General features: G+C 73.1%; 51 protein-coding genes (1 of these 51 running past the window's edge). 20 read left to right on the top strand and 31 right to left on the bottom strand.

What is annotated here, in order from left to right:
- The 3 genes from IO40_RS0128915 to IO40_RS0128905 form a co-directional block, all read left to right on the top strand.
- Positions 1-2,005 carry the 3' portion of an ATP-binding SpoIIE family protein phosphatase gene (locus tag IO40_RS0128915; RefSeq protein ID WP_051719244.1) on the top strand. 485 nt of this gene lie to the left of the window's left edge, so the window shows 2,005 of its 2,490 coding nt (coding positions 486-2,490); its start codon lies beyond the left edge, outside the window; its stop codon occupies positions 2,003-2,005.
- Between the two features lie 28 nt (positions 2,006-2,033).
- Positions 2,034-2,918, top strand: coding sequence for a hypothetical protein (locus tag IO40_RS0128910; protein WP_016468271.1), 885 nt, complete (start codon positions 2,034-2,036; stop codon positions 2,916-2,918).
- 214 nt (positions 2,919-3,132) lie between these two features.
- Complete coding sequence (locus tag IO40_RS0128905; RefSeq protein ID WP_031176421.1) at positions 3,133-4,248, top strand: TolB family protein; 1,116 nt, start codon at positions 3,133-3,135, stop codon at positions 4,246-4,248.
- A gap of 110 nt (positions 4,249-4,358) precedes the next feature.
- Here the strand turns inward: IO40_RS0128905 and IO40_RS0128900 are convergent, their stop codons facing one another.
- The 5 genes from IO40_RS0128900 to IO40_RS0128875 form a co-directional block, all read right to left on the bottom strand.
- A complete protein-coding gene (locus tag IO40_RS0128900; RefSeq protein WP_031176420.1) occupies positions 4,359-5,348 on the bottom strand; it encodes a carbohydrate kinase family protein in 990 nt (329 codons plus the stop codon).
- Positions 5,349-5,368: 20 nt separating this feature from the next.
- Complete coding sequence (locus IO40_RS0128895) at positions 5,369-5,860, bottom strand: SCP2 sterol-binding domain-containing protein (RefSeq protein ID WP_016468274.1); 492 nt, start codon at positions 5,858-5,860, stop codon at positions 5,369-5,371.
- Positions 5,857-7,122 carry an NAD(P)-binding domain-containing protein gene (locus IO40_RS34195; RefSeq protein WP_016468275.1) on the bottom strand — a complete coding sequence of 422 codons (1,266 nt, stop codon included), beginning with the start codon at positions 7,120-7,122 and terminating at the stop codon, positions 5,857-5,859. Before IO40_RS34195 ends, IO40_RS0128895 begins: the two co-directional genes overlap by 4 nt.
- Positions 7,123-7,313: 191 nt before the next feature.
- Positions 7,314-7,829 (bottom strand): GNAT family N-acetyltransferase, encoded by a 516-nt coding sequence (locus IO40_RS0128885; protein WP_016468276.1) that lies wholly within the window; start codon positions 7,827-7,829, stop codon positions 7,314-7,316.
- A 1,103-nt stretch (positions 7,830-8,932) separates the two neighbouring features.
- Entirely contained in the window at positions 8,933-10,102 is a 1,170-nt protein-coding gene (locus tag IO40_RS0128875) for a helix-turn-helix domain-containing protein (RefSeq protein ID WP_016468277.1), read from the bottom strand.
- Positions 10,103-10,287: 185 nt separating this feature from the next.
- Here IO40_RS0128875 and IO40_RS0128870 point away from each other — a divergent pair, with 185 nt between their 5' ends.
- From IO40_RS0128870 to IO40_RS0128840, 7 genes are all read left to right on the top strand, one after another.
- Positions 10,288-10,776 (top strand): hypothetical protein, encoded by a 489-nt coding sequence (locus tag IO40_RS0128870; protein ID WP_016468278.1) that lies wholly within the window; start codon positions 10,288-10,290, stop codon positions 10,774-10,776.
- A gap of 104 nt (positions 10,777-10,880) precedes the next feature.
- On the top strand, positions 10,881-11,102 hold the full coding sequence (locus tag IO40_RS0128865) for a hypothetical protein (protein WP_016468279.1): 222 nt from the start codon (positions 10,881-10,883) through the stop codon (positions 11,100-11,102).
- A 386-nt stretch (positions 11,103-11,488) separates the two neighbouring features.
- Positions 11,489-12,685 carry a nucleotide disphospho-sugar-binding domain-containing protein gene (locus IO40_RS0128860; RefSeq protein ID WP_031176419.1) on the top strand — a complete coding sequence of 399 codons (1,197 nt, stop codon included), beginning with the start codon at positions 11,489-11,491 and terminating at the stop codon, positions 12,683-12,685.
- On the top strand, positions 12,673-14,529 hold the full coding sequence (gene asnB / locus IO40_RS0128855) for an asparagine synthase (glutamine-hydrolyzing) (RefSeq protein WP_031176418.1): 1,857 nt from the start codon (positions 12,673-12,675) through the stop codon (positions 14,527-14,529). The genes IO40_RS0128860 and asnB overlap by 13 nt, the downstream gene beginning before the upstream one ends.
- Positions 14,530-14,555: 26 nt before the next feature.
- Entirely contained in the window at positions 14,556-15,227 is a 672-nt protein-coding gene (locus IO40_RS0128850) for a TenA family protein (protein WP_031176417.1), read from the top strand.
- A gap of 73 nt (positions 15,228-15,300) precedes the next feature.
- On the top strand, positions 15,301-16,500 hold the full coding sequence (locus tag IO40_RS0128845) for a cytochrome P450 (RefSeq protein WP_234336529.1): 1,200 nt from the start codon (positions 15,301-15,303) through the stop codon (positions 16,498-16,500).
- Positions 16,501-16,507: 7 nt separating this feature from the next.
- A complete protein-coding gene (locus IO40_RS0128840; protein ID WP_016468284.1) occupies positions 16,508-16,711 on the top strand; it encodes a ferredoxin in 204 nt (67 codons plus the stop codon).
- A gap of 327 nt (positions 16,712-17,038) precedes the next feature.
- On the opposite strand, the gene IO40_RS0128835 is transcribed toward IO40_RS0128840, so the two are convergent.
- The 3 genes from IO40_RS0128835 to IO40_RS0128825 form a co-directional block, all read right to left on the bottom strand.
- Positions 17,039-18,226, bottom strand: a complete 1,188-nt coding sequence (locus IO40_RS0128835; protein ID WP_016468285.1) for a glutathionylspermidine synthase family protein — start codon at positions 18,224-18,226, stop codon at positions 17,039-17,041.
- 39 nt (positions 18,227-18,265) lie between these two features.
- Positions 18,266-18,742, bottom strand: a complete 477-nt coding sequence (locus IO40_RS34190) for a hypothetical protein (RefSeq protein ID WP_031176415.1) — start codon at positions 18,740-18,742, stop codon at positions 18,266-18,268.
- A 117-nt stretch (positions 18,743-18,859) separates the two neighbouring features.
- Complete coding sequence (locus IO40_RS0128825) at positions 18,860-19,885, bottom strand: metallophosphoesterase family protein (RefSeq protein WP_031176414.1); 1,026 nt, start codon at positions 19,883-19,885, stop codon at positions 18,860-18,862.
- Positions 19,886-20,144: 259 nt separating this feature from the next.
- On the opposite strand from IO40_RS0128825, the gene IO40_RS0128820 reads away from it, so the two are divergent.
- Positions 20,145-20,849 (top strand): TetR/AcrR family transcriptional regulator, encoded by a 705-nt coding sequence (locus tag IO40_RS0128820; protein ID WP_031027283.1) that lies wholly within the window; start codon positions 20,145-20,147, stop codon positions 20,847-20,849.
- 294 nt (positions 20,850-21,143) lie between these two features.
- The gene (locus tag IO40_RS0128815) at positions 21,144-21,542 is read left to right on the top strand and encodes a hypothetical protein (protein WP_016468289.1); all 399 of its coding nucleotides are present in this window, start codon (positions 21,144-21,146) and stop codon (positions 21,540-21,542) included.
- A gap of 239 nt (positions 21,543-21,781) precedes the next feature.
- Here IO40_RS0128815 and IO40_RS0128810 read toward each other — a convergent pair whose 3' ends face one another.
- The 5 genes from IO40_RS0128810 to IO40_RS0128790 all read right to left on the bottom strand — a co-directional run bounded on the left by IO40_RS0128810 (position 21,782) and on the right by IO40_RS0128790 (position 28,758).
- A complete protein-coding gene (locus tag IO40_RS0128810) occupies positions 21,782-22,801 on the bottom strand; it encodes a hypothetical protein (protein ID WP_031176413.1) in 1,020 nt (339 codons plus the stop codon).
- Positions 22,802-22,859: 58 nt separating this feature from the next.
- Entirely contained in the window at positions 22,860-25,130 is a 2,271-nt protein-coding gene (locus IO40_RS0128805) for an MMPL family transporter (RefSeq protein WP_031176412.1), read from the bottom strand.
- A gap of 154 nt (positions 25,131-25,284) precedes the next feature.
- On the bottom strand, positions 25,285-25,881 hold the full coding sequence (locus tag IO40_RS0128800) for a TetR/AcrR family transcriptional regulator (protein WP_016468292.1): 597 nt from the start codon (positions 25,879-25,881) through the stop codon (positions 25,285-25,287).
- Between the two features lie 200 nt (positions 25,882-26,081).
- Positions 26,082-27,701, bottom strand: a complete 1,620-nt coding sequence (locus tag IO40_RS0128795) for an FAD-dependent monooxygenase (RefSeq protein WP_016468293.1) — start codon at positions 27,699-27,701, stop codon at positions 26,082-26,084.
- A gap of 43 nt (positions 27,702-27,744) precedes the next feature.
- A complete protein-coding gene (locus tag IO40_RS0128790; RefSeq protein ID WP_016468294.1) occupies positions 27,745-28,758 on the bottom strand; it encodes a methyltransferase in 1,014 nt (337 codons plus the stop codon).
- Between the two features lie 226 nt (positions 28,759-28,984).
- Here IO40_RS0128790 and IO40_RS0128785 point away from each other — a divergent pair, with 226 nt between their 5' ends.
- Complete coding sequence (locus IO40_RS0128785; protein WP_031176411.1) at positions 28,985-30,598, top strand: FAD-dependent monooxygenase; 1,614 nt, start codon at positions 28,985-28,987, stop codon at positions 30,596-30,598.
- Positions 30,599-30,613: 15 nt separating this feature from the next.
- A complete protein-coding gene (locus IO40_RS0128780; protein WP_016468296.1) occupies positions 30,614-31,639 on the top strand; it encodes a methyltransferase in 1,026 nt (341 codons plus the stop codon).
- A gap of 23 nt (positions 31,640-31,662) precedes the next feature.
- On the opposite strand, the gene IO40_RS0128775 is transcribed toward IO40_RS0128780, so the two are convergent.
- Complete coding sequence (locus IO40_RS0128775; RefSeq protein WP_016468297.1) at positions 31,663-32,166, bottom strand: MarR family winged helix-turn-helix transcriptional regulator; 504 nt, start codon at positions 32,164-32,166, stop codon at positions 31,663-31,665.
- Between the two features lie 116 nt (positions 32,167-32,282).
- On the opposite strand from IO40_RS0128775, the gene IO40_RS0128770 reads away from it, so the two are divergent.
- Together IO40_RS0128770 and IO40_RS0128765 are read left to right on the top strand one after the other, a co-directional pair.
- Positions 32,283-32,822, top strand: coding sequence for a hypothetical protein (locus IO40_RS0128770; protein WP_031176410.1), 540 nt, complete (start codon positions 32,283-32,285; stop codon positions 32,820-32,822).
- 121 nt (positions 32,823-32,943) lie between these two features.
- Positions 32,944-34,245, top strand: a complete 1,302-nt coding sequence (locus IO40_RS0128765; RefSeq protein ID WP_031176409.1) for a cation:proton antiporter — start codon at positions 32,944-32,946, stop codon at positions 34,243-34,245.
- A 208-nt stretch (positions 34,246-34,453) separates the two neighbouring features.
- Here the strand turns inward: IO40_RS0128765 and IO40_RS0128760 are convergent, their stop codons facing one another.
- From IO40_RS0128760 to IO40_RS0128745, 4 genes are read right to left on the bottom strand one after another with little or no spacing between them, the layout of a single operon-like run.
- Positions 34,454-35,320: an LLM class flavin-dependent oxidoreductase gene (locus IO40_RS0128760; protein ID WP_031176408.1), complete on the bottom strand. Its 867-nt coding sequence runs from the start codon at positions 35,318-35,320 to the stop codon at positions 34,454-34,456.
- A gap of 2 nt (positions 35,321-35,322) precedes the next feature.
- Entirely contained in the window at positions 35,323-36,360 is a 1,038-nt protein-coding gene (locus IO40_RS0128755) for a methyltransferase (RefSeq protein WP_031176407.1), read from the bottom strand.
- A complete protein-coding gene (locus tag IO40_RS0128750; protein WP_031176406.1) occupies positions 36,357-37,922 on the bottom strand; it encodes a peptide MFS transporter in 1,566 nt (521 codons plus the stop codon). The genes IO40_RS0128755 and IO40_RS0128750 overlap by 4 nt, the downstream gene beginning before the upstream one ends.
- Positions 37,919-39,337 (bottom strand): tryptophan 7-halogenase, encoded by a 1,419-nt coding sequence (locus IO40_RS0128745; protein WP_016468303.1) that lies wholly within the window; start codon positions 39,335-39,337, stop codon positions 37,919-37,921. The genes IO40_RS0128750 and IO40_RS0128745 overlap by 4 nt, the downstream gene beginning before the upstream one ends.
- Positions 39,338-39,534: 197 nt before the next feature.
- On the opposite strand from IO40_RS0128745, the gene IO40_RS0128740 reads away from it, so the two are divergent.
- A complete protein-coding gene (locus tag IO40_RS0128740) occupies positions 39,535-40,068 on the top strand; it encodes a VOC family protein (RefSeq protein ID WP_016468304.1) in 534 nt (177 codons plus the stop codon).
- 97 nt (positions 40,069-40,165) lie between these two features.
- Here the strand turns inward: IO40_RS0128740 and IO40_RS0128735 are convergent, their stop codons facing one another.
- Both IO40_RS0128735 and IO40_RS0128730 read right to left on the bottom strand, forming a co-directional pair.
- Complete coding sequence (locus IO40_RS0128735; protein WP_016468305.1) at positions 40,166-41,380, bottom strand: FAD-dependent monooxygenase; 1,215 nt, start codon at positions 41,378-41,380, stop codon at positions 40,166-40,168.
- Positions 41,381-41,507: 127 nt separating this feature from the next.
- On the bottom strand, positions 41,508-43,196 hold the full coding sequence (locus tag IO40_RS0128730; protein WP_016468306.1) for a multicopper oxidase family protein: 1,689 nt from the start codon (positions 43,194-43,196) through the stop codon (positions 41,508-41,510).
- Between the two features lie 219 nt (positions 43,197-43,415).
- On the opposite strand from IO40_RS0128730, the gene IO40_RS0128725 reads away from it, so the two are divergent.
- Positions 43,416-44,102 (top strand): SDR family NAD(P)-dependent oxidoreductase, encoded by a 687-nt coding sequence (locus IO40_RS0128725; protein ID WP_016468307.1) that lies wholly within the window; start codon positions 43,416-43,418, stop codon positions 44,100-44,102.
- A 179-nt stretch (positions 44,103-44,281) separates the two neighbouring features.
- Positions 44,282-45,997, top strand: a complete 1,716-nt coding sequence (locus IO40_RS0128720) for an MFS transporter (RefSeq protein ID WP_041969126.1) — start codon at positions 44,282-44,284, stop codon at positions 45,995-45,997.
- Positions 45,998-46,086: 89 nt separating this feature from the next.
- On the opposite strand, the gene accC is transcribed toward IO40_RS0128720, so the two are convergent.
- The 11 genes from accC to IO40_RS0128665 form a co-directional block, all read right to left on the bottom strand.
- The gene (accC, locus tag IO40_RS0128715) at positions 46,087-47,430 is read right to left on the bottom strand and encodes an acetyl-CoA carboxylase biotin carboxylase subunit (protein ID WP_030409401.1); all 1,344 of its coding nucleotides are present in this window, start codon (positions 47,428-47,430) and stop codon (positions 46,087-46,089) included.
- A gap of 3 nt (positions 47,431-47,433) precedes the next feature.
- Positions 47,434-47,988, bottom strand: a complete 555-nt coding sequence (locus tag IO40_RS0128710) for an acetyl-CoA carboxylase biotin carboxyl carrier protein (RefSeq protein ID WP_033228542.1) — start codon at positions 47,986-47,988, stop codon at positions 47,434-47,436.
- A gap of 193 nt (positions 47,989-48,181) precedes the next feature.
- The gene (accD, locus tag IO40_RS0128705) at positions 48,182-49,879 is read right to left on the bottom strand and encodes an acetyl-CoA carboxylase, carboxyltransferase subunit beta (RefSeq protein ID WP_016468311.1); all 1,698 of its coding nucleotides are present in this window, start codon (positions 49,877-49,879) and stop codon (positions 48,182-48,184) included.
- On the bottom strand, positions 49,880-50,191 hold the full coding sequence (locus IO40_RS0128700; RefSeq protein ID WP_030409398.1) for an antibiotic biosynthesis monooxygenase family protein: 312 nt from the start codon (positions 50,189-50,191) through the stop codon (positions 49,880-49,882).
- Positions 50,181-50,531 carry an antibiotic biosynthesis monooxygenase family protein gene (locus IO40_RS0128695; RefSeq protein ID WP_016468313.1) on the bottom strand — a complete coding sequence of 117 codons (351 nt, stop codon included), beginning with the start codon at positions 50,529-50,531 and terminating at the stop codon, positions 50,181-50,183. Before IO40_RS0128695 ends, IO40_RS0128700 begins: the two co-directional genes overlap by 11 nt.
- A complete protein-coding gene (locus IO40_RS0128690) occupies positions 50,531-51,283 on the bottom strand; it encodes an SDR family NAD(P)-dependent oxidoreductase (RefSeq protein ID WP_016468314.1) in 753 nt (250 codons plus the stop codon). Before IO40_RS0128690 ends, IO40_RS0128695 begins: the two co-directional genes overlap by 1 nt.
- A 41-nt stretch (positions 51,284-51,324) precedes the next feature.
- Complete coding sequence (locus tag IO40_RS0128685; RefSeq protein WP_030409397.1) at positions 51,325-51,786, bottom strand: anthrone oxygenase family protein; 462 nt, start codon at positions 51,784-51,786, stop codon at positions 51,325-51,327.
- Positions 51,783-52,268, bottom strand: a complete 486-nt coding sequence (locus IO40_RS0128680) for an SRPBCC family protein (RefSeq protein WP_030409396.1) — start codon at positions 52,266-52,268, stop codon at positions 51,783-51,785. Before IO40_RS0128680 ends, IO40_RS0128685 begins: the two co-directional genes overlap by 4 nt.
- 11 nt (positions 52,269-52,279) lie before the next feature.
- Positions 52,280-53,557 carry a ketosynthase chain-length factor gene (locus IO40_RS0128675; RefSeq protein WP_016468317.1) on the bottom strand — a complete coding sequence of 426 codons (1,278 nt, stop codon included), beginning with the start codon at positions 53,555-53,557 and terminating at the stop codon, positions 52,280-52,282.
- Positions 53,554-54,858, bottom strand: a complete 1,305-nt coding sequence (locus tag IO40_RS0128670; protein ID WP_031176402.1) for a beta-ketoacyl-[acyl-carrier-protein] synthase family protein — start codon at positions 54,856-54,858, stop codon at positions 53,554-53,556. Before IO40_RS0128670 ends, IO40_RS0128675 begins: the two co-directional genes overlap by 4 nt.
- Positions 54,855-55,289 carry a cupin domain-containing protein gene (locus IO40_RS0128665; protein ID WP_016468319.1) on the bottom strand — a complete coding sequence of 145 codons (435 nt, stop codon included), beginning with the start codon at positions 55,287-55,289 and terminating at the stop codon, positions 54,855-54,857. Before IO40_RS0128665 ends, IO40_RS0128670 begins: the two co-directional genes overlap by 4 nt.
- 145 nt (positions 55,290-55,434) lie before the next feature.
- On the opposite strand from IO40_RS0128665, the gene IO40_RS0128660 reads away from it, so the two are divergent.
- Entirely contained in the window at positions 55,435-55,857 is a 423-nt protein-coding gene (locus tag IO40_RS0128660; protein WP_016468320.1) for a SchA/CurD-like domain-containing protein, read from the top strand.
- Positions 55,858-55,943 lie beyond the last annotated feature (86 nt).

Genomic DNA, 55,943 nt, shown 5'->3' with positions numbered 1-55,943 from the left:
GATGCGCACCGTCCGGGCCAACCCGGCGTTCGAGGCGCTGCGCCCCGAGGGGGCCGGTGACGACTGGCTGACCTCGCTGCCCAGCATGGAGGGCGAAGGGCTGTCCGGGGACGCCTTCCGGCGGGTCGCCGAGGAGGGGACCGCCCTGGTGGCCGCCGAGTACGGGGTGGGAACGCCCGGCTCGGAGACGGGCCTGGCGCTGACGTGTCTGCGCATGGAGGGGCCCCTGGGCGAGCCCAGGGGCGTGGTGGTGACCGCGCGGGAGATCTCGCAGCGGCAGCGCGCCCGGCGCCGCCTCGTCCAGGCGTACGAGCGGGCCTTCGCCCTGGGCTCGTCGCTGGATGTGGTGCGCACCGCCAGGGACCTGGCCGAGGTGCTGGTGCCGGCGCTGGGCGAACTGGCGAGTGTGGATTTCCCCGACGACGTGCTCCAGGGCCGGGACCCTCCGCTGGGCTATCCGGGTCATGCGGCGTCCGCCCCGCGCCGGGTCGCCGCGAAGGCCGCGGAGGGCGAGTGGCCGGCGCACCTGGTGCAGGTGGGCGAGCCGGTGCCGGTGGTGCCCGAGCGGCCGGAGAACGCCGTCACCCAGGTCGGGGAGGTGCTGTCGGCGGGGCCGGAGCGGGCCCGCCGTGTCCTGGGCCACGATCCCGCGCTGATCGCGCGGATGCTGCCGGAGGGGATGCGGGACTCGCTCGGCTGCCCGCTCTACCACGGCGGGCGCTTCTTCGGTTACGTCCAGGTCTTCCGGGTCCGCAATCCGGCGCCGTTCGAGGACGCGGACGCCGCGTTCCTCCAGGAGCTGTGCCAGCGGACCGCGGAGATACTGGACAACGCGTTCCGGTACACGCGCGAGCACCGCACCGCGCTCGTTCTCCAGCGCAGTCTCCTCCCGCCGGCGGCCACCGAGTCGTCGGCCGCGGAGACCGCCGGTTCGTATCTGCCGGCCGGCGGCAGCGCCAGTGTGGGCGGCGACTGGTTCGACGCGTTCCCGCTGTCCTCACTGCGCCTCGCACTGGTCGTCGGGGACGTGGTCGGCCACGGGCTGCGCGCGACCGCCACCATGGCGCGGGCCCGCACCGCCGTGCAGACCCTCGCCGATCTGGACCTGCCGCCGGAGGAGCTGCTGACCTGCCTCGACGATCTGATGCAGCGGATGAAGGAGGAGGCCGACCAGCCGGACAGTGTCGGCGCCTCCTGTCTGTTCGCCGTCTACGACCCGGTGAGCCGCGAGTGCAGCATGGCCAGTGCGGGGCATCCGCCGCCCGCCGTGGTGCTGCCGGACGGCAGCGTCAGCTATCCGGAGCTGGTGCCGGGGCCGGTGCTGGGCGTCGGGGACAACCCGTTCGAGGTGACCACGGTGCGGCTGCCGCCCGGCAGTGTGCTGGCCCTGTACACCGACGGGCTGCTCGGCCACGACCGTGAGGCGGGGATGGAACGGCTGCGGGACGACCTGGGCCGGCTGTGCCCTCCCACCACCGGGCCCGGTACCGCGATGCCGCCCCGGCCGCTGGACCGGATCAGCGCCGACCTGGTGCGGCGCCATCCGGACACCGACCACCCCGACGACGACGTCACCGTGCTGCTGGCCCGCACCCGCGCGGTGCCCGAGAGCGACATCGCCTTCTGGGAGTACCCTGCCGACCCGGCCGCCGTGCAGGCCGCCCGGGAGGACGCGGGGGCCCAACTGTCCGCGTGGGGGCTGGTGGAGGAGTCCTTCACCACCGAACTGATCGTCAGCGAGCTGGTCACCAACGCCATCCGCTACGCGGGCGGCCCGGTCGGGCTGCGGCTGATCCGCGACCACGTGCTGGTGTGCGAGGTGTCGGACCCCAGCAACACCCAGCCGCGGCTGCGCCGGGCGCGGAGCACCGACGAGGGCGGGCGCGGCCTCTTCCTCGTCGCCCAGCTCGCCCACCGCTGGGGCAGCCGCTACGGGGACCGCGGCAAGACCATCTGGACGGAGCAGGAGCTGGCTCCCGGCGGCGCGGCGCGGGCGCTATCGTGACCGTGGGCCACGCGGCTGGGGGTGCGGAATGGGCGGTGCGACGGGCGACCCCGTGGAGCGGGGCTACCCGCACCTGGAGGTGGTGCACGAGGCGCTCACCGCGGTGCACCGGCGGCTGACCGCCGACGGTCTGCCGCACTACGCCGCCGCGGTCGCCCCGGCCGATGTGGCCTTCGACGACACCGAGGACCTCCACCTGGGCACCCAGCGCGTCGCGGGCGCCCTGGTGCGGCACCTGCGGCTGCCCGAGGCACGGGTGATCGTCACCTTCCGCGAGATGACGCACGCCGCGAACGTGGAACTGACCGCCGGGCCCGAGTACTTCGTCGAGCTGAACACCCGCTTCGCGCGGCACCGCCGCGACATCGGTGCCGCGCTCGCCCACGAGGTCACCCACATCTGGCTGCACCGGCTGGGCCTCTCCTTCCCCGGCACGGACGCCAACGAGGTGCTCACCGACACCGCCGCCGCCTACCTGGGCGCCGGCTGGCTGCTGCTCGACGCCTTCCGGCAGGACGCCCTCACCTCGCAGAAGCTGGGCTACCTCACCCCCGAGGAGTTCGGTTACGTCCTGGCCAAACGGGCCCGCCTGGTGGGCGACGACCCGGCGGTGCTGTTCACCAGCCCGCAGGCGTACGAGGCGTACGAGCGGGGGCGGGCGCGGGCCGAACGGGAGGAGCGGGTGCCGCCGCTGGCCGCCGCACCCTGGCCGGCCCGGCGGCGTTACGCGAGGGACCGGCGGCACGGGACGGCCGCCGCACACGGCGCCGGATACGCCTTCGAGGGCGCGGGCGGCACACTGCGGGTGTCCTTCCCGTGCCCCGCCTGCCGGGTACGGCTGCGCGTACCCGTGCGGGGCCCGGTGCGGGCCCGCTGCGGGGTGTGCGGCTCGGTGTGGGAGTGCGACACCTGAGAGGGCGCAGCCGCCTGCCGCGGCGCGGACATCCGGTCGGACCGGCCCGAGGGACTCAGTCCGTGCGCCGGGCCGCCGGACTCGTACGCCATCCGACGCACCGACCGCACCTCATGTGACGCATTGACCCCGCAGCGCCGCCCCCGGTTGGCTGTCCGTGGCCCTCCGGCGGAGTGCCGGGGGCGGGACGGGGTCCCGGATCCGAGGGGGGAACATGAGGGGAAACACCGAGCGGCGTCGCGGCCCGAGACGCCCGCGTTCCTTGCTGAGTGCGGCGGTCGCCGCCTGCGCGGTCACGATGGCACTCCCGGCAGCCGCCGCCGCCGAGCCAGGGGCCGCGCGCGGCGGAGGCGCCGGGGTCGAGCGGGTCAGTGTCGCGTCCGACGGCACCCAGGGCGACGGTGACTCCACCGGTGCCACCATCACCGACGACGGACAGCGCATCGCCTTCCGGTCGCTCGCGAACAACCTCACGTCCGCCGGTGCGGCGTACTACAACAGGGTGTTCGTCCGCGACCAGCGGACGAGCCTGACCACGATGATGAACGCTTCCAACAAGTCCCCGAACGAGCGCCCGGTGATCAGCGGTGACGGCCAGTACGTCGGCTTCTGGGCGGACTTCCAGAAATACACGAAGACCCATCTGTCCGTGGTGAGTTCGGGTCTCACGATGACCATCGGCTGCGCGGGGCTCAGCTGCCGGCAGCCGTCGCTGAGCACGAACGGCCGCTACGTCGCCCACACCGCCACCTTCGGCCAGCTTCCGACCCGCCAGCGGATCGAGATACAGGACTGGCAGGCCAACGCCTCCCAGTACGTCACCGAGTTCGCCCACACCGCCCCGGCCCGGCCGTCCATCAGCGGGGACGGCCGCTTCGTCGCCTACCAGGACGGCCAGGAGCAGGACGTCTACGTCTACGACCGGACCGACGACACCTCCGCCGGACCGGTCGAGGGTGCGGGCAAGGCGGCGACGCTCGTCCAGCTGAGCAGGAACGGCGAGAAGATCGTCTACCTCTCCGGCGACGACACCCACGTCCAGGAGGAGAGCACGGGCGCCGAGCAGGTGGTGCCGAACGCACGGGGCCTGGCCATCGATCCCTCCGGGCGCTACCTGCTGTACGCCCCGCTCGATCCGGGCGGGCCGTCCCTCGTGCTCCGCGACCTGCGGACGGGCACCGACGAGACCGTCTCGGACCGGCCCGCCACGGCCGGCACCGACTCGGTCAGCGCCGGTGGACGCGATGTGGTCTTCTCCTCCACGGCCGACGACATCGTGCCGGGCGACACCAACGGCAAGTCGGACGTGTTCGTCCGCCGCTTCTACTGAGCCGCGGGCCCTGCCGGCCCGGCGGGGCGCGGGCGGCGTCCACGGCCTCGCCCGCGCCCCCCGGACGGGTCTGGACCGCCACCCCGTACCCGGCGGCGCGGCAGCCGCCCTCAGCGGAGTGCCGTCAGGCGGGGAGCCACCTGGCGGGCCGCCCGGTCGCCGTAGGCGGCCCGCAGCCGGGCCAGCAGCGGGGTGCGGCGCAGTGTGTAGGTCTGGGTGCCGGTGGTCTCCAAGGCGGTGGCGGCGAGCACGCTGCCGAGCCGGGCGGCCTGTTCGTGGCCGAGGTCCCAGGCCAGGCCGGCCAGGAAACCGGCGCGGAACGCGTCCCCGGCGCCGGTGGGCTCCGGGGTCACGCCGCGGCGCAGGGGCGCGGCGGCGATGTCGAGCGGGCGCACCCCGGCCTGTTCGAGGTGCACGCCGTCCGCTCCGCGGGTGGTGACCCAGGTGCCGACCCGCCCCAGGATCTGCTGTTCCGTCCAGCCGGTGCGTTCCTGGAGGAGTACGGCCTCGTAGGCGTTGGTGAACAGGTAGGCGGGGCGGTCCAGCAGGGCCCTGGTGTCGGCGCGGCCGAGGACGGCGAGCTGCTGGGAGACGTCCGCGGCGAACGGGATGCCGAGCGCGGCGCACTCGCGGGTGTGCCGCAGCATCGCCTCCAGGTCGTTCGGGGAGACCAGCACCAGGTCGAGGCCGCCGGTACGTTCGGCGACCCGGCGCAGCGAGATCCGGCCGGCCTCGCTCATGGCGCCGGGATAGAAGGAGCCGATCTGGTTGTGGTCGGCGTCGGTGGTGCACACGAACCTGGCGGTGTGGCGGGTGGTGCTGACGTGGACGGAGTCGGTGTCGACCCCGTGCTCCTTGAGCCACAGCTGGTAGTCGGACCAGTCGCCGCCCACGGCGCCGACCAGCACGGGGTGGAGTCCCAGCCCGCCGAGGCCGAAGGCGATGTTCGCGGCCACCCCACCCCGCCTGACCTCCAGTTCGTCCACGAGGAAGGAGAGGGAGAGCCGGTCGAGGCTGCCGGCGAGCAGCTGTTCGGTGAACCGGCCGGGGAAGGTCATCAGATGGTCGGTGGCGATCGAGCCGGTGACGGCGATGCGCACGGGATCCTCCTTGCGGGGCGTCAGGCCGTCTCCCCGCCCGGGCGGGCGGAGTCGCGGGAGCGGGAGCCGAACCACTCGATCCAGTTCATGGCGAAGAACGCGTCGCCCGTGATCTTCAGCCGGCCGCTGACGAACGCGTCGGTGCCCTTGGCCGCGCCCACGGCCAGTGCCACCAGATCGTCCAGGGCCACGCCGATGGTGGCGTCCGGGGTGCCGTCGAGGGTCCGGGAGATGGTGCAGGTGCCGTCGGTCACGGCGACGTAGCGGTGGCGGACGCCGAGCGGCGTGCCGACCTCGTAGTGGAAGACGCCGCTTCGGCCGCCCGCACGGGACGGGCGGAAACAGGCACGGAACCAGGCGAAGACCAGGTCGAGCACCGCGTCCACGTCATCGACGCCATTCACGTGATCCACGTGATCCACGTCGTCGCGCGGTGCCGCGGCCCCGCCGCTCCCGCGGGTCCCGGCGGCCAGGGTGCGCAGCCGCTCCAGCATCGGGTCCGGCGCGGTCACCGGACCGCTCCCCCGCCGTTGCCGCGCACCGTGTGCTCCAGCAGGACGGAGGCGTCCTTGTCGCCGTCGCCCGCGGAGTTGACGTACGCGAAGCGTTCCCGGACCGCCTCCAGCACCGGCAGCGGCACACCGGCGGTCGCCGCGTCGCTCAGCGCCAGCCGCAGATCCTTCTCCATGAGCGCCGAACGGAAGAACGCGGGCTCGTAGCTGCCCTTGCGCATCAGTTCGGCGCGGAACCGCAGCACGACGGAGCTGAACCCGCTCTGCGCCACGGAGGTCAGCAGCCGTTCGCGGTCGAGCCCCGCGGCCACCCCGTAGGCGACGGCCTCCGCCAGGGAGGCGACCTGGGCGCCCAGCAGCAGATTGAAGATGAGCTTGAGGGTGGCGGCCGTGCCGGGCGCCCCGAGGTGGACGACCTGACTGCCCAGGGTGTCCAGCAGTCCGCGCACCTCGGCGATGTCGGCCTCGTCGCCGCTGGTGAACACCCGCAGTTCGCCCTTCCTGGCCTGGAAGGGGTTGCCGACGACGCATGCCTCGACCCGGCACAGGCCGAGCCGCGCCAGCCGGGCGGCGCTCTTACGGGCGTACGCGGGCGAGACGGTGGAGGTGTCCACGACCACCGCGCCCGGCGCCAGCACCTCGGCCACCTGCCCGAACAGCACCTCCTCCACGGCGGCCTCGTCGGCGAGGCTCAGCAGCACCACGGAGTGACCCTTGGCCGCCTCGGCCGGGCTCGCCGCGACCATGGCACCCGCCTCGGCGAGCGGAGCGGCCTTGGCCGCGGTGCGGTTGTGGACGGTGAGGGGGTGCCCCGCCGCCAGCAGACGGTGCGCCATACCGGCCCCCATGTTGCCCAGCCCGATGAAGGCGAGGGCTGCGGTGCCCTCGGCCGGGGGGCGCTCCTCGGCGGCCGGGCCGGCTGCCGGGGCCGGCTGCGCCTCGTGCGCGGGCGGCACCGTGCACACCGTCTCCGTGAGGACCATCTCGCCACCCTGACGGTACGGCTGGAGCCTGCGGCGGTTCTCGACGTGTGCCGCGCCGCGCTCGAAGGACCGGAAGGACGCCTCGTCCTCCCAGTCGGTGACGACGAAGAACTCGTTCTCGTCCGCCGTGGAACGCAGCAGCGCCTGCCCCCTGTTGGCGGGCTCGCGCGCGATGCCCGCGGCCACCTCCCGCCAGGTGCGTTCGAACTCCTCGCGGCTGCCGGGACGGATCTGCATCCGCAGCAGGACGCGGAAGAGCGGCCGGGAGTCAGCTTCCATGGTGCCCGCCTCCAATGCGTGGGACCGCGCGGACCCGGCGGGGCACCGCACGGGCGCCCCCGGAACCGCCTGGGGCCGCTTGGGACCCGCACCACGGTCCCCACCGGCGCTCGACGACGGATCGAGACCGGCTCCCGGCCGGCTCGGCCCGGCGCCGGGCCACCGCGGGGAGGCCCGTCACCCGGTGGGGCTCAGCTCAGGCCGTTCTGCTCCCGGTGCACCAGATCGCGCGCGTACCAAGTGCCCGGCTCGCCGCCGAGGTGGGCCGGATCGGCCGGGCCGGCCGGGACGAACCCGGCCTTGACCAGCACTCTGCGCGACGCGGCGTTCCGGTGGACGGTGGCCGCGCGCAGCGTGTGCAGCCCGTACCGGGCCGCCGCCAGCCGGCACAGCTCCAGGACGGTCGCGGTCGCCACACCGCGACCGGCGACGCGCCGCCCGACCCGGTAGCCGAGTTCCGCGGCACCGTCCTCGATGTCCACCAGGTTGAACCTGCCGAGTACCGTCCCGTCCCCGTCGAGGAGCACGTGGAAGGCGCAGACGCCGGCTTCCTGCTCGGCCAGCAGAGCGTCGAACCGCTCGGCGAACCGCTCGAAATAGCCGTCGCCCCGGTCGGGGACCGAGGCCGCGAAGTAGTCGCGGTTCTCGGTCTCGAAGGCCAGCACCGCCGGGGCGTGACCGGCGTCCAGTCGCGTCAGCTCGGGCATCGCCCGACATTATCGGGACGGCCACGCCGGAACCATCCGTTTCCCTCCTGGGCGCGCGCGGGTCACTTCTCGCGCACCCCGGTGCCGGGCATGCTGTCCCAGCAGTCGTCACGGAGCGCGGCGTGGGCGAGGAGGACGGCGGCTCGCATCTGCGTGAGGGGGTCGGCGCTCCCGTCCGGATCGGCGGTGAACAGGGTTTCGCCGTCGCGGTGTCGCGGGCGGCGCGGCGCAGCCGGCCGGCAAGCGTGCGGGCGGGCCCGGGGGTGCTGTGCGGGAGGGGCCGTTCCCTCGCATCCCACGCGAGGCAGGACAGCGCGTGGGCCCGGTCCTCGGCAGTGCTGGTGCGCCAGCTCCCGGCCAGGAAACGGGACTGCGCGGCGTCATGGTGGCCGACGATGTGCAGCTTCCACCGCATGTGCCGCACCAGAGTGAGACTGCGAGCCGTCCGCTCAGCCATCCTGGGTCTCCTTCGAGGGGTACCGCCGGGGCGGGCAGCCGCAACGGCAAGTCACACTGATGAGGGGCGGACGGTCCCCGGCCACCGGCGTGGCGGTCACCTCCAGGCGCGGCATCTGCCCGCACCCGGAACAGGGCGTCAGATCGCGTTCCAGCGCCGCCCGCACGGACTCGATCGCGGGGTCAGGAACGGTCGCGTCCCGCCCCTCGCCACAGCGCGGACACCGGCATGGCGGGCACGGCACCCACACCGGAGGCGCCCCCTCCCCCGTCACGGTCCGCTCCCGTGACCACGTACGCCCCGAATCACGGGACACCCGCATCGTCATACGACTCATGACCGGGCGCCTCCGCCCGACTGTCGGTGGAACGCGATGCGGCCGGTCCATGCGGGGGCAGGTGGCCGGGTGTGCGCGGTGGTCTCGCCCACCAGGCAGGCACCGTTGCCGGGGGCATCGGGCGAGTCAGGGGCGTCCACCGGAGCGGGGGCGGCTGCGGTGAACGACGGGAGGTCCGGTTTCTGGCCGGTGAGCACAGTGCACCCCTATGAAAGTCGAGAGTAGTCGGAGCGCTACTGAGCGTAGCCAGGTGAGATCTCAGTCACCATGGCACTTTCACCTGCGGGGACCCGGAAGTACCAACAGGAGTTACATCGGCACGCCCACCTCATCGGCCAGCTCCCGCATTCCGGGAGTCAGCGTGCGACGGTGCTGGACCACCTCTGCCATGACATCGCGCGCCGACCGCTGTTCAGCCAGCCATTCCGGGGCCTGCGCCCGTACCTCCGAGAGGACATCGACCGCTTCCCCGTACTGACGCATCATGACGTGCGCTCGCGCGACGTCCATCCGGTGCCGGTGGAACTCCGTGCTCGCGGCCGGTCCGACCGCTTTCAGCTGGTCCGCCACCTTCAAGACCTCGTCGGGGCGGTCGAGGACGATGCCACGCTCCGCGTTCTTGTACGCCACGGTCACCGGTCCCCAGGTCGCCAGCCGACTGTCACCCCGAGGCAGCTCCTTGCCCGTCATCACCGCCACCGAACGGGCCAGGCGCATCGCGTCCTGGGCCTCTCCCGCCCGGTTGTCGCGCAGGCTCGCGGCGGACACCTGAAGGAGAAGCCAGCCCCACGCGGCCAGTTCCTCAGTCGTGGCCCGGGAGATGCGCGGTTCGACTTCGTCCGCCCACCGCGTCGCCATCTCCCGTGCTTCCGCCAAGCGTCCTTGCCGCACCAGGAGCCATGTCCATGTCGTCCTGACCGACGCGGCCCGCAGACGGTCGGGCGCGGCGTCGGCCGCACGTGACAGCGCCGTTTCGGCCGCGCCGAACTGGCTGGCCTGAGTCAACACGCTCCCCGCGATCTGGAGAGCGTGTGCGCGCAGAGCGCGCGCTTCCTCGCCGTCGCCGAGCACGTCGACATCGCGCAGAAGCGGCACGAGCAAGGCCGAGACCTCCTGCAAGTGGTTCTTGAAGAAAGCGGAACGCAGGGCAGGCAGCGACGAGCGGGCGCCGTCGATGGACGGCTCCTCGTCTGGCTGGCCGGGCGGGTGCTCGACGGCCTCCTGAAGCGGACGCCACGGCTCGGCAACAGGTTTCACCACCTCTTCTCGCCGGAGAAGGCTCGACGTCGCCACACGCAGGGAACGGGCGAGCCGGTGGGCGGTCTCCATACGGGTGTCCCGTACCTCACCCTGTTCCAGCTTCCGGACGAGCGAGAGAGAGACCCCGGAAGCCGTCGCCAACTCACGTTGCGTCAGGCCGCGGCGCTTGCGGATGTCACGCATGCGCGCCCCGATGTGCGTGTCACAATTCTCGGGCATACTGTCACTCTCCGTTCTGGATTCGACACTCAAAACGGTACGCCGCCGGGGCTCGGTGGGGCGATGCGTCCGGCTCTCTACTCCTCTGCGGCCAGGGGCCGTTGGCAGCACCGGACGCGTTACAGGACCACACTCGGCGCGTTCCGCCACCATGCCGTAACGGCGGAACCGATGAAGGGCCATCCATGACCACTCTCGCGGTGACAGGACACATGGACCTGACGGACGAGACGGTGCCGCTCGTCCGTGACGCGCTGGACAAGGTCCTGGCCGATTACGAGCCCGCCGGGCTGGTCGGCGTCTCGTGCATCGCGAAGGGCAGCGACAGCCTGTTCGCGGAAGCCGTCCTCGATGCAGGCGGCCGGCTGGTGGTCGTCCTGCCGTCCCGCGACTACCGGGACGCCAAGGTGAAACCGGAGCACGCGCCGACCTTCGACCGGCTCCGCGCGGCGGCTTCCCAGGTCGTGGTGATGCCGCACGAGACCGCGAACCGGGCGGCGTACGAAGCGGCCAACGCCGAGCTGCTGCGGCGTGCCGACCGGCTGGTGGCCGTGTGGGACGGCCGGCCGCCCTCCGGGAAGGGCGGCGGCACCGCCGACACGGTGCAGCTGGCACGGACCGAAGGGCTGGCTGTCACCGTGGTGTGGCCGCCGGGGGCAGCCCGGAAGGGCTGATCCAGGAGGCGCGGGGCGCGAAGACGTGCCCCCCTGTGCGTACGGGCCGCTCGGTCGGGCCCTCTCGCGGTGCCGATCGCGGGCACCCGGCGCAGAGTGGGTGCATGGCTGGTGCTCCGATCGTCGTGTATCCGCCCGATGAGGACGGCGGGCGCCGCGTGCGTGCGCGGGGCGCGATCCTCGGCCGCGCCTACAGCAGCGCTGACCTGCTGGAACTCCTGCGCCGGGCCGGGTTCGACCCCGAGGATGTGAACTTCCACGAGCGCGCCCCGATCGAGTGGCGCGGCGGCGGTCCCGATGTGTGGGGGCCCGGCGACGCGGGCTGACCGCCGCCGGAGGTGCCCGGGCGGGCACACGTGGGGCCCTCCCCGACTGACCACCGCCGAAGGCGCCGACCGGGCCCTGACGCGGGACCCTCCCCGACTGACCGCCCCCGAAGGCGCCCGGGCCCGGCCCAGACGTGGGGCCCTCCCCGACTGACCACCGCCGAAGGCGCCCGGCCGAGCCCAGACATGGGGTCCTCGGCCCTGCCCGCGACCCAGCGCGCCGCTCCACACCGAGGGACCCAGCGCGCCGCTCCACACCGGGGGAGCCGGCATGCCCGCTCCACGCCGGGGAGCCGTCGGGGCTTGAGCGGGGGGCGACCGGCGCCCTAGCCGGCTCGGCCACGGTCTGCGTCGTCACCGTTGTCGACGAAGGGGCTGTGGCTGCGATGCGGGTACTGTTCACGACCTGGGCCTGGCCCTCCCATCTGTATGCGCTGGTGCCGTTGGCCTGGGCCTGCCGCAGTGCGGGGCACGAGGTGCTGGTCGCGAGCCAGCCGGAGCTGTTGCCGCTGATCGGGCGGACGGGGCTGCCGGGCGTGGCCGTCGGCAAGGACGTGGACGGCGTCGGCATGGTGCGCGGCTATGTGCTGCCCAGCCAGGACGATCCGGTGGGCGACCGGCGGGCGCCGCGGGAGGGCAGGGGTCCGCGTGCGCTGCGGATGTTCACCGCGCACGCGGATTCGATGGTCGACGGGGTCGCGGAGGTGGCCCGCCGCCGCGGGGCCGATCTGGTGGTGTTCGAGCCGACGGCGCTGGCCGGCCCGCTGGGTGCCGCCGCCGCCGGGATACCGGCCGTGCGGCTGCTGTACGGGGCCGATCTGATGGCGCGGGCCCGGCCGCTGCTGCCGAAGGCGCTGGCGCCGCTGGCCGAGCGGGTGGGGGTGGACCCGGCGGGCTACGACCCGTTCGGCAGCTGCACCGTCGATCCGTGCCCGCCGGGCTTCCAGGTGCCGGCGCAGGCGGGCGAGGAGCGGCTGCCGATGCGGTACGTGCCGTTCAACGGGCCGGGGACGCCGCCCGATCCGCCGCTGCCGCCACCGCGTCGCGGGCGGCGCAGGATCGTCGTCACGTGGGGGCACACCATGGCCCGGCTGGACGGGGCGCTCTTCCTGGCGGGGCACGCCGCGCGGGCCGTGGCGTCGCTGCCGGGCACTCAGACGGTGCTGGCCGTCACCTCGGCGCAGCTGCCGCTGCTGGGCGAGCTGCCCGAGGGGGTGCGGGTGGTCGTGGACGCGCCGCTGCACAGCGTGGTGGACGGCGCCGATCTGGTGGTCGCGCACGGCGGTGCGGGGACCGTGCTGACGTCGCTGCGGGCGGGGCTGCCGCTGCTGCTGGTCCCCCAGCTTCCCGATCACGCCGGGCACGCGGCGCGGCTGCTGGCGGCCGGTGCGGGTGAGGTGCTGACGCGGGACGAGGCGAGCGGTGAGCGGCTGCGCGAGGAGGCGGCGCGGCTGCTGGACGCGGCCGAGGGCGCCGGCCGGCGGGAGGCGGCGCGGGCGCTGCGCGACGAGATGCTGGCGCAGCCGTCGCCCGCCGAGGTCGCCGGGGTGCTGGCCGAGCGGGTGGTCGCATGTGCGGCATAGCGGGCTGGGTGGACTTCGCGCGGGATCTGCGCGAGGAGGCGGTCACCGTGCGGACGATGACGGCGACGCTGGCCAACCGGGGGCCGGACGACGAGGGCGTGTGGGCCGACGCCGACGCCGCGCTGGGGCACCGCAGGCTGGCGGTCCTCGACGTGGCGGGCTCACCGCAGCCGATGGCGGCCGAGGAGGACGGACGCACCCTGGCCGTCCTCGTGCACAACGGTGAGGTCTACAACTACCGGCGGGTGCGGTCGCGGCTGGAGGGGCTGGGGCACCGGTTCCGTACCGCGGGGGACACCGAGGTGGTGCTGCGGGCCTATCTGGAGTGGGGCGAGCGGTGCGTCGAGCATCTGGAGGGGATGTTCGCCTTCGCGGTGTGGGACCCGGCGCGGCGCCGGCTGCTGCTGGCGCGGGACCGGCTGGGTGTGAAACCGCTGTACTTCGCGCACACCGCCGACGGGCTGCTGTTCGGCTCGGAGCCGAAGGCGCTGCTGGCGCACCCGTCGCTGGAGTGCGTGGTGGACGCGGAGGGCCTGGCCGAGCTGCTGGCCTACATCGCCACTCCGGGGCACGCCGTCTACCGGGGCATGCGGGAGCTGCCCGCCGGTTGCACGGCCGTCTTCGAGCCGGGCGCGGGCTCGCCGGTGCTGCGCCAGTCGCGGTACTGGTCGCTGCCCCACCACGAGCACCCGGACACGCAGGAGCGGACGGTGGAGACCGTGCGGGGGCTGCTCCAGGAGTCGGTTGCCGCGCACCTGGTGTCGGACGTACCGCTGTGCACCCTGCTGTCGGGCGGGGTGGACTCCAGTGCGCTGGCCGCGTTCGCGGCGCGCTGCGGGGAGGGCCGGCCGCGGACGTTCGCGGTGGACTTCGAGGGGCACACCGAACGGTTCCGCAAGGACTTCTGGCACGAGGACCCGGACGCCCCCTATGCCGCCGAGGTCGCCCGTCATGTGGGCACCGATCACGAGCCGGTGGTGCTGCGCACCAGCGATCTGGCGGACCCGGTGGTGGACGCGGCGGCGCTGCGCGCCCAGGATCTGCCGCGGCCCATCCCGGACATGGACCGGTCGTTGTACCTGCTGCTGCGGGCGGTGCGGCAGCGGTCCACCGTCGCGCTGATGGGCGAGGTCGCCGACGAACTCTTCGGCGGCTACCAGTCCTTCCGCGACCCGACCTTGGTGGACACCGCGAACTTCCCCTGGGTGACGATGGGGCTGCGGGTGGCGCCGCACGGTATGAGTACCGGGCTGCTCGATCCGGGGCTGCTGCGGAAGATCGACGTGCCGGGCTACTCGGCGCAGCGCTGGGCGGAGACGGTCGCCGAGGTGCCCGAGGTGCCCGGCGAGGCGGGGACCGAGCAGGTGATGCGGCGGGTCGGGCACGCCCATCTGACGCGCTGGCTGCCGCTGCTGCTGGCCCGCGACGACCGGCTGAGCATGGCCGTCGGCCTGGAGCTGCGGGTGCCGTACTGCGATCACCGGCTGGTCGAGTACGTCACCAACATCCCGTGGGCGATGAAGACCGCCGACGGCCGGGAGAAGAGCGTGCTGCGCGCCGCGGTGGCCGATCTGCTGCCCGCGTCGGTGACCCGGCGCCGCAAGAGCCCCTTCCCCGTCACCCAGGACCCGCGCTACGGGCAGGTGCTGCGCGACCGGTTCAACGCGGTCGTCACCGACCCGGCCAGCCCGGTGCGGCCCCTGCTGGACGGGCCCGCGTGCGCGGAGCTGGCCCGCGAGGAGCGGCCGGTGGCGGTGGACGGGTGGGGCGAGCGCCGCAACGTGGAGATGGTGCTCCAGCTGGACGCGTGGCTGCGGCACCACCGGGTGCGGCTGGAGCTGTGAGAGCCGAACCGAGAAGGGGCGTGACGATGCTGAGCCGTACGTTGCGGGAGCTTGCCGAACCGGTGCTGGAGAAGGTGACGGTGCACCCGTTCTGGTCGGGGCTGCGGGACGGCACCCTGCCGGGCGAGTCGCTGAGCCACTTCGTGGAGCAGGACACCGCGTATCTGCTGCCCGCCTACGCGCGGGCGCTGGCCCACTCGGCGGCCGTCGCCGGGGCGGACGCGCACACGGCGCTGCTGGGCCGTTCGATCACCGGCACGCTGGAGGCCCGCGACAGGCTGCGGGAGAAGTACGCCGAACTGGCCGGCGGGCTGGGCGTGGCCCCGCTCGCGGACCCGCCCGGGGAGGCGAATCCGGTGACGCAGGCCCACTGTGCGTTCTTCCGGGCGTCGGCGGCGGCCTCGTTCGCCGCGGGGGTGGGGGCGCTGCTGCCGATGGTGTGGTTCAACCACCAGGTGTCCGACGATCTGCTGGAGCGCCACCGGCCGGGTTCCCGGTACGCGAAGTGGATCGAGGTCTACCACCCGGGCCCGGGCTACGCGTACGCGGTGCGGGCCTTCTGGGCGCTGGCCGACGAGTTCGGCGAGAGCGCTTCTCCGGCCCAGCGCGAGGAACTCGTGGCGCACTTCCGTACCGGTGTCCGCCACGAGTGGGCGTTCGCCGAAGCCGCCTGGGCGCGCCCCGGCCGGCCCGTGTGAGGGCGCACCGGCCGCACCGCGCCGCCCCGCCCCAGTGACCGCCCGCACCACCCGACTCATGAAGGGACGATCCGTGAGCACTCAGACCCCGCCCAGGTATCCGTTCGCCTGGACCCCGCCCATGCAGGTGCCCGAGGCGCTGCGGCATGTGCACGGCAGCTCCGCGATGGAGGTGACGCTGCCGAGCGGGGACGTGGCGACCCTGGTGACCCGCTACAAGGACGTGCGCGCCCTGTTCGCCGACAAGCGGCTGTCGCGGAACATCGCCCGGCCCGACTGCGCCCGCATCTCCAAGGACAACGACCTGTTCATGGACCCGGAGATCGACCCGGACCCGCCCAAGCACACGCAGGTGCGCTCACTGGTGACCAAGGCGTTCACGGCCCGCCGTATCGAGGCGCTGCGCCCCTATGTGCAGCAGATCGCCGACGAGCTGCTGGACGAGATGGCCGCCGGGCCGCGCCCCGTCGAGCTGAACGAGGCGCTGGCGTTCCCGCTGCCGATCAAGGTGATCTGCAAGCTGCTCGGGGTGCCCGCCGAGGACCGTGACCGCTTCCGCACCTACGTGGACGGGTTCCTGTCGGTCACCAAGCTGCCGCCCGAGGAGGTGGGGCGGTGCCGGCAGAACCTGTGGAAGTACCTGGGCGACCTGATCGACAGCAAGCGCAAGGAGCCCGGCGACGACCTGGTCAGCGAGCTGATCCGGGTCCGTGACGAGGAGGACAACCGGCTCAGCGAGCACGAGCTGCACTTCTGGTGCCAGGGGCTGCTGATCGCCGGTTACGTCACCACCGCCAGCCAGATCGGCACGGGCACCGCCGTGCTGCTGCACCACCCCGAGCTGGTCCGCGAGATCCAGGAGGACTGGTCGCTGGTGCCCTCCGCCGTGGAGGAGCTGCTGCGCACCCAGATCATGGGCTCGTCGGTCGGGACCATGCGGTACGCGGTGGCGGACATCCCCCTCTCCGACGGCACGGTCATCAAGAAGGGCACCAGTGTCCTGCTGTCGGAAGAGGGCGCCAACATGGACCCGGAGGTGTTCGACAAACCCTTCGAGCTGGACATCCGCCGGCAGGAGAACCACCACATGACCTTCGGTGCCGGCATCCACTACTGCGTGGGCGCCGCGCTGGCCCGCATGGAGCTCCAGGTCGCCACCGAGTCGCTGCTGCGCCGCTTCCCCGGCATCCGTCTGGCGAAGCCGGCTCAGGATCTGCCCCGCGCCCTGGGCGGGTTCATGGAGGGCTTCACCGAGATCCCGGTGGACTGGTGAGGCGGGGGTGAGCACGCTGCGCGTCACCGCGAACCCCGAGACGTGTGCGGTCAGCAGCCTGTGCGTGTACCGGCTGCCCGGTGTCTTCGACCAGGACGAGGACGGGCTGGTCGTCGTCCTGGACGAGGAGCCGGGTGCGGAGCTGCACGAGGAGGTCCGCCGCGCCGCACGCGGCTGTCCGACCAAGTCCATCCGTGTGACGGAGGAATGACACCGGCGCCTCCCGCCGCCCGCCTCCCCGCGTGCCCGGGACCGCCGTCCTTCCCGCGGCCCGGGGCCGCCGGCCCCTCGTGGGGGAGCGCCGGCGGCCCCGGGCGCGGTGCGTCACGCAGGACGGCGCCTGGTGCCACGCAGGCCGTCGCGGCGTACCACGCACGCCGTCGCGGGGTGCCACGCACGCCGTCGCGGGGCGCCGCACAGGACGGCGCCGGGTGCCACGCACGCCCTCGCGGGGTGCCACGCAGGCGCTCGCAGGGCGCCGCACCGGACGCGAGGGGTCGCGCCGGACGCGGATGGCGGGCGGGGCAGGGGCGGGGCGCTAGAGGATCACGTGGGGCAGGAAGCGGGCGTACTCGTCCGTCACCGGCCCCGCCGACTCGCGGATGCCCAGGCCCGCTGCCTCGCCGTCCACCACCCAGGTGCCCAGCACCGTACGGTTGCCGTCGAAGTCCGGCAGCGGGCACAGCGCCTGGTAGCAGCACGCCTCCTGCCGCACCACGGGCTCGGCGCCCGCCTCGTGCAAGGTCACGCCCTCGCCCTCCCGGCCCAGCAGCGGCTTGGCCGCCCAGCCGGTCGTGCCGGCCAGTTCGCGGGGCCCGTCCAGATAGGCGGGCAGCAGATTGGGGTGGCCGGGGAAGAGCTCCCACAGCACCGCGAGCAGTGCCTTGTTGGACAGCAGCATCTTCCACGCCGGTTCGATCCACATGGTGGTGCCGGTGCCGCCGCCGTTGTCGAGGGTCTCCAGCACGTGCGGGCCGAACCGGTCGGAGGCCAGCCACTCCCAGGGGTAGAGCTTGAAGCAGGCGCGGACGAACTTCAGCCGCTGGTCGACGAAACGGCCCGAGAGCCGGTCCCAGCCGATCTCCTCCACGGGGATCGCCACCGTCTCCAGTCCCGCCTGTTCGGCGGTCTCCTGGAGGTAGGCGACGGTCATCAGGTCCTCGCCCAGCTCGTCCCGCGCCGAGTGCGCGAAGTGCACGGGGGCGCCCGGCGGCAGCAGCGCCGCCTGCTTCTTCCACGCGGCCACGAGTCTTTCGTGCAGGGAGTTCCACTGGTCGGCGCCGGGGAAGCGCTCCTCCATCCAGAACCACTGCGGGGAGGCGGCCTCCACCAGTGAGGTGGGGGTGTCGGCGTTGTACTCCAGCAGTTTGGCCGGGCCGCCCCGCCCGTCGTAGCGCAGGTCGAAACGGCCGTAGAGGCTGGGGAGTTCGTCCCGCCGACGCCAGGCCTCCGCGACCCGGGCCGCGAGGGCTTCGTCGGTGATGCCCAGGTCCGCGAAGCGGCCGGTCTCCACGATGTGTCCGGCCGCTTGGAGGCACATGCCGTGCAGTTCCTCGACGACCTCCTCCAGGGCCTCCACCTCGGGGAGGGTGAAGGAGTAGTAGGCGCTCTCGTCCCAGTAGGGGCGCAGCGAGCCGTCGGGGTACCGCGTCAACGGGTAGATGCAGCCCTGCTGTTCGACGGTCTCCTGCCAGCCGGGCCGGGGTTCGGTGGTGTGGCGTTCCATGCCGGCGCTGTCCTCCTGTCCGCCGCCGTGCCGTCCGCCTCAGCCGCCGTACCCGCCGGTGCCGCCACTTCCGCCGCTTCCGCCGTCATCGTCGTCGTCGCAGCCGAAGCCGGCCCGTTCGACGGCCGCCGCGTGGACGAAGGTGCCGCCCTTGGCGTGTCCGCGCTCCTGGTGTCCGCCGTAGTACCAGGCGCGGCCGGCCCCGCCCGGCTCGTCGACACCGGCCGCGGCGGACGGGAAGGAGGCGGCCGTCGCGGCGCCCGTCTCGCACTGCTGCGGCGGCAGCACCCGGTAGCCGCGCACCGCGTCGTAACTGCCCGGGTCCACGCAGCGCTTGTCGGGTTCGGAGGAGTACCCGGACAGCGCGACGGCCAGGGCTCCCATGCTGCCGAGCACGACGGTGGAGGAGCGCAGCCGGCGCCGGCTGCGAGTGCCGGGTGCGGCGGTGCGGGACTCGGCCGCGGTGTCTTCGGCCCGGGCTTCCCCGCCGTGCTGTGTCTTCGGTGTGACGGTCATGCGGATACCCCCGTGTACGCAGAATCGAACCGGCGTCCCACCATAGTGGGTTGGTGTCCGGGGTCGGGGCGGCCCCTTCCGTGACGGCGGACCGCCCCCGCCGGGTGCCGGGCGGACTCAGCGGGCCAGCGGCACGGTGATCTCCTTCAGCCAGGTGCGGCGGGCGAAGTCGCGCGCCTTGACGACGACCGCGTCGCGGTGCACCTCGACCTGGAGGCCCTGGTTGAAGGAGCCCTCGACGGCGACCTCACCGCCCTTCCCGTCGTCCCGGAAACCGGTCTGGACCGCCCCGGTGTTCACCACGGTGAACCCGCTGAGGTTCGCGGTGCCGGGCACCACACGGCGCACCACCCAGTCGGACAGGTCCAGGTCCCAGTGGGTGTGACCGCAGAAGAGGAAGACGTCCGGGTGCCGGCCCAGCAGGCCCAGGAGGCGGTCGGCCTGGAGGTAGTCGCTCGCGTAGAGCTTGTTGCGCGTGCCGGAGACCGTGTTGGGCAGCGGATGGTGGGTGATCACCATGACCGGCCTGCGGCGGCGCGACCAGTGCCACAGCCGGTCCTCCAGCCACGCGAACTGCTCCTCGCTGATCCACACCTCGTCCCACAGCTTCGCGTCGTGGTAGTGCGAGTAGCGCTCGGTGCCGAGCATGAGCACCGGGACGCCGCCGAAGGACGTCTCCGCGTGCACCCGGCCGCGCCCGGCGAAACGGTAGAAGCTGCGGAAGAGGGAGTCCTCGGTGGTGCCGTTGGGCCAGGTGGACTCCGCCAGCGTGTCCGGGTCCCGCCACTTCGGTACGTAGAACTCGTGGTTGCCGATCGCCCAGGCCACCTTCGACGGGTGGGAGTGCCGCTTCAGTTCGGCGGTGACCTGCGCGTACTCGAAGTCGTAGCCGCGCGGCGTGATGTCGCCCGCGACGGCGAGGCCCGCGCTGTGCGGGTTCACGGACGCCATGTCGTCCAGCGCCCGTCCGAAGTCGCGCAGATCCCCCTGGATGTCGCTGATGACGTTGAACCGTACGACGTCCCGTCCGTGGCCCCGCCCGCGGGCCCCGGGCGGCGCGGCCGGGGCTGCGTGGGCCTGTGCGGCTGCGGCGGTGGTCACCAGGGCGCCGCCACCGGCGGCGAGGAGGGATCTGCGGTCCATGTGCGGCTCCGTGTCCGTGAGACGTGCGGGAGGTACCGAAGGTCAAGATCACGAGCTTCGGTGCACTCCGTCCCACGTACGGAGGGCGGGCACGTGTCCCGCACATGAACGTGTCCGGTCACGGCGGGGGCGGCACCCCTGTGCGGCCGGGCCGGTGGTACGGGCGGCCCGGTGACGCGCCCGGCGGGACGGTCCGGCACCTCGGCCGCCCGCCGCAGAGTGTTCACTCATGTGAACGACGTTCACTACAGTGTGGTCCATGAGCTCTCCGTCAACTCCCGAACGTGGCCGCCCGGCCCGGATCGACTCCGCCCGCACCGTGGACACCGCTCTCCGCCTGCTGGACGAGGCCGGCCTCGACGCGCTGACCATGCGAGGGCTGGCCGACGCGCTCGGAGTGCAGGCCGGGGCCCTGTACCGCTACTTCGCCACCAAGCACGACCTGCTGACCGCGATGGCGGAACGGATGCTGGAAGGGGCGGCCGGCCCCGGCGCCGCAGCCGCTCCCCCGGACACGGCGACGGCGCCGACCGCCACCTGGGACAGCCGGGTCGCCGGTCTCGCCCGGGCGCTGCGCACCGCGCTGCTCGCACACCGCGACGGCGCCCGCGTCTACGCCGGGACCCACTCCACCGGGCCCAACACCCTGGGCTTCTCCGAGGCGGTCCTCGCCGTACTGCGCGACGCGGGCTTCGACGACGCGGACGCGACCCGCGCCCTGCTCACGCTCGTCAACTTCACCGTGGGCCACACGCTGGAGGAGCAGGCGACCCTGCCCGAGGGCCCCGCCTCCGGTGCGGACACCGACGCGAAGACCGAGCCCCTGCGCCGCGGCGTCGCAGCCGCCGGCCTGCCGCATCTGACCGCCGCGCTGCCGACCCTGACCAGCACCGACTTCTCGGCACACTTCGAATTCGGTCTCGAACTCCTCCTCCAGGGACTGCGCACCCGCCACCGCGGATGAGCCGGGCGGCGGCACGGAGCGCCGGGGTCCGCCGCCCGCCCGCCGGAACGCCCACCCGCAGAACGCCCGCCCGCGGGAACGCCGGAATGCGGACGACACTCGGACGCGAACGCGTCCGGGTGCTTCGCACGCGTGCCTTCGCGAACTCACCTCTTCGACATCCCGCTCACAGCGGATCGGCAAAGAAGTGCCGGTGCAACTATGGCAAATCCCGCTTGTCCGGGGCATGATCCTTCCGGACGACCCGACGGGATCGCCGCTCGGGGGGCTGTGAGTGAAGAGAGTGAGGGGCGCATGTCCCGTATCAAGCATGTCCTGACCGTGGCGGTCGGCGCCGCCGCCTGTGTCGCCCTGGCGCAGGCCCCGGCGAACGCCGTCGGGTCCTGGCACATCGCGGACGCGTCGAACGGCCGCGGCACCGGGGGCTTCAACAGCGCCGACAACAACAAGTTCCGCATCGCGGACACCAAGGCGGACGGCTACGGCATGGTGCTCCGCATCAAGCTCCCCGGCCGCTCCGAGATCACGTCGTGCGACGACCGGGACGGTGCGAACAACGGGTACAAGTACTGCCGGATCAGCAACATCCCGCACAACACCGAGGTCCAGATCAAGGCGTGTGCCAAGGACTTCAGCGGCAAGCTCCCGGGGTGGATCGACTGCTCCTACTGGATCAAGGACTACACCAGCTGAGCAGCGTGGCGGGCCGGCGGCACCGTACGAGTGCCGCCCGCCCGCGGCATGTCCGGGCGCGTGCGTGGCTGACGGCGGCCTGCCGGCCGGCGCGGACCGCGAACCGGCGGTGCGCGAACCGGCGGTGTGCGGCCCCGCGGTGCTGACGCGCCCGCTCCGCCGGGGCGGAGGCGCGCCGGGGAACGGCACATCGTCGCCCGCGTGCCCGCACCGGGAGGACCGCCCGGCGTGGCGAGGCGCTAGCGGCGGCGCAGTCCGCCGGCGACGCGTTCGCAGCCGGTGATGAAGTGGCGGGCGGCCTGTGCGCTCACCGGGGTGCCGTCGCGTACTGCCGCGTCCCGCAGCCGGCGCAGCCCGTCCAGCACGGAGAGCAGTTCCGGTGGGCTGCCCGCCAGCACCAGCCGGCCGCGCAGCGTGGTGGTGTCCCGGCCCGCGCGGGTGTCCGACAGCGGCGGCAGCGCCTGGTCCAGCATCGCGGCCAGCGCGGCCCACGCCGTCACCAGGGCGCCGACGGGGGAGACTTCGACCACCTCCCACGACTCACCGAACAGGCTGTCCCCCTCCGGGAGCCTCGGGGGCATCACGCCGTCCGCCCCTGGCGGCAGCCCGTACCCGTACACGCCGTCGGCGACCCAGGGCTGCTGCCCGGCCCCCGACCCGTGCGGGCCTTCGGATTCGGGTGCGGGGACGGGCGGGGAACGGTGGCCGGGGGCGGGCCGGGAGCTGTGGTCGGGCGCCGGCCCGTAGGGCGGGAGCGGGTCGGGGTCGGCGGCCGGGGCGGGTGCCTCTTCGGCCGGCGAGAGGTCGCCGCCCGCGTCGGGTGCGCGGCGCGGGGCGGGCGCGTGGGTGTCGTCGGGCTCGGACCGGGGCGCGGGCCACGGCCGGTGCTCGGGTGCCGGTGCCGGGGTGCGCGGCGGGGCCGGTGCGGGTACCGGTGCCGGGGTCTCCGCCGAGTACGGCGCCGGCGGGGGCACCGGCACCGTCGGAGGCCCCGGAACCGGGAACTGCGGCTGGTAGGGCTGCTCCCCGGTCGCCCTCCCGGGGAGACCGGAGGAGGGGGACCGTGTCAGTTCCTCGGCACGCTCCCGCAGGTGCCGGGCCTCCGTCTCGAACTCGATGGCCCCGGCGGGCGTCTCGATCCGCGTCATACGGGCGAACGCCTCCCGCAGATATCCGCGGAGCCCCCAGGCCACGGCGAGTGCCACGACGGGCCAGATCACGACCTCGACGTATTTGAGCACGAGTTCCGCCACATCCATGCGGCCATCCTGGCGCAGGCCGCACGGATGCGGGCGGATTCGCCGGCAGTGGCCGCGTTCAGTGCCGGGCGGCGGGCTCGGCCTCACCCTCCGGGCCGCGGGCGCCGGCCGCGTCGGACAGGGCCGCGGGGGTGCCGGAGGCGCTCAGCCGCTCGCCCTCGACGTCCACGGTGGGCAGCACCCGGGCCAGTCGGCGCGGCAGCCACCAGGCGCGGTGGCCCAGCAGTCCGAGGACGGCGGGGACGAGTGCCATCCGGACGACGAAGGCGTCGAAGAGGACGGCGACGGCCAGTCCGAAGCCGATCATCTTGACCATGGAGTCGCTGGAGCCGATGAACCCGGCGAAGACGGCGATCATGATGACGGCGGCGGCGGTGACGACCCGCGCCCCGTGCCGGAACCCGGTGACGACGGCCTCGTGCGGGGACTCCCCGTGGGCGTACGACTCCCGCATCCGGGTCACCAGGAACACCTCGTAGTCCATGGCGAGGCCGAAGACCACGCCGACCATGAAGATCGGCATCATCGACATCACCGGGCCGGTCTGCTCCACGCCGAACAGGCCGCCGAGCCAGCCCCACTGGAAGACCGCGACCACCGCGCCGAGTGCGGCGACGACGGACAGCAGGAAGCCGAGTGCCGCCTTCAGCGGGACGAGGACCGAGCGGAAGACGACCATCAGCAGGAGGAACGCCAGCCCCACGACGAGTGCCAGATAGGGCAGCAGGGCGTCGTTCAGCTTCTGCGACACGTCGATGTTCATCGCGGTCGATCCGGTGACCAGCACGTCGGCGCCGGTCTTGCCCTGGAGCGCGGCCCCGGTGTCGCGGATGTCGTGGACCAGCTCCTCGGTCCGCGCGGAGGACGGCTTGGAGTCGGGGACGACGGTGACCATGGCGGTGTCGCCGGCCTTGTTGAAGGTGGGCGGCGCCATGACGGCGATGCCGTCGAGCCGGGACAGTTCGCGGACCGTGTGGTCCACGGCGGCCTTGGCGTCGTCGCTGCCCTGCGCGTCCACGACCGTCATCAGGGGGCCGTTGAAGCCCGGGCCGAAGCCCTCGGACAGCAGGTCGTACGCCTTGCGCTGGGTGGTGCTCGTCGGCTTGGCGCCGTCGTCGGGCAGGCCGAGTTCGAGGGAGGCGGCCGGCAGTGCGATGACGCCCAGGCCGACGACGCCGGCCAGCAGGACGGCGACGGGCCGCCGCTGCACGAACCGCGCCCAGCGGGTGCCGGCCGGCTCCTTGCCGCCGGCCGGCCCGGTCTGCGCCGCGGCGTCCGCCGCCTCGCCGTCACCGGCCGCCGCGGTCTTGCGGGCCTTGCGGCCCATGACCCGCTTGCCGGCGAAGCCCAGCAGCGCGGGGATGAGGGTGAGGGCCACCAGGACGGCGACCGCGACGGTGCCGGCCGCGGCGATGCCCATCTTGGTGAGCATCGGGATGTTGACGACGGCCAGTCCGACCAGCGCGATGACGACGGTGAGCCCGGCGAAGACCACGGCGGAGCCGGCGGTTCCCACGGCGCGGCCCGCGGCCTCCTCCCGCTCGCGGCCCTCGGCGAGTTCGGAGCGGTAGCGGGAGACGACGAAGAGCGCGTAGTCGATACCGACCGCCAGGCCGATCATCATGGCCAGGATCGAGGTGGTGGAGCCGAGGTCCAGCACACCGGCGAGCGCGGTGATGGTGGAGACGCCGATGCCGACGCCGACCAGCGCGGTCAGCAGGGGCAGCCCGGCGGCGACGAGTGAGCCGAACGTGATGACGAGGACGACCGCGGCGACGGCCACACCGATGATCTCGCCGGCCCCCGTCTCGGGGATGGTGCTGAGCGCGTCACCGCCGATCTCCACCGTCATCCCGCCGTGCCGGGCCTGTTCGCCGGTGTGCTCCAGCGCCTCCCGGGTGTCGTCGGTCAGCTCCATGGCGCCGACCTTGTAGGAGACGGACACGTACGCGGTGGTGCGGTCCTTGCTGACGGCCTTGCCGGTGAACGGGTCGACGACGCGGGCGACCTGGTCGGAGCCCGACTTCAGGCCGGTGACGGCCTTGGCGATGCGGGCCTTGTTGTCCGGGTCGGTGATCTTCTCGCCGTGCGGCGCCTTGAAGACGACGCGGGCGGTGGCGCCCTCGGCATCGGCCCCGGGGAAACGCTGATCGAGCAGGTCGAACGCTTTCTGGGCCTCGGTGCCGGGGATGGCGAAGGAGGTGGAGGCGGCGGGCGGCGCGGCGGCGGCGCCCGCCCCGGCTATCGCGAGCAGCGCCACCCACAGCAGCACGACGATGCCGCGCCGCCGGAAGGCGAGCCGCCCCAGGCGGGAGAGGAAGGTGGCCACGGGTCAGGAACTCCAGTCGTGGTGAGGGGCCTCGGGGGGCGCCGGCGCACGGCACTGGGCGCACGGGCCCGCCGAGGGGTGGGCTGAGGACGGGAAAGGTGCGGGCTCGGGGAGGTGCCGGAGGGCGCGGGCCGGGCCCGCGTCCGTGTCCGTGTCAGGCGCGCAGGGCGGGCATCAGCACGGCGTCGAGGTAGGTGACCAGGAATTCCTGGGTGACCTGCCGGCCGTCGATCAGCTCGCCGCTGACCAGGGCGCCGAGGAACATGTGCGGGACGAGGTCGAGCGCCGGGTTGTCGGGCCGGATCTCGCCCCGGGCCACCGCCCGGTCCAGCAGCACGCGCAGCTCGGCGATGCTCGGTTCGATGAGCAGCTCGCGCAGCGCGGCGAGGAGTTCGGGGTTGTCGTGGGCGGCGCGGCCCACTCCGCGCATCAGCGCGGCGTCCTGCTCGATGCGGCTGTCGTCGAAGGCGTGCACGACGGTCTCCAGCAGGTCGCCGCGGAGCGATCCGGTGTCCGCGACGGCGCACGAGGGACCGGGCTTGCCGTGCTTGAGCGCCCGGGCGACCAGCTGCGGCTTGCTGCCCCACTGCCGGTAGAGGGTGGCTTTGCTGGAGTGGGTGGCGGCGGCGACGGCGTCCATCGTCAGCGCGTCGTACCCCACCTCGCGCAGCAGGTCGAGCACGGCGTCGTACAGCTCCGCCTCGCGCTCGGGGGTGATTCTGCTGCGCCGTGTCGTTGCCACGGACGTCATTCTGGCACCTCCGTCGGTACGAAACGGTTTCGTACCGATAACCAGTATGCACCCTCCCCGCCGATGCCCCGCCACGCACCGGACGGTGAGCACCGGCCGCCCGGGACGCGACGCGGCCGGGGCCCCTCGGAAGGGGACCCCGGCCGCGTGCTGCACCGCAGGACGGCCGGGGCGAACCCCGCCGGCCGGTGTGCGACGGCTCAGTGCGGTGCCGGGTACAGCGCCCGTACCGCCTCCCGCAGAGCCGCCCGCGGATCGTCCGCCGCGCCCTGAGCACGCCAGGCCACGAAGCCGTCGGGGCGGACGAGGACGGCGCCGTCCTCGCCGATGCCGTACGGCTTGGCGATGCCGCCGTCCGGCGCGGTCAGCGTCGCGCCGTCCCCGCCCACCCGGTACGCGTCGAGCCGGACGCCCGTCTCCTCGGCGACCGCGCCGGCCGCCCGCGCCCAGGCCGCGCCGCCCTCCGCGGTCAGGAGCACCGGGGCGCCGCCGTACAGGTCGAGGGTGGAGATCCGCTCCCCCGCCCGGTCCAGCTCCACGTGCGGGGCCCGGGTGCCCGGCTCCCCGTTCAGGGCGTGCGGCGGCACCGGCGGGCCGTCGCCGTAGCGGTAGCCGAACACGGTGGTGCCGTACGCCTCCGCGGGGTCGGGACCGGCCTCCTGGCCCTCGCCCTCGGGGCCGGTGCGCTCCTGCATCATGCCGAGCGCCTGCTGGAGCGTCATCCAGGCCACCGGGTGCCGCTCGGCGTGGTAGGTGTCCAGCAGGGAGTCGGCGGCCGTGCCGTCGAGGACGGCGGCCAGCTTCCAGGCGAGGTTCCCGGCGTCCTGGATGCCCAGGCTGGCCCCGAACCCGCCGGTGGGCGGCACCAGGTGGGCGGCGTCCCCGACGAGGAAGACCCGCCCGCTGCGGTAGTCGCGGGCGACCTGCGCGCCGATGACGAAGCTGAGCCACTTCGCCCCGCCGGCCGGGAGCTGCGGGACGATCCGCACGGCCAGGTCCGGCTCGCCGATGGCGTCCCTGACCAGACCGACGGCCCGCTCCTCGGTCATCGTCTCCAGGCTCTCGCCCTCCGGCATGGCCGTGGCGAAGATCCACCGCTGTTCGCCGTCGTGCGCGAACAGGATGGTGGAGGGCGCCGGCTTGTCGAGATAGCAGACGCCGACCTCCCTGCCGCGCGCCGCCCGGCTCAGGTCGGCCTCGAAGAGCACCGAGAGGGTGGTGGCGAACTCGCCGGGCCCGTCGGCCACGATGCCCAGCCGCTGCCGCACCGGGCTGCGGCTGCCGTCGGCGGCGACCAGATACGCGGCCCGCACGGTGCGTTCGCTGCCGTCGGCGGCATCACGGAGCAGCGCGGTGACGCCGTCCGCGTCCTGGTCGAAGGAGACCAGTTCGGTGCCGAAGGCCAGCTCCGCGCCGAGCGCCGCGGCCCGGTCCCGCAGCAGGTGTTCGAGCCGGTCCTGGTCGATGGGTGCCCACTCGCAGGGGCTGACGCCGCCGGTGGGGTCGGGCTGGTCGGTGGGGCCGCTGAACATCTCGGGGCCGGCCAGGGTCTCGGCGCGGATCATCAGCAGCTTGCTGAAGTCGGTGGCGAGGCTGGCCTCGGACCAGATGGCCCGCTCCAGACCGACCTGCCGGTACAGCTCCACCGTCCGCGGGTTGACGCCGCGCGAGCGGGGATGGCTGAGCGTGTCGGGGTGCCGTTCGACGACGAGGCTGCGGACGCCGTGCCGGCCGAGGAAGACCGCGGTGGACAGCCCGGTCACCGCACCGCCGACGATCAGTACCGGTAGCTGTCCGGGGGCCTGCTGGGTAGCGCTCATGGAATGGGGACTCCTCCGTGTCGGGGCGGCTCGGGCGGCCCGCTCAGGCGGCCTTGCGGCAGATCACGAGCGTGTCGTAGTCGCTCAGCGGCAGCGTCTCGGTGGAGGCGAACCCGGCGCGCCCGGCGTGCGCGACGACCTCCGAGACCGGGTACTCGGAACCGCCGTCGGTGACCAGCAGCATGTCGAGGCTGATGACGAGGTTCTCCACGTGGTCGGGGGTGTCGTCCAGCATCCGGTCGTAGACGAGCAGCGCCCCGCCCGGGTTGACGGCGTCGTACGCCTTGGCGACCAGCTCGCCGCGCTGCTGCTCGTCCCAGTCGTGCAGCACGTGGCCGAGGGTGACGACGTCGGCGCGGGGCAGCGGGTCGGTGAAGAAGCTGCCGCCGTGGAAGGTGACCTTGCCGGTCAGCCCGTAGGCGGCAACCTTCTCGTCGAAGAGCGGCTCCATGGGCGGCAGGTCGAAGACGTGGCCGCTCAGGTGGGGCTGCGCCTTGACGATGATGGAGCACAGGTTGCCGCGGGCCCCGCCCACGTCCAGTACGGAGCTGTGGCCGCTCCAGTCGAACTTCTCGACCAGTTCGGGTCCCACCACGTGGGTGAGGGCGTCCATCATGTTGACGAACTGCCGCAGGATGTGCGGGTTCTTGGTGACCTCCTCGAAGTCGCTGCCGGACTGCTGTTCGCCGGTGCGCAGCGCCTCGGTGAGCCGGCCCCAGGCCGGGTAGAGGTTGCGGTTGGAGCGCTCCAGGAAGCCGCCCACGTACTGCTCGCTGCCGCGCACCAGATAGGTGCCGGCGCCCTCCGCGTTGCCGAACCTGCCGTCCTGGCGGGTGAGCAGCCCCAGCGCGGCCAGCAGGTGCAGCCAGTCGCTCAGCCCGCGGCCGTGCAGGCCCAGTTCCTGGCGGATCTCCTCCTGGGTCGAGGGACCCTTCTCGGCGAGGGTGGTGAACAGTCCCAGTTCGACCGCGGTCAGCAGCGCCTTCGCGTCGCAGAAGGCGTTGCTCAGCCGGATGATTCCGGCCGGGGTGCTGACATCCAGGCTGGTGTGCGTCATGCGCGAGACTCCTTCCGAAACGGCACATGGCCTGGCGCCAGGGCCGCCACGGGAGAGTCACACCGGCGGGTTGAGCGCTCCTCGAACAGCGGTGGGGACGGCACGCGGGCCGCCGGGCGGCGGGGCCGCTCGCCCCCCGGTGCGTCTCCACCGGCCCTCTAGCCGCCGCGTCTACTTCTCTGGGGTGCCGATTCCGGCCAAGTCCAGCCGTTCAGAGGGGACATGCATGTATGACGTGAAGATCCCGGTGCTGATCGTCGGTGGTGGTCCCGTCGGACTGTCCACCGCACTGTTCAGCGGCCGGCGAGGCGTGGCCACCATGCTGCTGGAGAAGCGGGACAGCACTTCCATGCTCCCCCGCGCCCCGGGCCTCCAGGCCCGCACCATGGAGCTGTTCCGCGCCGCGGGCCTGGGGAAGGAGATCCGCGCGCTGGAGAAGGGCAACTCGCACGCCTACTTCGAGGGCGGGATCATCAAGGTCGACACCTTCTCCGACATCGACAACGCCGAGCTGCTGGAGTCCCCGTCGCTGGACGGCCCCACGGTCAGCCCGGAGCGGGTGATGGGCTGCGGCCAGGACCGCTACGAGAAGGTGCTGGTCGCCAAGGCCCGGGAGTACGGGGCCGACATCCGGTTCAACACGAAGCTGGTCTCCTTCGCGGCGGACGAGGAGGGGGTGACGGCCGTCGCCGAGGAGTCGGCGACCGGCAGGCGGCTGACGATCCGCGCCGACTACCTGGTGGGGGCCGACGGCGCGGGCAGCCGTGTCCGCCGCGCCCTGGGCGTGGAGCGGGTCGGGCGCGGCACCGTCTTCAACGCGCTGAGCATCTACTTCCGGGCGCCCGAGCTGGAAAAGCTCCTGGGGGACCGCAAGTTCATCCTGTGCTACGCCTCGGTCGGCGGCTCCCTGATGGGCCTGTCCCGGCTGCACGGCTGCGACCCGTGGCTGGCCGCGCCCATCTACTACCCGGAGAAGGGCGAGAAGGCGGAGGACTACACCGACGAGCGCTGTGTGGAGATCGTCCGCCGCGCCGCGGGCAAGGACATCGACGTCGAGATCACGGCCAAGGTGCCCTGGCAGGGCGCCCAGCTGGTCTCCGAGACGTTCCGGGTGGGCCGGGTCTTCCTGGCCGGTGACGCCGCGCACGTCCACCCGCCCGCGGGCGGGTTCGGCGCCAACACCGGCATCCACGACGCTCACAACCTGTCCTGGAAGCTGGCGGCCGTGCACCACGGCTGGGGCAGCGACGCGCTGCTGGACACCTACGACGCGGAGCGCCGCCCGCTGGGCACCGCCATGTCCGAGCAGGCCCTGGTGCGCAACCGCATCCGGCACGGGTACGCCACCGAGCAGGACCGTGCCGACTTCGTCGACGACGTGATCATCACGCTCGGCTACCGCTACCGTTCCTCGTCCGTGGTCGGCGCCCCCGCCTCGAAGGTCCTCACGCCCGATCTGAAGCTGACCGGCGAGCCGGGCACCCGTGCCCCGCACGTGTGGCTGCGGCGCGGAGAGGAGGAGCTGTCGACCATCGACCTGTTCTGGGACGACTTCGTGCTGCTGCACGGCCCCGGCGGCGAGGCGTGGGCGAAGGCAGCGGTCAAGGCCGCCGAGCGGCTGGGTGTCCCGCTGCGCAGCCACGCCGTCGGCCCGCACGAGGAACTGCGGCCCGTGGACCGGGACTGGGCCGAGGCGTACGGCCTGGGCGAGGGCGGCGCCGTGCTGGTGCGGCCGGACGCGTTCGTCTCGTGGCGCTCGGCGGACGGGCCCGGCTCGGTGGCCGATCCGGACGCGGTGCTGGCGGACGTGGTGGCGCGGGCCGCGGCGGTCGCGCCGTGACGGCGGGGTGGGCGCATGAGTGAGACCGTGACGGCCCGGGCCGGGCAGGTGCTCGGCCAGGCCATGGCCTTCCAGCCGGCGAAGCTGGTGCTGGCGGGCACCGAACTGGGACTGTTCGCCGCGCTGGCCGCGGGGCCGCTGCCCGAGGAGCGGCTGCGGGAGAAGCTGGGGCTGCACCCGCGCGGCTGCGACCACTTCCTGGCCGCCCTCGCCGAACTCGGCTTCCTGGAGCGCACCCCGCAGGGCGCCTGGGCCAACAGCGCCGTCTCCGGCCGACTGCTGGTGCCGGGCGACCCGGCGTCGCTGAGCGGCTTCCTGCACCTGGCCGACCGGGTGATGTACCCGGCGTGGGAGCGGCTGGCGGAGGGCCTGCGGACGGGCGCCCCGCAGGCGGCGACCTACTCCGGCGACGACATGTTCGACCAGCTGTACGAGAGCGAGGAGAAGAAGGACGGTCTGGTGCGGATGGCGGAGGACGCCAGCCGGCCGCTGATCCCGGCCCTGACCGAGGTCTTCGACTGGGCCTCGTACGAATCCGTGCTGGAACTCGGCGGCTGCCGGGGCAACGTCCTGGCCGGTGTCGTGGCCGCCCATCCGCACCTGCGGGCCGAGGTGTTCGACCTGCCGCAGCTGGAGGCCGACTTCACGGCGCACGTGGCCTCACTGGGCATGAGCGGCCGGCTCGGCTTCCGCGGCGGCGACTTCTTCGCCGGGCCGCTGCCCGAGGCCGATGTGCTGATGCTCGGGCACGCGCTGGTCGACTGGAACGACGACCAGCGGGCACGGCTGGTGGCGAACGCCTTCGCCGGGGTGCGGCCCGGCGGGGCCTTCCTGGTGTGGGACCCGGTCATCGTGCCGGAGGACGAGAGTTATCTGCGGAATCTGCTGCGCAGCCTCAACCTCCAGCTGATGACCCCGCACGGGAAGGGCTACACGCTCGCGCAGTGCACCGGCTGGATGCTCGACGCGGGGTTCGCCCGCGTCGAGCACCACGCCCTGGGGCACGACGTCACCCTGGTCGTCGCCCACAAGCCGGGCTGAGGCCCGGCGCACCGCGATCGGGGTCAGCCGGCCCGCTCGCGGAGCCGTTCGGCGTGCCGTTCCTGGAGTTCGCGGTTGCGGCGCAGGAAGTCGACGAGGAGTTCCAGCTCGGGGAGGGAGTAGCGCGCCATGAGGGCGGCACCCTCCTCGGCGAGCGGGCCGTAGAGGTCGGCAGCGCCGCGCCGTGTCTCCTCCGTGGCCCGCACCACGGACTTCCGCCGGTCCTGCGGGTCCGGTTCGCGGGTGAGGTAGCCGAGCCGGGCCAGCCGGTCGAGCATCGCCGTGACGCTGCCCGTGGTCAGTCCCAGCGCCGCCGCCAGTTCACTGGGGGCGGCGCTGTCGCGTTGGGTGAGGACGTCGAGGCAGTGCAGGTCGGTGCGGTTGATGCCGAGGCGTTCGGCGGTGGCCGCGTCCACCGCGTCGGTCGCGCTCTGGAGGGCGCGGACCTCCGCACCGAGCTGCCGGCGCAGCTCGGCCTCCTTGGAGTGCCGGCCGTCGTGCGCGATGGAGGGAGTTTCGCTTGACATACAAGTATCTCGACTCTCAAAACAAAGCTGTCCGGTTAGCTTGGTAATCAAGATAACCGGTGGCCACGGCATGTCCACATCGGGTTGTTGCCCGGGTTCCCGGAAGGAACACTGCGATGAGCAACCAGCACACCGAACACCCCACCGGCACCACCGAGACCACAGAAACCACCGGCGGGACCGCCCCCGAGCAGGTCGAAGCCTTCTACACCAACGTCAAACGGCTCGGCCACTGGACCCGGGCCCGCCTCATCGACGTCCGCGCCCGCCGCTCCTGCGTCCACCTCGACCTGCGCTCCCCCCAGCTGCCCGAGGGCGATCTCGAACTGCGGCTGCACTGCGAACGCAGCATGCTCAAGCTCCTGCTCCCCGAGGACGCCGTCCTCGACGAACGCGAACTGGCCCTCGTCGGACGCTGCACCGTCAAGGACCGCGAACGGCACGTGCCGCACCACGGCCGCGTCATCCGGCTCTCCGGCACCCTCCAGCGCGGCGAGATCCGCGTCGCACGCGGCGGCGTCGCCACCCTGAGCGCCCTCTTCAGCCGCGAATTCCTCGACGACTGCCGCACCGCGCACCGCCGGGGCACCACACCCGTGCTGCCCGACCCCGCGGCCGTCCACCCGCCCGAGCCGTCCGCGAGCCGGTCCCGCTGACACCTCGGCAGACCTTCGAGCGCGCCCCCTTACCGTCCCGGACCATCGCCGGACCATGCCCGGTCCCGGCGACCAGGTCCGAGGGCCCGAGCGGCCCGAACGGCGCAGGGGGCGCACTCATATGACGCAGGAACAGATACAGTCCTTCTTCCTCGGGCTGGCCGCCATCCTGGCGCTCAGCCGGCTCCTGGGCGCCGCCGCCCGCAGACTGGGCCAGCCACCCGTCGTCGGCGAGCTGCTGGCCGGGCTCCTCGTCGGCCCCACCCTCTTCGGCGGCGCGCTCGCCGACCACCTCTTCCCCACCGATGTGCGGCCCATGCTCACCGCGCTCGCCAACCTCGGCCTCGTGCTGTTCATGTTCGTCATCGGCTACGAACTCGACCTGAGCAGGCTGCGCGGCCAAGGACGCGTCGCCGCCAGCGTGTCCCTGTGCTCGGTCCTGCTGCCCCTCCTGCTGGGCGGGCTGCTCGCCCTCCACCTCGCCGACCGCCACGCCACCGGCAGCCGCGCCGCGTTCGTGCTCTTCCTCGGCGCCGCCATGGCCGTCACCGCGTTCCCCGTGCTGGCGCGCATCCTCGCCGACACCGGACTGGGCCGCACCCGTGTCGGCGGCATCGCCCTGGCCGGCGCCGCCCTCGACGACATCCTGGCCTGGTCCCTGCTCGCCGTCGTCGTCACCGTCGCCGGCGGGGGCGGCCAGTGGCGGATGCTGCTGGCCCCCGTCTACCTGGCCCTCATGCTGCTGGTCGTCCGGCCCCTGCTGCGCCGGCTGTTCGACGGCCGCCGCGACGCGACCGGCTGGCAGGGCTGGGCCCGCGAACACGTCACCGCCGACCAGCTCATCGTCGTCATCGGCGGGCTGCTGCTCTCCAGCCTCGCCACCGAATGGATGGGCGCGCACTTCGTCTTCGGCGCCTTCCTGTTCGGCGCCGTCATGCCCCGCGACACCTTCCGCGGGCTGCGGCCCCAGATCACCGACCGCCTCGAATACGTCACCCGGCTGCTGTTGCTGCCCGCCTTCTTCGTCGTCGCCGGGCTCCAGGTCGATCTCTCCCGGCTCGGCAGCCGCGGGCTGGGCGAACTCGGGCTCATCCTGCTGACCGCCGTGACCGGGAAGTTCGCCGGAGCCTACGTGGCGGCCCGCGTCAACCGGGTGCCCCCGGCGCAGAGCGGGGTGCTGGCCACCCTCATGAACACCCGAGGGCTCACCGAGATCGTCATCCTGACCGTCGGACTCCAACTGCACGTGATCGGCGGCGAACTGTACGGACTGATGGTGGTCATGGCCCTGGTGACCACCGCCATGGCCGGGCCGCTGCTCCATCTCCTCGGCCGGCGTGACGGCGGCGTCACCGCGCTCGGCGACTTCGAGTACGCCCTGCCCTCCCCCGCCCCCCGGAAGACCCCGGCGACGAAACCCTGACCACCGGGCCCTTGCCGCCCGGCCTTTGCCGCCCGGCGTTCACCGCCCGCCCCGACCGCACAGCCCGCCGGCCGCCGTCCTCCCCTTCTCCGGAGGGCGGCGGCCGACTGCGTGCGGGGTCAGGGGCAGGGCCCGTACTCCTGGGACAGCGCCCCGAGCACACGGAAAGGCCCGCCCTCCCGGGGGAAGGGCGGGCCTTCGGCGGGGATCAGGAGAGGGTGGCCGCCGCCAGCAGGTCCAGCTCGCGGGGGGCCGCGCCGCAGGGGAAGACCAGCAACTCGTCGCATCCGGCCGCCTCGTACGCGGCGACGGTCTCCCGCAGGGCTCCCTCGTCGGTGAGGACCGCCTTCGCCGCCATCTCGGCCTTCGGCCCGATGAAGGCGTAGTACGCGCGCAGATAACGCTCCGCCCGCTCCCGCGCCCCCTCCCCCAGGGAGGCGTACAGCAGCGCGACGAGCCGCGGCTCACCGCCGCGCCCGGCATCCCGCCACGCGGCGCGGGCCCGCCCCGCGAGGTCCGCGTACCCGGTGGCGGAGCTGCCGCCGGCGATCCAGCCGTCGGCGTGCCGCGCGGCCCGCCGCATCGCCGCGGGGGTGTGGCCGCCGACGATGATCTGCGGCCCCCTGCCGGCGGGCCGGGGCCCGATGCCGGTGACGCCGGTCGCGGTCCGTTTGCCGTCCCAGACGGCGCGGAGTTCGCCGAGGGTCTCGTCGAGGCGGCGGCCCCGGTCGTGGTAGCCGGTGGCGGTCGCCCGGAAGTCGTCCTCGCGCCCGCCGGCCGCCACACCGACGACGAGCCGCCCGCCGGACAGCTCGTGGAGGGTGGCCAGCTGCTTGGCGAGCAGGGCGGGCCCGGGCCGGTAGGCGGCCAGCAGGACGGTGGTCGCCAGCCGGATCCGGGTGGTGACGGCGGCTGCGGCGGTGAGCGCCGTGAGGGGTTCGTAGCTGTCGTACACGAGCCGGTCGAGCACGCCGAGGCTGGAGAAGCCGTACGTCTCGGCACGCCGTGCCCAGTCGAGCAGGCGGGGTCCGTCGGTGTCGGGCACGGTGGTGGGCAGGCCCACTCCGATCTCCACGGTCACTCCCCCTTCCGGGCGGGCGGCTTGTGGGCGACGAGCAGCGTGTTGCCGAGGGGCAGCGGGTGCCGGGTCACGCCGGTGAAGCCGGCCTGTTCCATCCAGCCGGTGCAGTGGCCGGGGTGGTATCCGGCGCCGGCCGGTGTCATGACGAGCATGTGGAGGCTGGCGACGAGGGAGGTCAGATGGGGGGTGTCGCCGTTCATCGGGTCGTAGACGAGGAGCGCGCCCCCGTCGCGGACGGCGGCGTGCGCCTTGGTGATGAGGGTGCGGCGCTCGTCGCGGGAGAAGTCCGCGAGGACGTGGCCGACGACCAGCACGTCGGCGGGTGGCAGCGGGTCGGTGAAGAAGTCGCCGCCGGTGAAGGAGAGCCGGTCGCCGACACCGAGCGCGGCGGCGTGCTCGGCGCACGGCCCGGCGTTCTGCGGCCGGTCGAACACGGTGGCGCGCAGTCCGGGCCGGGCCCGCAGCAGATGTCCGGCGAGGTTGCCGCGGGCGCCGCCGACATCGGTGAGGGTGCGGTACCGGGACCAGTCGAGGGCGTCCAGCAGACCGGGCACCAGGGGTTGGCTGAGGGAGTCCTGCATGGCCAGGAACATCCGCCGGGCTTGCGGATCGGCGAGCATGGCCTCGAAGTCGCCGTCGGCCTGGGGTCTGCCGGTGCGCAGGGCCTCGGTGAGGCGGCCCCAGGCCGGGTAGAGCACGTGGTTGGCGCCTTCGAGGAAGCCGCCCTGGTAGTGGGGGCCGCGCACCAGATGCGCCTGGGCCGCGGGGCTGTTGCGGTAGCGGCCGTACCGCCGCTCCAGCAGGCCGAGCGCGGTCAGCGCGTCGAAGAAGTCGGCGGCGGCGCGGGGGTGCAGGCCGAGCGCTGCACGGAGTTCCTCGGCCTCCGCGCTGCCGTCGGCGGACTCGGCGAGGGTGGTGAAGACGCCGAGTTCGAGCGCGGTGAGCAGCAGCTTCGCGGAGGCGAAGCCGAGTCCCAGGCTGCTGAGGTCGGCTGCGGGGGCGGCCGTGCCCGGGGCCGGGGTGACGGAGGTCATGCGGGGTCACCTTCCTTCACGGTGGTGGGGCCGGACCCGGGTGCGGGCGCGGGCTCGGCGGTCCCGTCGGCCGCGGGCCCACCGGGTTCGGGGGCCAGCCCGCGGGCGACGGTGTGCCGGCGCAGGGCCAGGGCGCCGCCGACGGTCAGAGCCAGCACGGCGAGCAGCAGGTAGTACAGCGCCTCGGGGATGACGTCGATGAGCCGCACCAGTCCGCTGCCGGCACCGCCGCCGAGCGCGGCGAAGAGCCACAGCAGGCCGAGCATGTGGGCCAGGAAGCGGCGCGGCAGGACGTCGGCGACGGCGGCGATACCGACGGCGGCGACGATGAGTTCGCCGCAGGCGTGCATCAGATAGACCACCAGCAGCCACAGCGGGGAGACCCTCTCGTCGCCGGAGGCCAGTGCCGCGGCAAGCGCCATGACCAGGAAGCTGACGCCGGTCAGCAGGAGGCCCGCGGAGAACTTGGCGGGGACCCCTGCGCGCCCGCCGCGCTGCTGGAGCAGGAACCAGGCGAACAGCGGCGCGAGCACGAGGATGAACAGCGGCGTCGCGGACTGGAGCCAGCTGACGGGCACCTCGAATCCGAAGACCTCACGGTCGGTGGAGTGCTTGGCGAAGAGGGTCAGCGACGAGCCGTCCTGGGCGATCAGCGACCAGAAGAGGGTCGAGCCGAGGAAGATCCACAGGAAGGAGCGCAGCCGTCTGCGGTCGCCCGCGGTCAGCTCCCGGCTGCGGTAGAGCACGGTGTAGGCGAGGACGGGGGCGATGACGGATGCCATGCCGACCAGCGCGATACCGCTCCCGGCGGTCAGTCCCCCGACGAGGGCCAGACCGCCCAGCAGGACGGCCAGGCCGGCGCCCACGGCGCCGGTGAGCGCCTTGGCCCGGCGCGCGGCGGCGGGCTCCAGGGGTCTGCCGGGCCGCTCGCCCTCGCCCTGGAAGCGGGGCCGGGCCAGGGCGACCTGGACGGTGCCCAGCAGCATGGCGGTGCCCGAGACGGCGAAGCCCAGCCGCCAGTCGACGCGTTCGCCGAGGAACCCGGCGATCAGCGGGGAGGTGAGCGCGCTGACCTGGATGCCGACGTAGATCAGGGAGATGCCGGCCTCACGGCGTCCGCTCTCCTTGAACATCAGGTTGAGCATGGCCTGGTGGTTGGGCTTGTACAGGCCCATGCCGACGGCCAGCAGGACGAGGGCGAGCGGGGTCAGCCACAGCAGCGGGGTGGCCAGCGCGAAGTGTCCGAGGGTGGTGATCGCGGCGCCCAGCAGCAGGGTGCGGCGGGGCCCCAGCAGCCGGTCGGCGATCCAGCCGCCGGGCAGGCACAGCATGAAGGCGAGCCCGATCCAGGCGCCGAACAGGGCGGCGGCATCTGCCTTGGCGAGCCCGAGTCCGTCCTCTTCGCGGGGTGCGACGGCGAACAGCACGAGGATGGCCTGCATGCCGAAGAAGCCGAACCGCTCCCACAGGTCGCTCATGAACAGGGTGCGGAACCAGGGCGGCCAGGGGCGCATCGAGGACGCCGCCCCGTCCTGCCGGGGCGCGGGTGGTGCGGCGGTCATGCTGCGGGTCCTCCTTCGGTGGCGGGGGTCTGGGCGCGGGCCAGGTGCAGGGAGGGGCGGAAGGCGAGGTAGAGGCCGCCGACGGCGTTGGCCGGGCTCATGGGGGCCTGCTTCTGCTCGTGCACCTTGTTGAGGTTGGCCAGCGGGTTGGGGTCGCCGCTCTCGGCGCCGTTGAGGTGGGCGTGGACGCTGGCGTACACGTCCTGGGCGTCCTCCATGTCGGCGATGCCGGTGATGATGCGGTCGAAGGCGTCCTGGAGGTTGAGGCCGTCGCGCTGGGCGCGGGTGAGCTTCTGCGCGTTGTAGAAGTGGTGCTCCTTGCCGCGGTAGCTCTCGTAGAAGACGGAGACCAGCACCAGCAGCCGCTCGTAGGCGTGCCGGTAGACGGTGTTGAAGAAGTGCCAGGCCTCCTTCTCCTCGACCTCGCCGCGCAGCACGCTGGTGAGGGAGGCGCTGGCGAGCATGGCGCTGTAGGTGGCCAGGTGGACGCCGGTGGACAGCAGCGGGTCGAGGAAGCAGGCCGCGTCGCCGCACATCAGATAGCCGGGGCGGCCGAAGTCCTCGGCGTTGTAGGAGTAGTCCTGCTCGACCTTCATGCCGGTGACCTGTTCGGCGTCGCCCAGCAGACCGGTGACCGCGGGGCATTCGCTCATGGCCTGGTCGTAGACCTGCTGGATGCCGCCGAGCCGGCTGCGCTTGTCGTTGAAGATGTCCCGGCCGGTGACCAGGCCGATGCTGGTGGTGCCGTCGTGCAGCGGGATCACCCAGAACCAGCCGTCGGGTGCGGAGCACACGGCGATGGCGCCCTTGGGGCCGCGGTCGAGCGGCTTGACGTTCTTCCAGTAGGACCAGGCGGCCACGTTGCGGAAGATCTCGTGGTACTCGCGGTTCTTGAGGTGCTTGGCGGCCACGACGCCGCCGCGCCCGGAGGCGTCGATGACGTAGTCGAAGGTGATGCGTCCGCTCTCGGCGGGGTTCTTGGTGTGGGCCCAGTGGGCGGCGACGGGCCTGTCGCCGTCGAACTCCAGCTCCTTGACGGTGATGTTCTCCACGACCTCGGCGCCCAGTTTCCCGGCGTGCCGCAGCAGGATCTCGTCGAACTCGGAGCGGATGACCTGCCAGGCGTTGGTGCCGTCGTCGCCGAGGCTGTCGAACTTGACCTCCCACTCCTCCGGACCCCAGAAGAAGTAGGCGCCGCCCTTGGGCTGGAAGCCGTGGGCCTGGACCGTGTCCCACACACCGAGGAGTTCGAGGATCGGCCGGCACGAGGGGAGGATCGACTCGCCGATGTGGTAGCGGGGGAAGGTCTCCCGCTCCAGCAGGGTGACCTCGAAGCCCTCCTTCGCCAGCAGTCCGGCCGCCGTCGATCCGGCGGGCCCTCCCCCGATGACGAGGATCTGGGTGGAACCACGCATGAATGTCTCCCTCTCTTGGCGGCCTTGGGCGTGTCGTCGGCCAGGCTGTGGCCCTCCCGGGCACGGTGCGCCGGGATGCCGGAGGGGTGGTGGAGGGGGGCTCGATGGGTGCCGTGGTGGATCGAGTGGTGCTCGAGCGGGGTGCCGTGTGCTGGCGGACGCAACGGTACGAACACACCCCGGCGAGGAGTGATCCCATGCGTGCGAGAGCGGTCAGAATGTGGGCGGCGGGAACGGCGGGCGCCGCGGCGCTGACCGTGGGACTGGTGGCGGGCGCCCCCTCCGGTGCCGGTGCCGTCTCCCCCACGTCGGCGCGTCCCACCGTCCAGGAGGCGCCCCGGTACGGCCAGCCGACCCTCTACACCGAGAACATCGACGAGATGCTGGACTTCTACCACGAGGCGTTCGGCTTCAGGGTGGACTACCGCTTCCCCGAGCAGGGGCCGGCGGTCTTCGGCACGGTCAGCCTCGGCGACAGCTACTACCTGACCTTCTGCACCTACGACGTGATCAAGGAATCGACGCCGCTGAAGCGGATCGGGCCCTCCAAGCGCAAGCAGTCCGAGATCGCCGTGCTGACCCCCGACGTGGACGCCGCGTACACGAAGGCCAAGGCGGCCGGCGCGCGGGGGCTGATGACACCCAAGGACCAGCCGTGGGGAGAGCGTTCGGCCTACGTCTCGGACCCGGCGGGCAACCTGGTGCAGATCTCCACCCACAACGGGTCCTGACCCCGCACCGGCCCACAGCGGAGGGGAGGGGGAGCGGCTGTCCGGCCGCTCCCCCTCCCCTCCGCTGTGGGCGCCCGGCCCGCCGGGGCCGGGCCGCTCAGCGGGCGGCGGTGACGGGCTCCTCCCAGTCGACCCGGTAGCTGTAGACCGGCTCGGTGGCCTTGACGCCCAGCTTGAGGAAGAAGGGCAGCACCAGATCGCGGACGGCGCGCTGGAAACCGTTGGCCGCGGCCTTCTGGTTGCCGGTCTTCCGCCCCTCCTTGATGACCTTCTCCACCCGGTCCTTGCGGGCGCCCTGGAAGGCGGCGAACGCCTGCCGCACATCGGGGATGTCGCGCACGCACTTGGCCAGCACGATGCCGTCCTCCATCGCCATGGAGGCACCCTGCCCCACGTGCGGGGAGGTGGCGTGCGCCGCGTCCCCCACCAGACAGACCCGGCCCTTGTGCCAGGTGGGGATGGAGGGCATGTCGTAGATCGGGTAGCCGATGATCCCCGAGGGGGTGTCCTCGATGAGCTGCGGCACCGGGTAGTGGTCCTTGCTGTGCTTGGCCAGCAGCCGCTGCTGCCACTCCTCGTGGCTGACGGACTCGATCTCGCCGCGCTGCGGCTCCCGGCCCAGGTGGTAGTTCTCGAACCAGTAGATCTCCCCTCCCGGGGTGGTCTGGTGGCCGAAGAACCCCTCCAGGCAGAAGGACATCCGCATGGTGCCGTCCTCCGGCGCCCCGTGCCGGGAGCGGGTGTACCCGGCGGTACCGATGACTCCCGTGTACGCCGGCTTGGGAGCGTCGGGCAGCACCGAGTAGCGGGTCCTGGAGTGGATGCCGTCGCAGCCCACCATGAAGTCGCCCTCGGCGGTGGAACCGTCGCGGAAGTGCACGGTCACCCCGTCGGCGGTCTCGGTGACGGACTCGAAGAACTTCCCGAACTCGATGGTGATGCCGCGGGAGAGCGCGGCCTCGCGCAAGGCCTTGTTGAGCAGGCCGCGCTTGAGCAGCAGCGTCTGGGCCGGGTTCTCGCCCAGCTGCTTGCCGCGGTGGTTGAGGAACGCGGTGCTGGTGGTGGGGCTGCCGTACTTCTCGACCTCCTCGCGGATGCCGAGGGTCTCCAGCACGGCCAGCCCGTTGGGGGCCAGGTTGAGGAAGGCACCCACGTCGTCGCGCGGGGTCTCGCTCGCCTCGTGGATGACCGCCTCGACCCCGATCCGCTGGAGGAAGAGCGCCAGCACCGGGCCGGCGATACCGCAGCCGATCAACAGGGCTCTGCGCTGCGGCGGGGTGCCCGGCAGTCCCGGCGATTCTCCGTTGCCCATACTCGACCTCTCCTGTGCTCGGTCACTGGTGGTTGTCGGTCGGCGACGGTCCGCAGCGTAGGAAGAGACGCTTGCGGGACGCTCGAACGCGCACGCCGTGCTGCCGCCGTCCTGGCACGCCGCTCGCTCAGTGGTGGCCTCCCGGCACCCGGCGCGGCGCGGAGCGCTCGGTCCCGGGCCTGACGACCGTGAACTGGCCCATCATTCCCTGGTCCTCGTGCCACAGCATGTGGCAGTGGTACATGTACGGCGTCGTCGGATCGGTGTGCTCCGGCATCGGGACGGCCAGCCGTACGGTCTCGCCCGGTGGCAGGTAGACGGTGTCCTTCAGGCCGCGCAGCCGCTCCGGCACCGGCCGGCCGCCCGAGGAGACGACACTGAAGCTGGTGCCGTGCACGTGGAAGGAGTGCGGCCGGCCGTCGATGCCGATGACGTCCCACAGCTCCACCGCGCCGGCCGGCGCCACCACGTCGATGCGGTTCATGTCCATGGTGCTGCCGTTGATCTGCACCCCGGACAGTTCGAAGCGGCGCCGCCGCGCGCCCCGCGGCGCCCTGACCGCCTCCGGGGCGCCGCTCAGCCGGGCCGGGACCTCGCCCGTCTCCCGCAGTGTGGCCGCGGTACGGAACTGGAGCAGGTCGAAGGTGTCCTCGCCGCCGTCCAGCCGCCGGTTGGGGAAGTCGACCCCCAGATCGGGCGGGTAACTGCGCAGCACCACGCGCTCGTCGGGTTCGAACGGCACAACGATCTCGGCTCGTTCGGCGGGCGCGAGCCGCAGTCGGCGCAGCCGAACCGGTGCCGACAGCAGCCCGGCTTCCTGGGCGACAAGGTGGAAGGCACGCCCGTCGGTGAGACCGAGGTCGTAGACCCGGGCGTTGGAGCCGTTGAGGATGCGCAGCCGCACCAGCCTGGTGCTCACAGGCAGATGCGGGTCGCGGGTGCCGTTGACCAGGATCGTGTCGCCGAGGACCCCGAGCGAGCCGACACCCGCCAGCGATTCGGCGAACGAGGCGCCCCGCAGCGAGAAGGAGCCGTCGTCCTCGAAGGCCCGGTCCTGGATGATCAGCGGCACGTCGTCCACGCCGTAGGTGTTCGGCAGCCCCGACGCCTCGGAATGCTCGTCCTCCAGCAGGAAGAGGCCCGCGACCCCCCGGGTGACGTGGTCGGATGTCGCGCCGTGCGGATGCGGGTGGTACCAGAGGGTCGCCGCCGGCTGGTCGATGCGCCAACGGGGCCGCCATCTCCCGCCCGTGGGCACCGCCTGGTGCGGGCCGCCGTCCATCGGTGCGGGCAGATGCATGCCGTGCCAGTGCAGTGTGGTGGTCTCCGGGAGCCGGTTGTCGAACGTCACGGCCACCCGGTCGCCGCGCCGGGCGCGCAGCGTGGGGCCGAGAAATGGCCCGTTGACGCCCCAGGTCGGCGTCCGCTTGTCCGGCAGCAGCCGGCTGGTGCCGGCGCGGGCTTTCAGTTCGAAGGTCCGCACGCCCCTGGCGTCGCGGTCCGGCTCCAGCAGCCGGGGGACGGCGAGCCGGTTGGTGAAGTCCAGGGTGCCGGCGGTGGACCGATGCCGGTTGCGATAGACAACGGCGAAGTTGACGCCGTAGGCCCCGCCGGTTACCACGCCCAGACCGAGCAGGGAACCGGCGGTGACCAGCACCCGGCGGCGGATCGTCCGCCGTCTGCGGCGGGCGGGCGGCCCGGGTCCGGCCGACGCGCGCGCTGTCGCGGGCACCGCCTCCTCGGCCTGCCCGCCTTTCCCCGTCTGCTCGTCCGGGCGCGCGCGGTCGCCGGAGAGGCCGAGTGGAGTGTCGCTCACGCGCCCAGGGTGACCTTCCCCGCTCGACTCCCGCTGGAGCGGCGCTGGTCCGCGTACCCGCGCCCGCGCGCGACGTGCCGGGCCCCGGGTGCCGAAAACGGGCACGGACGGGCGGCTCTCCTGCCAGCCGGGCCTTCGAGCGGGGCTCCAGCGGGGCGGCGGATGCTGCGCGGCGGCGCCCGGGCGCCGTCCCGATCTCCTGCCACACGGAGGCTTCCCATGACGACTCTGCCCAGGACGGCCTTGGTCACCGGGGCGAACCGCGGTATCGGACTGGCGGTCGCGCGGATGCTGCACGAACGCGGCCACCACGTGCTGCTCGCCGCGCGGGACGCTGAAGCCGCCCGGTCGGCGGCCTCCGGGCTGGGGACCGGGGCCCGGGGCGTGGCGCTGGACGTGACCGAGCCGGTGACGGTGGAGAAGCTGGCCGCCGAGGCGCAGGACGTGGACATCCTCGTCAACAACGCAGGGGTGCAACTCGACTGGGGCGAGCGGCCCAGCACCGTGGACCCGGCGCTGGTGGAGCGGACCCTCCAGGTCAATCTGCTCGGCTCCTGGCGGGTGGCCGCCGCCTTCCTGCCCGGCATGGTGCGCCGGGGATGGGGGCGTGTCGTCAACATCTCCAGCGGTACCGGGTCCTTCACCCTCGGGATCGCCGGCGCCTGCCCGGCCTACTCCGTCTCGAAGACCGCGCTCAACGCGCTGACGGTGATGCTCGCGCGGGAGACGGAGGGCACCGGCGTCCTGGTGAACGCGATCAACCCGGGGCTGGTGCGCACCCGGATGCGGCCCGACGCGCCGCAGTCGCCGCAGGAGGCCGCCGAGCACATCGTGCGGGCCGCGACCCTTCCCGACGACGGGCCCACCGGGGTCTTCCTGCGGCGAGAGACCGTCATCGGCTGGTAGCCGCGCCCGGTGCGGCACCGATCGGGGGTAGCCGGTGCGGCGTCCTTGGGGACAGGCGGTCTCCAGTGCGGCTCCAGCGGCGGCTGGGATGCTGCGCAGGGGCCGTGGGTCAGCCCGGACGCGGTCCACGGCCCCTGACCCCCGCACGACTTCCCTGCCGAACCGGACGGTAACGCCCCATGACCACTTCGCACGGTGTCGCCCCCTCGCCCGAGGGCGCCCATCCCCGACGCTGGCTGGCGCTCGGGGTCCTGCTCGCAGCAGCCTTCATGGACCTGCTGGACGTCACGATCGTCAACATCGCCTTACCCGACATCCGCAACGATCTGAGCGCCGGCTACGCGGCGTCCCAGTGGGTGGTGACGGCCTACACCCTCGCCTTCGGACTCGGGCTGATCACGGGTGGCCGGCTGGGGGACCGCTACGGACGCAAGCGGATCTTCCTGCTGGGAATCGTCCTGTTCACGCTCTCCTCACTGCTGTGCGGAGTCGCGCCGGACGTCGAGGTCCTGGTGACCGCGCGTGCCGTGCAGGGCATCGCCTCGGCACTGATGGTGCCGCAGATCATGGCGACAGTGTACGCGATCTTCCCGGGCAACGAGCGCGGTGGTGCCAGCGGCGCCTACGGTGCCGTGACGGGGCTGGCCGCGGTGGCCGGGCCGCTGCTGGGCGGCGTGTTCGTCGCCTATGACGTGCTGGGGCTCGGCTGGCGTGCGGTCTTCCTCGTCAACGTGCCGATCGGGGTGGCGGCGCTGTTCGCCGCCTTCGTCCTGGTGCCGGAGACGAAGTCGGACTTCCCGCTGCGGATGGACATCGTCGGCGTCGTCCTGGTCAGTGCCAGCCTGCTGCTCCTCCTGTACCCCCTGGTGCAGGGACGCACCAGCGGCTGGCCCGCCTGGATGGTCGTCGCGATGATCGCCGCGCCCGTCGTCATGGCCGGTTATGCGCTGCACGCCCGCACGAAGGAGCGAAGAGACCACTCGTCGCTGGTGCCGTTGCGGCTGTTCGGGCAGCCCGGGTTCAGCGCGGGCACCATTGTGCTGTTCGTGTTCGACGCCACGATGATCGGGTTCTTCCTGGCGGTTTCGCTCACGCTCCAGATCGGCCTCGGATACAGCGCCATGCGCACCGGCCTGCTGTTCCTGCCGTGGGCGATCGGTGCCGGCCTCACCTCCGGTGCCGCCGACCAACTCGTGGGCAAGCTGGGGCGGCATCTGCTGACCGCCGGCGCGCTGGTGATGGCCGCGGGCATGCTGTGGTTCTCGCTGGCGCTGGAGCCGGGCGCGAGCTGGTGGGAGCTGGCGCCGGGGCTGTTCCTCGCTGGCATCGGCATGGGCGGCGTGATCGGCCCGGCCTTCACCGTCGCGGGCGCCCATGTGGAGGGCCGGGACGCCGGAGCCGCCTCCGGATCGCTGAGCGCCGCCGTGCAGCTCGGCAACGCGACGGGCGCCGCGCTGCTGGGTGTCCTGCTGTTCACACCGCTGGCCAACGCCGCACCCGACGCGTATGACGGGCACGACAAGCAGTTGCGTTCCGAGCTGACCGCGGCCGGCCTTCCGGCGGCCGAGGCGCGGGAGCTGTCCGCCCAGCTGCGCCCCTGCTTCCTCGACCACGCGAAGGAGGAGAACCCCGACAAGCGGCCCGCCAGCTGCGGCCCGGTGTTCGCCAAGGCCGGCAGTGATCCCAAGGTGCAGCAGGCCGTGGACAAGGCGGTCGACGCCGGCCGCGCCGACATGTTCACCGACACCTTCGGGCGCTTCGTCTGGTTCACGATCAGCGGTCTCGTCGTCGTCGCGCTGCTCGCCCAGACGATGCCGCGCGAGGTGCGCGGCTACGAGAGCCGGGGCGGGGAAGGTGAGAGCGAGGTCGAGGACCGGGAGGGGGCCAAGAGCTGACGCCCGTCCTCCCCTCATGACGGAGCCCCGGCCCTGCTCGCAGGGCCGGGGCTCCGTCATGAGGGGTCGGACGCCGGATACGCGGAGCGTCACTCCCGCGTGTCGAGGAACGAGGTGATGTGCTTGCCCGCGCGGAAGACCGGGTCGGCGATGATGTCGCGCAGCAGCGGGATGGTGGTGTGCACGCCGGGCCCGGCGATGCGGAACTCGGCCAGGGCCCGGTCCATGCGGTCCAGCGCCTCGCCGCGTTCGGGCGCCCAGCAGATGACCTTCGCCAGCAGCGAGTCGTACTGCGGGGGCACCTTCCAGCCGGCCCGCCCGTGGGTGTCCACCCGCACGAACGGGCCGCCGGGCGGTACGAATTCCTCCAGCGTGCCCGGCGCGGGCGCGAAGTCGCGTTCCGGGTCCTCCGCGTTGACGCGGCACTCGACGGCCACCCCGCGCGGCACCAGGTCCTCCTGGGTCGTGCGCAGCGCCTCCCCGGAGGCGACCCGGATCTGTTCCCGCACCAGGTCGACGCCGTAGACAGCCTCGGTGACGGGGTGCTCGACCTGGATGCGGCAGTTCATCTCCATGAAGGAGAAGCCCTCGTCGTGGACCAGGAACTCGAAGGTGCCGGCGCCGGTGTAGCCGATGGCGCGGGCCCCCCGCACGGCGGCGCGGGCGATGGCCGAGCGCAGCTGCGGGTGCAGTCCGGGCCCGGGGCTCTCCTCGATGAGTTTCTGGTGCCGGCGCTGCACCGAGCAGTCCCGTTCGCCCAGGTGCAGCACGGTGCCGTGGCCGTCGGCGAGGACCTGCACCTCGATGTGGCGGGCGCTGTCGCAGTAGCGCTCCATGTAGACGCGGTTGTCGCCGAAGACGGCCTGCGCGGTGGCCCGCGTCTGCCGGTAGGCGGGCAGCAGATCGGAGGGGGTGCGCACGACGGTCATCCCGCGTCCGCCGCCGCCCGCCGCGGCCTTGATGATGAGCGGGTAGCCGATGCGGCCGGCCAGGTCGGACGCCTCGGCGGCGCTGTCCACGGTGCCGGGGCTGCCGGGCAGGACGGGCAGCCCGGCATCCGTCATCAGCGAACGGGCGACGGCCTTGTCGCCGAGCTGGGAGAGCACCTCGGGGCGGGGCCCGATGAAGGTGAGGCCGTTCTCGGCGCAGATCTCGGCGAAGTCCGGGTCCTCGGAGAGGAATCCGTAGCCGGGGTGCACGGCGTCGGCCCCGCTGCGCAGTGCGGCCTCCACGACGGCCGGTGCCGACAGGTAGGACTTGCGGGGCGCCCCGGGGCCGATGCACACGGCGGCGTCGGCCTCCCGCACATGGCTGCTGTCCTGGTCGGCCGTGGAGTGGACGGCGACGGTACGGATGCCCATCTCGCGGCAGGTCCGCATGACGCGCAGTGCGATCTCGCCCCGGTTGGCCACCAGGACGGTGCCGATCCCCATCGCTCAGCCCTCCTCGTCCGGGCCGCCGGCACCGGTGTCGTCGGGGTCGATGAGCACCAGGGGCTCGCCGTACTCGACGGGCTCCCCGTCGCCGACCAGCACCTCGACGACACGGCCCGCCCGGGTGGCCTCCAGCGGGTTCATCAGCTTCATCGCCTCGATGATGCCGAGCTGCTGGCCCTCTTCGACGTGGTCGCCCGGCTGCACGAAGGGGGGTGCGCCGGGGGCGGGCGCGGCGTAGAAGGTGCCGACGAGCGGGGCGCATTCGCGGTGTCCTTCGAGTGCTTCCGTCCCGGCGCCCCCCGCGGCGACGGGTCCGGACGGGTGCGGGGCCGGCGCCGTACCGGCGGCGGACGCCGCCTCGCCGTCCCACTCGACCTCGACACTGGCGGCGCCGAGTGCGATCCGTACGCGGCGCGGTCTGCTGGGGCCCACGCGGACGACCTCGGCGATGCTCCGGCAGATGTCGGTGAGGGCGAGGCCGCTGTTGTCGTAGCCCAGGGGGGCCAGCGTGCCGTCGCCGGTGGTCCGTGGGCTCTCCTGTGTCAGCTCGTTCATGAGTGCCTCTCCGTAGTACCTTCCGTTGCCGTTGCCGTTCCGGATGCCGTGCCCGGGCCCGTTGCCGTCGCGGCCGTTCATCCCTCACCCCTGGGCCGGCGCGTCCCCGCGGCGGGCGGGGACGGTGCGGTGCCGCCGCGGCCGGCGACCACGGCGGGGCGGCCCGGCCGCCCGCTGCCCGCGCGGCCACCGGTCACGGCCGGCCCTCCGCCAGACCGAAGGCGCGGAAGCGCCGCCGACGCGCGGCCACCGGGCCCTGCACCTCGTCGGTCTGCCCGGTCTCCGGTGCCGGGCGCAGCTCGCGCAGGGCGGCGACGACGGCTCTGCGCACGGCGTCGCTCAGTGCGGTGGTGTCGGTGTGGCCCCCGCCCTCCGGTTCCGGGATCACCCCGTCGACCACACCCAGGCGCAGCAGCGAGGCGGCGTCCAGGGCGAGTTCGTCGGCGGCGACGGCGGCCTCGGCGGCGTTCTTCCACAGGATGGCCGCACAGCCTTCCGGACTGATCACCGAATAGGTGGCGTTGGCGCAGATCAGCACCCGGTCGGCGACGCCCAGCGCGAGCGCCCCGCCGCTGCCGCCCTCGCCGGTGACCACGGCCACGACGGGCACGGGCAGCGATCCCATCAGCCGCAGGTTCTCGGCGATGGCGACGGACTGGCCCCGCTCCTCGGCGGTCAGCCCGGGATAGGCGCCGGGCGTGTCGATGAGGGTCACTACGGGCAGGCGCAGTTTGGCCGCCAGCCGCATCAGCCGGGCCGCCTTGCGGTAGCCGGCCGGTGAGGGCATGCCGAAGTTGCGGGCGACGAGTTCGGCGGTGGTGTGGCCCTTCTGATGGCCGATGGCCATGATGGGCAGGCCGTCCAGGGTGCCGATGCCGCCGACGACGGCCGGGCACTCCTCGCCGGCCCGGTCGCCGTGGAGTTCGACGAAGCCGTCGAGCCAGTAGCCGATGTGTTCCAGCGCGGTGGGCCGGCCGGCCTCGCGGGAGAGCTGGACGCACTCCCAGGCGGGCAGCTGGTCCAGCAACTGGCTGTCGCGTACCACCGGGTCGGTCTCGCTCTCGCCCCAGCCGGGGCCGGGCCGGTCGGTGACGGCCAGCAGCCGGGCGAGGCGGGCGCGGATCTCGCCGCGCTCCCACACGTCGTCGACGAGGCCGCGGTCGCGCAGGAACTCGGCGGTCTGGAAACCGTCGGGGAGCCGCTGCCGGATGGTCTGCTCGATGACCCGCGGCCCGGCGAAGCCCATCCGGGCGCCGGGTTCGGCCACCACCACGTCGGAGAGGGTGGCGAAGGAGGCGGCGACGCCGCCGTAGGTGGGGTCGGTCACCAGGGTGACGGTCAGCAGTCCCGCCTCGTCGAGCTGGGCCAGCGCGTTGCTGGTCTTGGCCATCTGCATCAGCGAGAGGGCGCCCTCCTGCATGCGGGCGCCGCCGGAGGCGGTGACCAGCAGCAGCGGGGTGCGGTCGCGCAGGGCGGTCTCGGCGGCCGTGGTGACGGCCTCCCCGGCGGCGACGCCGAGGCTGCCGCCGAAGAAGCGAAAGTCCATCACGGCCGCGGTCAGGGGCCGGCCCTCGATCCGGCCGCGCACCGGGAGGACGGCGTCGGTGCGGCCCGTGGTGTGCCGGGCCTGCTGGAGCCGCTCGGCGTAGGGGCGCTGGTCGACGAAGTCGAGCGGGTTGTGCGCGGTCGCCGCGACGGGCAGCTCCTCGACGCTGCCGGCGTCGAAGAGCTGTGCCACGCGCGCGGGGGCGTCCAGCCGTGCGTGCGCGCCGCATTCGGGGCACACCCGCAGGAGCCGCTGGTAGCGCTTGCCGTAGACCAGGGAACGGCAGTGGCCGCACGAGACCCAGGAGGGCTGCTGGGCCGGCGGTGCGGTGGTGGTGGTTGTCATCTAGTACTCCGCGTCCACCTCGTAGATGCCGAACGGGACATCCAGCCGGCTGTCCCGGTACGGGCGCAGGGGCGCCGTGTCGTCCTTGTGGGCGGCGCCCTGCTCCCACGCGCGGAAGGCCGCCATGTCCCTCCAGCGGCTGACGACGACGAGCGCGGTGGGGTCGGCGGGCGAGCGCAGCAGCTCGTTGCCGAGCATGCCGGGCACCTTCGCCATCCGGGCGCTCACCCGGTGGTAGGCCGCGCGGACCGCCGCCAGCTCCTCGTCGTCGTAGGCCGCCTGGTGGACCAGCACCCGGACCTCACCCGGCATGGGCGGATTCCGCCGTGCCCGCGTCGCCCTCGATGTGGGCGACGACGTGCATGGTGGTGAAGGAGCCCTGGGAGCGGTAGGGGTGCAGCCGCTCGCGGTGGGCCAGGTGCTCTTCGCCGGACTCGAAGGCGCGGAAGCCGGGCTCGTCCCGCCAGTCGCTGACGATGTAGTAGACGGCTTCCTCGTCGGTGGACTTGGACAGCCACTGGCCCAGGCAGGCGGGATGGCCGGTGACGGCCTCGGTGCTGCCCTGCCAGACCTTCTCGAACTCCGCTTCCATGCCGGGGTTGATCTGCATGCGCAGCAGCACCCGGAAGGTGCCCTGTGGGGTGGTGGTCATCAGGAGATCCCTCCGTCCACGCCGATGGTGGCGCCGGTGACATAGCGGGACAGGTCGCAGGCCAGCCACAGGACGGCGCCGGCGACCTCGTCGGGGGTGCCGAGCCGGCCCAGCGCGGTCTTGGCGCTGTACCGCTCGATCATGAGCTTCTGCTGGTCCTCGGGCATCTTGTGCAGGTTCTCGGTCTCGATGACGCCGAGCGCCACCACGTTGAAGCGGATGCCGCGGGGCCCGAACTCCTTGGCCAGGGAACGGTTCAGGCCGACCAGCGCGGCCTTGGTGGCGGTGTAGTGGGAGCGCAGCGGGATGCCCGCCTCGACGGCCTTGGAGCCGATGCTGATGACGGAGGAGCCCTCGCCCAGCAGCGGCAGCGCGGCCTGGGTGACCAGGTGGACGCCGGTCAGGTTGGTGTCCACGATGCGCCGCCACTCCGCGAGGGGCAGCTCGGCGTAGGGGATGTGGCTGATGGCGCCGGCGTTGTTGACGACGACGTCGAGGCGGCCCCACCGGTCGCGGGCCTCGCCGAGCAGCGCGGCGACACCGTCGGGGTCGGAGACGTCGGCGCGCGTGACGTGGTGGTCGCCGCCGGTCTCCTTGAGCGCGGCCTGGAGCGAGGTGACCGCCTCGCTGTCGTTCTGATGGCAGGTGAGCACATCGCAGCCCGCCCCGGCCAGGGCGAGCGCGATGCCCCGCCCCACTCCCCTGGTGCCGCCGGTGACGAGGGCCTTCTTGCCCTTGAGGCCGAGATCCATGTGTTCCTCCGTAACGTCGTGGGCCGGGCGGTGGGGTGGTGTCACAGCAGCAGGGCGAGGGCGGCGCAGTTGGTGACCAGCGCGAGGATGGTCAGCACGCTGCGGCGCTGGTTCCAGGCGCCCCAGCGCCATCGCGGGTCGCGGTCGGCGAAGTCGCGCGGCAGGTTGTCCGGGTCGAGGGTGCGCACCCACTTGTTGACCGGGACGTTCTTGGTGAGCGAGATGAGCACGGTGAAGGCGGCCAGTACGGAGCCCGCGACGAACAGGCCGCGGGCGCCGGCCTGCGGGGCGAGGACGGCCAGCCAGATGTCGCCGGCCAGCGTGCCCAGCAGGCACAGCGGCATGGCCGGGTCGTAGCGGGTGGCGAAGAAGGCGTGCGCGTGCACGTACCGGTCGGCGGGCAGGGCGGCCAGCAGCGGCCAGCCGCCGAGCTGGGTGCCGAACAGCACGCCGGCCGCGAGCCCGTTGAGCAGGACGACGAGCGGGGCGAGGCAGGCGATCACCGGCCCGCCGCCGTCTTCGCCCGCGCCGCCGCCTCCTCGACCTTCCGCTTGATCAGCTGCATCTGCACGGCGGTGTTGCGGTTGAGGTGTTCGGTCATGCCGTCGTCGCTGACCGGGGCGGTGTCCTTCATGTGGAAGTCCTGCACCCAGCGCATCCGTACGCCGTCGCCCTCGGGCTTGTACTCCCAGTAGATGTTCATGTACTCGAAGGGCCCGGTCTCCACCCGGTGGGCACGCACCTGCCGCCGCCGGGGGTCGGGCACGCGCTTGGAGACCCAGCTCCACACGTTGCCGTCCTCGTCGGGGTGCATGGTGAGCCGGAAGGTGATCTCGCGGCCCTGCTCGCCGGTGGTGTCCTCCAGGATCTCGACGGCCGCGTACTCGCTGAACAGCCCGGGCCAGCCGGCCAGGTCGTTGGTCATGTCCCAGACCAGGTCCATCGGCGCGTCGATGACGATGCTGTTGTCGGTGTGGCCCGCCATGGGGTCCCTCCTCAGTTGTCTCGGTGTCCCAGCAGGAGCGCGGCGTTGAAACCCCCGTGGCCGCGTGCCACCACCAGCGCGGTGCGCAGCTCGGCGGGGCGCGGCTCGCCCAGCACGAGGTCGATCTCGTATCCGGGCGCGGGCGCGGTGGGCCCCGCGGTGTGCGGGACGGTCTGGTCGCGCAGCGCGAGCAGCGCGGTGGCGGCGTCCAGGGCCGCTCCCCCGCCGTACAGCCGCCCGGTCAGCGTCTTGGGCGCGGTCACCGGCACCCCGCGCGGGCCGAACACCTCGGTGAGCGCGGCGGCTTCGGCACGGTCGGCCTCCGCGACGCCGAGCGCGTCGGCGAAGACGACGTCCACGTCCGCCGGCTCCAGCCCGGCGTCGGCCAGCGCGGCGCGTACGGTACGGGCCAGCACGGGGCCGCGCGGGGAGTCCGGCGGCGGGTCGAAGGCGGCGGCGTAGCCCAGGACGCGGCCCCAGATGCGGGCGGCGCCGCGCGCCTCGGCCGCGTCGGCGTCCTCGACGACCAGCAGCGCACCGCCCTCGCCCGGCAGATAGCCGGAGGCGTCCGCGTCGAACGGCAGATAGGCGCGGGCCGGGTCCGGCACGGTCGTCAGATGTCCGGTGGTCAGCTGGGCGGTCAGCCCGTAGGGGCACAGCGACGCGTCGGTGCCGCCGGTCATCACCAGCTTGGCGCCGGTACGGATCAGCCGCCGGGCCTGGCCGAGGGCGTCCAGCCCGCCGGCCTGCTCGGTGCACAGCACCCCGCAGGGGCCGCGCAGCCCGTGCCGGATGGAGATCTGGCCGGTGGTGGCCGCGTAGAACCAGGCGATGGACTGGTAGGCGCCCACCCAGTCGGGGGCGTGCTGGTAGAGGTTCTCCATCTCGTGCTGGCCGAACTCGGTGCCGCCCGAGGAGCTGGCCGTCACCACGGCCAGCTCGTACTCGGACAGTTCGGCGGGCACCACGCCCGCGTCGGCCAGCGCCGCCTCGGCGGCGGCCAGCCCCAGATGGGTCCAGCGGTCGGTCTGCTGGATCAGCCGGCTGGGCACCCTGTCCTTCGCCGAGAAGCCGGGCACCTGGCCGGCCAGCCGCACCGGGTAGGGGCTCGGGTCGAACAGGGTGATGGGGCCGATGCCGGAGCGGCCCGCCAGTACGGAGCGCCAGTGCTCCTCGGTACCGATGCCGGTGGGGGCCACCACCCCGAGCCCGGTGACGACGGGCGCGCGGGTGGGGGTGGTCACACCGGTGGCGGACAGGGGCGCGGGGGCGGTGGCCGTGCCGGTCATGCGCCCACCCCCTCGTGGGCGACGGTGCCGGGCCGGGCCAGCAGTGTGGCGCTCTGGAAGCCGCCGAAGCCGCTGCCGACGCTGAGCACCACGTCCATGGCGTGCTCCCGGGCGGTGAGCGGCACATAGTCCAGATCGCACTCCGGGTCGGGGTGGTGCAGATTGGCGGTGGGCGGGACGACCTGCCGCTCCAGGGCGAGGGCGCAGGCGGCCACCTCGATGGAGCCGATGGCCCCCAGCGAGTGGCCCACCATCGACTTGATGGAGCTGACCGGCACCCGGTAGGCGTGCTCGCCGAGGCTGCGTTTGAAGGCGGCCGTCTCGTGGCGGTCGTTCTGCTTGGTGCCCGAGCCGTGCGCGTTGATGTAGTCGACGGCGGTGGGATCGAGCCGCGCCCGGTCCAGGCAGACGCGGATGGCCTCGGCCATCTCGCGGCCGTTGGCCTTCAGCCCGGTCATGTGGAAGGCGTTGCTGCGCCCGGCGTAGCCGACGATCTCCCCGTAGATCCGTGCCCCGCGGGCCTCGGCCGCGGACTTCTCCTCCAGCACGAGGACGGCCGCCCCCTCGCCGAGGACGAAACCGTCGCGTTCGGCGTCGAAGGGCCGGGAGGCGTGCTCGGGGTCGTCGTTGTTGGGCGAGGTGGCCTTGATCGCGTCGAAACAGGCGGAGGTGATGGGCGAGAGCGGTGCGTCGGTGGCACCGGCGAGCACCACGTCACTGGTGCCCTCCTCGATGAGCTGCACGCCGTGCCCGATGGAGTCCAGGCCGGAGGTGCAGCCGGTGGACACGAGGGCGGCCGGCCCCTCGGCGCCGACCTCCCAGGCGACCTCCACGGCGAGGGTGGAGGGCACCATGTAGCCGTACAGGTGCGGCACGCCGTAGGTGTGGTCCACCAGCCAGTGCTTGCCGGCGTCGCTGAGCAGGACGTACTCCTCCTCCAGGCCCATGGTGCAGCCGACGGCACTGCCGATGCTCACCCCGGTGCGGCCCGGGTCGGCGGCGGCGAAGTCGAAGCCGCTGTCCTCGACGGCCTCCCGGGCGCTGACGACGGCGAACTGGGCGGCGCGGTCCATGCGCCGGATCTGCCGGGGCGTGAGCCCGGCGGCGACGGGGTCGAAGTCGGCCTCGGCGGCCATCCGGGAGCGGAAGCCGGTCGGGTCGAACAGCGAGATGCGGCGGGTGGCGGTGCGGCCGTCGGCCAGCAGTTTCCAGAACGCCTCCCGGCCCACCCCGCCCGGGGCGACGACGCCGATGCCGGTGACGACGGCCCTGCGGCCGGTGGCCGCGGCGGTGGCCGTCACGAGGCACCGCCGACGGACGGGTTGGGCTGCTCGGGCCGGGCCGGCCGCTCGGTGTCGACGTGGCCCAGGTCGGGCCGGGGCGCCAGCGGCGAGAGGTGGAAGGCGGCGTGCGCCGGTTCCGTCCCGGTGTTGACGAGCCGGTGCCGCACCCCGATGGGCACCAGCAGCGAGTCGCCGGGGCCGAGGGCGACGGGCTGGCCGTCCATCGTCATCTCCAGCTGCCCGGTGACGACGTGCAGGAACTCCTCGGAGTAGGGGTGGTAGTGCTCGGTGACGTGTTCGCCCGGCGCCAGTGTCAGCACCCCGCCGAAACCGCTGGTGCATCCGGTGGTCCTGGGGCTGAGCGTGGTCCTGATGTCGCCGCCGCGCCGGGTGTTGGCCTCGACGTCGTCGGCGTGCACCCGGACGGTACGCGTGATCTCGGTGGTCACTGACCCCGCCTCCTCATCGGCATCTCCTGTGCGGTTCCGCAGCGCCGTGCACCGTCGCAGGGGCGCCTAGGGGTCCGCTCGAAGAGGCGTCGACGCACCGGACGACGACCGTCCCTCGAGTCACCGGCGAGCGGGATGGCGGCAGATGGCGGGCAGCGGGGGTGACACCCGCGTCCGCGACCAGGAGGAGCAGGCCATGCCGTTCGCCGCCATCACCTACGACATCAAGGCGGGGTACGAGAAGGAGATCTCCGAGATCTTCCGCACCTTCCGTCGGGTGGGCTCGCCCGTCGTCCGGGACGAGGCGGGCGGTGAGACGGCGCGCATCCTGTCCACGGCCGTCTTCCTGCGCGACGCGACGATGGTGCGGCTCATCGAGTACGAGGGGGACCTGGACGCAGTCGCCCGGCACATGGCCCGCCAGCCCGGCGTCCAGGAGGTCGAGCGGAAGCTGGCGCCCTATCTGTCCCGGCCCAGGGACACCGGCACCGTCGAGGGGTTCGTCGCCACGTTCCGGCGGTCCCTGCTGCCCTGCCTGGCCCAGATGTCGGTGCGCGACGCTTCCTAATGCTGTTGTCAAGCGGCCGTAGTCACTGGAGGCATGACTTGATAGCGCCGTCGGTCACGGATCAGGGCCCACAGGACGTTGACGCG

The organism is Streptomyces albus subsp. albus, assembly GCF_000725885.1.
GTDB classification, from domain to species: Bacteria; Actinomycetota; Actinomycetes; order Streptomycetales; family Streptomycetaceae; genus Streptomyces; species Streptomyces albus.
This window is presented reverse-complemented; position numbering and strand designations above follow the sequence as displayed.

What these genes read in the sequence shown, in the direction of transcription:
- IO40_RS0128910 (WP_016468271.1), top strand. Translation starts at nt 2,034, where the DNA reads ATGGGCGGTGCGACGGGCGACCCCGTGGAGCGGGGCTACCCGCACCTG.
- IO40_RS0128905 (WP_031176421.1), top strand. Translation starts at nt 3,133, where the DNA reads ATGAGGGGAAACACCGAGCGGCGTCGCGGCCCGAGACGCCCGCGTTCC.
- IO40_RS34195 (WP_016468275.1), bottom strand. Translation starts at nt 7,122, where the DNA reads ATGGAAGCTGACTCCCGGCCGCTCTTCCGCGTCCTGCTGCGGATGCAG.
- IO40_RS0128885 (WP_016468276.1), bottom strand. Translation starts at nt 7,829, where the DNA reads ATGCCCGAGCTGACGCGACTGGACGCCGGTCACGCCCCGGCGGTGCTG.
- IO40_RS0128875 (WP_016468277.1), bottom strand. Translation starts at nt 10,102, where the DNA reads ATGCCCGAGAATTGTGACACGCACATCGGGGCGCGCATGCGTGACATC.
- IO40_RS0128870 (WP_016468278.1), top strand. Translation starts at nt 10,288, where the DNA reads ATGACCACTCTCGCGGTGACAGGACACATGGACCTGACGGACGAGACG.
- IO40_RS0128865 (WP_016468279.1), top strand. Translation starts at nt 10,881, where the DNA reads ATGGCTGGTGCTCCGATCGTCGTGTATCCGCCCGATGAGGACGGCGGG.
- IO40_RS0128860 (WP_031176419.1), top strand. Translation starts at nt 11,489, where the DNA reads ATGCGGGTACTGTTCACGACCTGGGCCTGGCCCTCCCATCTGTATGCG.
- asnB (WP_031176418.1), top strand. Translation starts at nt 12,673, where the DNA reads ATGTGCGGCATAGCGGGCTGGGTGGACTTCGCGCGGGATCTGCGCGAG.
- IO40_RS0128850 (WP_031176417.1), top strand. Translation starts at nt 14,556, where the DNA reads ATGCTGAGCCGTACGTTGCGGGAGCTTGCCGAACCGGTGCTGGAGAAG.
- IO40_RS0128835 (WP_016468285.1), bottom strand. Translation starts at nt 18,226, where the DNA reads ATGGAACGCCACACCACCGAACCCCGGCCCGGCTGGCAGGAGACCGTC.
- IO40_RS34190 (WP_031176415.1), bottom strand. Translation starts at nt 18,742, where the DNA reads ATGACCGTCACACCGAAGACACAGCACGGCGGGGAAGCCCGGGCCGAA.
- IO40_RS0128825 (WP_031176414.1), bottom strand. Translation starts at nt 19,885, where the DNA reads ATGGACCGCAGATCCCTCCTCGCCGCCGGTGGCGGCGCCCTGGTGACC.
- IO40_RS0128820 (WP_031027283.1), top strand. Translation starts at nt 20,145, where the DNA reads ATGAGCTCTCCGTCAACTCCCGAACGTGGCCGCCCGGCCCGGATCGAC.
- IO40_RS0128815 (WP_016468289.1), top strand. Translation starts at nt 21,144, where the DNA reads ATGTCCCGTATCAAGCATGTCCTGACCGTGGCGGTCGGCGCCGCCGCC.
- IO40_RS0128810 (WP_031176413.1), bottom strand. Translation starts at nt 22,801, where the DNA reads ATGGATGTGGCGGAACTCGTGCTCAAATACGTCGAGGTCGTGATCTGG.
- IO40_RS0128800 (WP_016468292.1), bottom strand. Translation starts at nt 25,881, where the DNA reads ATGACGTCCGTGGCAACGACACGGCGCAGCAGAATCACCCCCGAGCGC.
- IO40_RS0128795 (WP_016468293.1), bottom strand. Translation starts at nt 27,701, where the DNA reads ATGAGCGCTACCCAGCAGGCCCCCGGACAGCTACCGGTACTGATCGTC.
- IO40_RS0128790 (WP_016468294.1), bottom strand. Translation starts at nt 28,758, where the DNA reads ATGACGCACACCAGCCTGGATGTCAGCACCCCGGCCGGAATCATCCGG.
- IO40_RS0128785 (WP_031176411.1), top strand. Translation starts at nt 28,985, where the DNA reads ATGTATGACGTGAAGATCCCGGTGCTGATCGTCGGTGGTGGTCCCGTC.
- IO40_RS0128780 (WP_016468296.1), top strand. Translation starts at nt 30,614, where the DNA reads ATGAGTGAGACCGTGACGGCCCGGGCCGGGCAGGTGCTCGGCCAGGCC.
- IO40_RS0128775 (WP_016468297.1), bottom strand. Translation starts at nt 32,166, where the DNA reads ATGTCAAGCGAAACTCCCTCCATCGCGCACGACGGCCGGCACTCCAAG.
- IO40_RS0128770 (WP_031176410.1), top strand. Translation starts at nt 32,283, where the DNA reads ATGAGCAACCAGCACACCGAACACCCCACCGGCACCACCGAGACCACA.
- IO40_RS0128765 (WP_031176409.1), top strand. Translation starts at nt 32,944, where the DNA reads ATGACGCAGGAACAGATACAGTCCTTCTTCCTCGGGCTGGCCGCCATC.
- IO40_RS0128755 (WP_031176407.1), bottom strand. Translation starts at nt 36,360, where the DNA reads ATGACCTCCGTCACCCCGGCCCCGGGCACGGCCGCCCCCGCAGCCGAC.
- IO40_RS0128750 (WP_031176406.1), bottom strand. Translation starts at nt 37,922, where the DNA reads ATGACCGCCGCACCACCCGCGCCCCGGCAGGACGGGGCGGCGTCCTCG.
- IO40_RS0128745 (WP_016468303.1), bottom strand. Translation starts at nt 39,337, where the DNA reads ATGCGTGGTTCCACCCAGATCCTCGTCATCGGGGGAGGGCCCGCCGGA.
- IO40_RS0128740 (WP_016468304.1), top strand. Translation starts at nt 39,535, where the DNA reads ATGCGTGCGAGAGCGGTCAGAATGTGGGCGGCGGGAACGGCGGGCGCC.
- IO40_RS0128735 (WP_016468305.1), bottom strand. Translation starts at nt 41,380, where the DNA reads ATGGGCAACGGAGAATCGCCGGGACTGCCGGGCACCCCGCCGCAGCGC.
- IO40_RS0128725 (WP_016468307.1), top strand. Translation starts at nt 43,416, where the DNA reads ATGACGACTCTGCCCAGGACGGCCTTGGTCACCGGGGCGAACCGCGGT.
- IO40_RS0128720 (WP_041969126.1), top strand. Translation starts at nt 44,282, where the DNA reads ATGACCACTTCGCACGGTGTCGCCCCCTCGCCCGAGGGCGCCCATCCC.
- accC (WP_030409401.1), bottom strand. Translation starts at nt 47,430, where the DNA reads ATGGGGATCGGCACCGTCCTGGTGGCCAACCGGGGCGAGATCGCACTG.
- IO40_RS0128710 (WP_033228542.1), bottom strand. Translation starts at nt 47,988, where the DNA reads ATGAACGAGCTGACACAGGAGAGCCCACGGACCACCGGCGACGGCACG.
- accD (WP_016468311.1), bottom strand. Translation starts at nt 49,879, where the DNA reads ATGACAACCACCACCACCGCACCGCCGGCCCAGCAGCCCTCCTGGGTC.
- IO40_RS0128700 (WP_030409398.1), bottom strand. Translation starts at nt 50,191, where the DNA reads ATGCCGGGTGAGGTCCGGGTGCTGGTCCACCAGGCGGCCTACGACGAC.
- IO40_RS0128695 (WP_016468313.1), bottom strand. Translation starts at nt 50,531, where the DNA reads ATGACCACCACCCCACAGGGCACCTTCCGGGTGCTGCTGCGCATGCAG.
- IO40_RS0128690 (WP_016468314.1), bottom strand. Translation starts at nt 51,283, where the DNA reads ATGGATCTCGGCCTCAAGGGCAAGAAGGCCCTCGTCACCGGCGGCACC.
- IO40_RS0128680 (WP_030409396.1), bottom strand. Translation starts at nt 52,268, where the DNA reads ATGGCGGGCCACACCGACAACAGCATCGTCATCGACGCGCCGATGGAC.
- IO40_RS0128675 (WP_016468317.1), bottom strand. Translation starts at nt 53,557, where the DNA reads ATGACCGGCACGGCCACCGCCCCCGCGCCCCTGTCCGCCACCGGTGTG.
- IO40_RS0128660 (WP_016468320.1), top strand. Translation starts at nt 55,435, where the DNA reads ATGGCGGGCAGCGGGGGTGACACCCGCGTCCGCGACCAGGAGGAGCAG.